We start from the raw sequence: 57,671 nt of genomic DNA, 5'->3' as shown, positions 1-57,671 counted from the left end.
GGAACAGAAGATATTTCTGCTGAGAAATATGGTAAAACTGCGGAACAAGATGTCGCATTTAAAGTGATTGCTGACCACATTCGTACAGTAGCATTTGCAATTGGTGATGGTGCTCTTCCATCAAATGAAGGTAGAGGATATGTTCTTAGACGATTATTACGTCGCGCGGTTCGTTATGCGAAACAAATCAATATTCATCGTCCGTTCATGTTTGAGTTAGTACCAGTGGTTGCAGAAATAATGGTTGATTATTATCCACAAGTAAAAGAAAAAACGGCTTTTATTCAAAAAGTCATTAAAAACGAAGAAGAACGCTTCCATGAAACGTTACACGAGGGTTTAGCTATTCTTTCAGAAGTAATGAAAAAAGAAAAAGCTAATGGACATACTGTAATCGATGGAAAAGATGTTTTCCGTCTTTATGATACGTATGGTTTCCCCGTTGAATTAACTGAGGAGTACGCAGAAGAAGAAGGGATGAGCATCGACCATGATGGCTTTGAAAAAGAGATGGAAAATCAGCGTGATCGCGCTCGAGCTGCTCGTCAAGATATAGATAGTATGCAAGTCCAGGATAGTGTCCTAGGTGAAATTACGGTAGACAGTAGGTTTGTTGGGTATGAACAATTGACGATTGATACTGAAGTAGCTGCAATTGTAAGTGGTGGCGAGCTAGTAGACCAAGCTGGTCAAGGCGAAGAGGTTCAATTAATATTGACAGCTACTCCTTTCTATGCTGAAAGTGGTGGGCAAATCGCTGATAAGGGAACTCTAACAGCAAGTGGCGTGAGGGTTGAAATAAAAGATGTGCAAAAAGCTCCAAATGGACAAAACCTCCATCGTGCAGTTGTCACAGAAGGAGAATTAAAAGCTCATTCATCGGTTAAAGCATCTGTAGATTATTTTAATCGTAATAAAATCGTAAAAAATCATACTGCGACACATCTTCTTCACCAAGCATTGAAAGATGTATTAGGTACGCATGTAAATCAAGCAGGTTCTCTTGTTGAACCAGATCGACTAAGATTTGACTTTTCTCACTTTGGACAAGTAACAGGAGATGAGTTAGAGAAAATCGAAGCCATTGTTAACGAGAAGATTTGGAATAGCTTAAATGTGCAAATTGACCTGAAAGATATTGAAGAAGCAAAAGCAATGGGAGCAATGGCTTTATTTGGAGAAAAGTATGGGAAAATTGTACGAGTTGTTCAAATCGGTGATTATTCATTAGAACTTTGTGGTGGCTGTCATGTGGCAAATACTGCAGTCATTGGTTTGTTCAAAATCCAATCTGAAAGCGGGATTGGTGCAGGCACAAGAAGAATAGAAGCAGTCACAGGTGAAGGTGCTTATAAGATGATGACAGAGCAAATCTCTGTATTAAAAGAGGCTGGAGCTAAATTAAAATCAAATATAAAAGATTTACCAGTAAAAATTGACAGCTTACATGCAGAAATCAGGCAATTACAAAGAGAAAATGAATCATTAGCAACTAAATTGGGTAATATTGAAGCTGGAAGCTTGATTGACCAAGTGAAAGAAGTGAACGGTGTAAAAGTATTAGCTGCAAAAGTTCAGGCGACAGACATGAACCACTTGCGTAATATGGCAGATGAATTAAAACAAAAGCTTGCTTCAGCAGTGGTTGTACTAGGTAGTGCGAATGAAGGAAAAGTGAATTTAATTGCCGGTGTGACAGATGATTTGATTAAAAGTGGCTATCATGCGGGTAAATTAATTAAGGAAGTGGCTACTCGCTGTGGAGGCGGTGGCGGTGGACGTCCAGATATGGCGCAAGCTGGTGGAAAAGACCCAGCAAAATTAGAGGGAGCGTTACAATTTGTAGAGGAATGGGTAAAATCCGTTTGATTCCCGAATAGTTTAGTGTAAAATGTAGGTAAACAAAAGCGAATCATAAAAAGAAGAGGTTATATAACCTCTTCTTCATGAACTTGGTGTAGCTATCCATCCTTCTCTTTTTGAATAGGTAGCTTAATCGCTTAAGAACAGAATAGTGAGGTGTAGCAATTGAGCTCATTTGACAAAACGATGAGATTTAATTTTCCTGAGGAACCATTTGAACAAGATGTCAATAAAGTTTTGTTCCATGTTCACGATGCCCTGCAGGAAAAAGGGTATAATCCTATTAATCAAATTGTAGGTTACCTGCTTTCTGGAGATCCTGCCTACATACCCCGTCACAAAGATGCAAGGAATGTGATTCGCAAGTTAGAACGGGATGAAATTATTGAAGAACTTGTGAAGTCGTATTTAAAACAGCAACGAGAGGGATAATATGCGTACAATGGGATTAGATGTCGGCTCAAAAACGGTCGGCGTGGCTGTTAGTGATGGTCTTGGTTGGACAGCCCAAGGCATCGAAACAGTGAAAATAAATGAGGAACAGAATCAGTACGGATTTAAACGTATTGGTGAGCTGCTCAAAGAATATGAAGTAACAAAGGTTGTTGTTGGCATTCCTAAGAACATGAATGGTACAATAGGGCCTAGAGGTGAAGCGAGTCAGTTCTATGGTAATGAACTTAACAAACGTTTCGGTGTTGAGGTTATTTATTGGGACGAGCGTCTCACTACAATCGCTGCAGAGAGAGTCCTACTTGATGCAGATGTCAGTCGCAAAAAAAGGAAAAAAGTGATTGATAAAATGGCGGCAGTCATGATTTTACAAGGTTATTTAGATAGCCAGAATTAAGAGGTGAAAGAAATGGATCACGGAGAAAACAATATCACAGTAGTAGATGAGGAAGGTAACGAGCAGCTTTGCGAAGTGCTTTTTACTTTTGACTCTGAAGAATTTGGCAAATCTTATGTTCTTTATTATCCAATTGGTGCAGATGAGGATGAAGAAGAGGTTGAAATTCATGCATCTGCATTCGTTCCAAGTGAAGATAATACTGATGGTGAATTAATGCCAATTGAAACGGACGAAGAATGGGACCTTATCGAAGAGATGTTAAATACATTTTTAGAAAACGAAGAAGAATAAATTTGAAAAGACCCGCGTATTTAGTGGGTCTTTTTTTTATGTTCTATCATTCTTCGCAGGTGAACTTGCGACTAAGGCTAACCCAGAATTAATATCACACAACAAAAAAACATTAAGTAAAAAAAGACTTAGCAAAATATAACCTATCTCAAAAAAACCCTCCACTTTCAGCATTGCCCTCATTTCTATCTCATTCTCTATAAACTTAACTCATTCATTATTAAGGGAGAGGTATTATTGATTAACGCTTTCAGTATAACTGATTCGTTCTATAGTAGAAGAATTTTGTCTAAATATGCTATCCTATGACAGAAAGTATAGTATAATAATCCGAGATGTATGAGAGCTATTTTCCAGCTATTAATACAGTAGCAACATGAGGCGAAAAGGAAGTATGAATAGTAAGGGGAAATAGTTGCAAGGAGGTTTACCATGACAGATGATAAAAAAGGTAAGATGAAAAAACAGTTGATAGAGAGGCAAACAGAGGCGAAAGTTGTGCGTAAAATCGTGTTAATTGCAGCCATAATATTATTTGTAATCATAGGTGTTGGAGGGCTAGGTGGGTTCCTTTATGTGAATTCTGCTTTAAAACCTGTTAATCCAGATAACGACAAAGTCAAAAATGTCGAAATCCCTATAGGCTCATCCGTTTCAGGGATCGGACAAGTATTAGAAGAGAATGGGATAATAAAGGATGCTAGAGTATTCAAATACTATGTGAAGCTAAAGAATGAATCAGGCTTTATGGCAGGAACTTATGAACTGGCACCGGCGATGACTTTAGGTCAAGTCATATCAGAGCTGAAAACTGGAAATGTTGATCAAGAAGTCGTGTTTAAAGTCACACTTCCTGAAGGCAAGCAGTTGGAGCAAATTGCAGCAATTATAGCAGAAAAAGCAGGCATGGACGGAGACGAAGTCTTTGCAGAATTAAATGATAAAGCATTTGTACAGAAAATGCAGGAGAAATTTCCAAGTGTCATTACTGATGATGTTTTTGCGGAGAATATTAAATACCCTTTAGAGGGTTATCTATTCCCTGCCACATATGATTACTACAAAGAAGATGCAACGTTAGAAGAAATTGTAACACCAATGATTAAGAAGACAAGTGAAGTGCTTGCTCAGTACACAGATGCAATGGAGAACAAAGAGATGTCTGTCCATGAATTACTCACAATGGCTTCATTAATCGAAGAAGAGGCCACTGCACAAGTGGACCGCGATAAGATAGCCAGCGTTTTTTATAATCGTATGGATGAAGATATGCCTTTACAAACAGATCCCACCGTTTTATATGCACATGGTGAGCATAAGGAAAGGACATTGTATAAGCATTTAGAAATAGATGACCCATATAACACATATAAATACAATGGTCTAACACCTGGACCGATTGCTAATGCAGGTTCAACTTCTATTGAAGCTGCATTGAATCCTGAAGAAACGGATTATTTGTATTTCCTAGCTACACCAGAAGGAGAAGTTTTATTCTCTAAAACATTGGATGAACATAATGTGAAGAAAAATGAGCACATAACTAGTAATAATTAAAAAATAGAGGAAGCTAAAGAGGTGTGAATGATGTTAGATCATCATTTATGATAAAATCTCATAGCTTTCCTCTTTTTTATGTGGTAAAATAGCACAAGCATTTTATATATTTTTTTATGTGGCGTATCATGCAGATAGCGTAGATGGTCCAAGCTCTTGTTGACAATCTACTAATGTGAGCGCTTTTTTTCTTGCATATGCAAAGGATGGAAGTTAAATTAATAGAGGTGAAAGTAATTGCTAAATGATGAGCTAATTACATATATGCAAAAATTAATACCGGATCGTACAAACCTCTTCATGGAAATGGAAGAATACGCTAGGGAAAATCGTGTGCCAATCATGGAACTAGAAGGTATTGAAGCCATGTTACAGATTGTACGAATTCAACAACCAACAAAAATATTAGAGATTGGAACAGCAATCGGATATTCCGCTTTACGAATGGCTGAAGCTTGTCCATCTGCTCATATTGTTACATTGGAAAGAGATCAGGAGCGTTATGAAAAGGCAGAGAACTACTTTGCAAGAAGCGGCATGGCGAATCAAATCACTTTAATTAAAGGCGATGCATTAGAGCAAGAAGATGAGGTTCGAATATTAGGTGACTATGATATGATATTTATTGATGCAGCAAAAGGACAGTATAAGAAGTTTTTCGAGATGTATAGTCAATATTTAAATGATACAGGTGTAATTATTACCGATAACGTGTTATTTAAAGGCCTTGTTTATGAAAAAGCAGAGATAGAAAAAAAACGCATCCGCAACCTAGTGCAAAAAATTGACCAATTTAATGAATGGCTTATGAAAAATGATCGTTACCATACGGTGATTTTGCCTATTGGTGATGGTGTTGCGATTAGTAGAAAGAAATAAGTTTTGTTGTGATAAAGAATTATTACTAGTATAAGTACCATATGTTTGGCAATCATAGCAAAAAGGTGTATATTGTTAAACAGTAGCAAAAAAGCTACGATGTTAGGGAGATTGATAAAGATGAAGAGAAAACCGATTGTGATCGGTGTAGCTGGTGGATCAGGCTCTGGAAAGACAAGTGTAACGAAGGCGATTTATAATCAATTTCAAGGTCATTCTATTCTTATGTTAGAACAAGACTATTACTATAAAGATCAAGCACATCTACCGTTTGAAGAACGTTTGAAAACCAATTATGATCATCCACTTGCGTTTGACACAGATTTATTAATTGAGCATATCATCTCTTTAACGAATCACGAGGTCATCGAAAAGCCTGTATATGACTATTCTATTCATACGAGGTCAGATGATGTCATCGTTGTTGAACCAAAAGATGTGATTATCTTAGAGGGTATTCTTGTACTTGAAGATGAGCGTTTACGTGATTTAATGGATATGAAGCTGTTTGTCGATACGGATGCAGATCTAAGAATTATTAGAAGGCTTATGCGTGATATTAAGGAGCGAGGGCGTTCCATTGACTCAGTAATTGAGCAATATGTCAGTGTTGTTCGTCCAATGCATAATCAATTTATCGAACCGACTAAGAGATATGCCGATATTATCATTCCTGAAGGTGGACAAAATAAAGTGGCGATTGATTTAATGGTCACAAAAATTCAAACAATTCTTGAAGAAAAGTCTTTTTTATGACACAATAGCATAGAAAAATAATAAGGCTACAAACGTTTGCATAGATAGGCGCGTTCGATAAAGGACGCGCTGTAAATGCATTGTTTATAAAATTTATACATACTTTTGACCAATAATTGGTTATATATGGTAAAGGAGTGGGTGTTTTGAGTACAGAAAAAGTATTTCCAATGACACAAGAAGGTAAAACGAAATTAGAACAAGAACTAGAAAACCTAAAAACCGTTAAACGAAAAGAAGTGGTTGAACGTATAAAAATAGCTCGTAGTTTTGGTGACTTATCTGAGAACTCAGAATATGATTCTGCTAAAGAAGAACAAGCTTTTGTAGAAGGTCGTATTACGACTCTTGAAAACATGATTCGTAATGCTAAAATCATTACTGAGGATGAGATGAAAGGCGACGCAGTTAGCTTAGGCTCAACTGTTACTTTCGTAGAATTACCTGATGGTGAAGAAGAGACTTATTCTATCGTAGGTAGTGCAGAGGCAGATCCTTTTGAGGGCAAAATTTCCAATGATTCTCCGATTGCTAAAAGCCTTATTGGTAAAAAAGTAGGCGAAGAAGTGTCAGTGCAAACACCAGGTGGAGAAATGAGTGTTAAGATAACAAGTATTAACTAATAAAATTATTGTGTTTTAGCGTTTGAAATAGAAACACCTCGTCAACACTTTTGACGAGGTGTTTTTATGCAAAGAAAACGAGTCATTCTGTTTGTTTCTGTTATGATGATTATTTTATCAATACTTATTGTTAGACTGGCTCAAATACAGTTGTTTGAATCAAAGCATTTTACAAATAGAGACATTAACTTGATCAGTCAAAGTGTCGCACAACGCTCTAAGGAAATAGTTATAGATGCCGAGAGAGGGAATTTGCTTGATAGAGATGGCAAACAATTAACTGTAGCCTATAAAACGGTCTTAATCCTTTTTCCGTTCCTAAAAGATATAGAATGGGATGTCTCGAGTGTAGCTGAAATTCTTAAAGTTGATAATAGTCAACTCCGTCAAAAAGTTCAAGCAATAAAGGATCCTATTGTATATGGTGAGCGAGAACCTTTCATTTTGTCTAATGAACAAATGGAGGAGATTAATCAGTTGGAAATACCAGGTGTATTTGCAGCGAGAAAATCATACCCGATTTATGAGAGACCAGCAGAACAATTATTAGGGATTGCCAATAGGGATTTTTTACTAACCAAAAGATATCCTAATAAACACTTATCTAATATAACAAGACTAGGTGCAACTGGGATGGAAAAAAGCTTTGATGAACTTTTGTCTGGAGAAGGTGAAACAAAGCTCATTTATCATGTTGATGGAAAAGGAAGGCCTTTATTTGGCTCGAATGTAAAGTATGTTCACCCTGCGAGCCCTTTTTATCCATTGAATATTAGAACGACGCTTGATTTTGAATGGCAGCAACGAATGGAAATGCTAGTCGATAAAAACGAGGTTACCAAAGGGGGGATGGTGTTAATAGATATTGAGGATAATTCAGTTGTCGCGATGGTTTCTCGTCCGAAAGTGAACCCAGTCAACCCTTTCGCTCATGGCGAAGAAGGTACAAATAATTTTATGGTACAAAATCAAGTACTAGGGTCTATTTTTAAAACTGTTATCGCTGCAGCAGCGATAGATTATGGGCTAGATGCAAAAAGTCGTATGTTTGATTGTAATCGGTCAATCAATGGAGAAATCGATGAAAATTATCAATACGGCATGCTTAATTTTAAAGATAGTTTTGCGAGAAGTTGTAATTATACATTTGCAACGGTCGGCAAAGAGCTGATGTCTATAGAACCATTGGTGGTGGATAGCTATGCTAATAAATTAGGCCTATCGATAAAAGTAGGATGGCAAGGAGATTTCTATCATTTAAAAGGCTTTCAGCAATTGGCAGATGAAGAACAAGGCCAGGTCTTTAGTGATCCGCGAAATAGAAAAGATACAAATCTAATTGCTCTAACATCCATTGGTCAATTAGATGTCCGCAGTACACCGTTAGCTGTGGCGAATATGATGGCAACAATCGCAAGAGGTGGAGAAAAGCAGATGGTACGTGTCGCCTCACAACTAGAATATAAAAATGGGACGAAAGTAAAGAGCTTTCAGTCTAAAAAAATTGTTGGTAAAAATATTAAGCCATATACAGCCATATCATTACAAAAGCTTCTTCTTGAAGTTGTCAATCATGATTTGGGGACAGGTAGGCAACTACAAAATTTACCGTATCAAGTAGCAGGCAAATCTGGAACAGGGGAAACAGGGAAAAAAGTGAATGGGCAGCAACTAGAAAATAAATGGTTTGCTGGCTATTTTCCATATGATAACCCAAGATATGCACTAGTAACCGTCCGGTTAGATGCCAAAAGTACCGACCCATCACCACTTTCTTTATTCGCTGATATTGTGAAAGAAATACATAGATTAGATCATTCCACGTAATGGTTATCCCTTCAAGTTTTTTAAAAGACATGTTAAAATGTTTTCAGCTATGATATTTCTTTTTTAAATTAGGAGGTATTCCTTTGAATAATACTGATAATGGTTCATCCCGTTATGATAAAAGATCGAAAAGGAAAAAAACAAACATAATCTTAAATGGCTTAATTGGCGTCGTTATTCTGCTCATCATCGTTGTTGGTACGATTATTTTCTCCGGTGGAAAAGACGAGGATCAACCAGCGGATTCTGCTGCGAATGAAGAAGTAAATAATGAAGAAACTTCTAAAGAAAATAGCAGTGATGAGAAAGATGATGCAACAAATGAGGGAAGTCAAGAAGGTAACAGTGAGGAAGAAGAAAATAATGATAATGAAGAGAATAAAGATGAAGAAAGTAATGAAGAAAAAGTAAAAGAGGAAGAGATTGTCACTGAAGGCGGCAGTAGTGCTGATGTAAATAGAACGGTAGAAAATCCGGCTTGGCAACCTGTAGGTACAGTACAAGACGACCATCCGACAGCTGTGTATGATCAGAGTCATGTGGATTGGGATGAAATGCTTCGTGCAATCACTTATGCTACTGGATTAGATCGTTCAGCTATGACTGTTTATTTCCTTGGTAATGACGGTGTAAATCGTTCTGTTGGTACAGTCGCTTCACCTAATAAAGATGAAATGTATCGTGTATATATTGAGTGGGTAGACGGAAAAGGATGGAAACCAACGAAGGTAGAAGAATTAAATAGTATATAAGAAAAACTGGTTTTCCTAGCCAGAATGAAACGCGAACATTCATTTGTTCGCGTTTTTTTGCATCGAGAGTCAACATATGGCTGCATATTAGAAAGTGGTGAATTCTAAGTGTCCACTTGCCACAAAGGATCATTTGCTTCGCATGCAATTTTTATTCTACTTTTTCTTCAGTTTAAAATGAACAACAGCTGAATAGAACCTTTTGCCGTTTTCATCTATATGCATTTGGTGAGCGACATGATGAACTTCTAGCATAATGGCTTTATTTGTTTCAATTTGGTCATTTATTTTCTTTTCTAAATCGTCCAGCTTTGCTGCTTCGAAAAATTCTACTTTATCCTCAATAAAATCTAATTGAAAGTTCAAGTTAATCATCCCTTCATACGCTATCACTCCTAATTTTAAGTAAATTTCATTTTCTGTGCAATGAGAAAAGTGGATATTGATTTTTCTTGAAACTTAAGAAGGGGTGTGGTAGATTGGGAACATGTTACAAATTAATTCATAGTATACTCATAGGAATTATTGCTATTGTAATTACGTGCAGGAGGGTGCGAAATGGGGAAAGAGTTTATTGAATTATTCGAAGAGTGGGCTAAAACATATGATGATACAGTAACAGGCCATGATGAAGAATATAAGGATGTTTTCTTATACTATGATCAATTGCTACAAGAGGTGGCAGATAGAGCAACAGGTAATGTATTAGAATTTGGCCCAGGTACAGGCAATTTAACTGCAAAATTATTAAAACGTAATTTAACTGTTATCGGGATTGAACCGTCGAAATCAATGAGAGAGATTGCTATCAACAAGTTACAAGATAAAGCAAAAGTGCTCGATGGTGATTTCTTAAACTTTCAAATAGATGAAAACGTAGATACTATAGTAAGTTCTTATGCCTTTCACCATTTAACAGATGAAGAAAAGTCTTTGGCGATTGAACAGTATGGAAAGATGTTACCTTCAGGTGGTAAAATAGTGTTTGCGGATACAATGTATGAATCTGTAGATGCTTATCAAAAGGCTATTACTGATGCCACTGAAAAGGGTTATCATAATCTAGCTGAAGATTTAAAGCGAGAATACTATACGACAATCCCCGTATTAAGAGAGATTATGCGGGTGAATGGTTTTACAGTTTCATTTAATCGCTGCAATGATTTTGTTTGGATTATGGAAGGTGTCAAAGCTTAGAAAGAGGGAAAGTAATGAAAATAGCTATTATCGGAGCAATGGAAGAAGAAGTAACAATTTTAAGGGACCATATGGATGAGAAGCAACAGCAAGTGATTGCTGGCTGTGAATATACAGAAGGTAAAATGAACGGAGCAGACGTTGTTCTTCTTCGTTCTGGCATTGGTAAAGTGAGCGCAGCAATGTCCACTACCATTCTTTTGGAGAAGTTCAAGCCGGATTATGTTATCAATACAGGGTCTGCTGGAGGATTCAACCCTGAATTAAATGTAGGTGATGTCGTTATTTCATCTGAAGTTAGACATCATGATGTCGACGCAACTGTATTTGGTTATGAATATGGTCAAGTACCACAACAACCTCCTGCCTTTATTGCACATGAGGCGTTATTGGAAATTGCTGAAGAGAGTGGTAAAGAGTTAGAAGGTATAACAGTTATAAGAGGACTGATTGCGACTGGAGATTCATTTATTAGCAACCCAGCGCAAACGGCACTAATACAAGATAAATTCACGGCATTGCAAGCAGTAGAAATGGAAGCAGCAGCGATTGCGCAGGTTGCTCATGCCTTTGATACACCTTTTGTGATTATTCGCTCTTTATCTGATATTGCTGGTAAAGAATCTAATATTTCTTTTGATCAATTCCTAGAGAAAGCAGCACTACACTCTGCAAATCTTGTTATGAAAATAGTAGAAGGAATCAAAAGTAAATAATCAACAAAGGACGGGAAGTTATGAAGGTTTACCGAAGCATTCATGAATTAATTGGACAAACGCCAATGGTAGAAATTTCGCAGTTTGACTTACCAGAAGGTGTGCGTTTATTTGCTAAGTTAGAATACATGAACCCCGGTGGCAGTGTAAAAGACCGCCTAGGACAAGAATTATTAAGAAACGCCTTTGAAAGTGGTAAGTTAAAAAAAGGTGGAACAGTTATTGAGCCTACAGCAGGCAATACAGGTATAGGTCTAGCGCTAGCAGCATTAAAAGAAGATGTGAATGTGATTGTTTGTGTACCTGAGAAGTTTAGTATTGAAAAGCAAGATCTGATGAGAGCTTTAGGAGCTACAGTCGTTCAAACACCTACAGAAGAAGGCATGAAAGGTGCCATTGCCAAAGCAGAAGTGCTTTTAAAGGAAATCCCTAATGCATTTTGTCCACAGCAATTTGCAAACCCGGCTAACCCGGATACTTATTACCGAACTTTAGGCCCTGAAATATGGGATGATCTTGATGGGAATGTTGATATATTTGTAGCCGGTGCAGGTACAGGTGGCACATTTATGGGCACTGCTCGTTATTTGAAAGAAAAAAGAGAACAAATAAAAACCGTCATTGTTGAGCCAGAAGGCTCCATCTTAAATGGTGGCGAATCTGGTCCGCATAAAACAGAGGGAATCGGTATGGAATTTTTACCAGATTATATGGATACCACTTATTTTAATAGCATTCATACAATAAGTGATGAGAACGCTTTTAATAGAGTAAAGCAATTAGCTGAAAAAGAAGGAATGCTTGTCGGTAGTTCATCTGGTTCAGCTTTGCATGCAGCATTATTAGAAGCAGAACAAGCTCCAGCAGGTACGAATATTGTGGTGATTTTTCCAGATGGCAGTGAGCGTTATTTAAGTAAAAAGATTTATGAAGGAGGTATTTGATATGAAAAGAAAAACAAAATTAATTCATGGCGGAATTGCTGGTGATCCAACAACAGGTGCAGTATCTGTACCTATCTATCAAGTAAGTACTTATAAACAAGACGGAGTAGGTAATCATAAAGGCTTTGAGTATTCACGTACAGGTAACCCAACAAGACATGCATTAGAAGAGCTTATTAAAGATTTAGAAGCTGGGCATGCAGGCTTTGCTTTTGGCTCAGGGATGGCAGCAATCACTGCTACTGTGATGCTTTTTGATAGTGGGGATCATATCATCCTCACTGATGATGTATACGGGGGAACTTATCGTGTGATTACGAAAGTGCTTAATCGATTCGGTATTGAAGCGACATTTGTTGATACAAGTAACTTAAACAATATCACAGCTGCCATAAAGCCAAATACAAAGGCTGTATATATTGAAACACCAACAAATCCACTTCTAAAAATCACGGATATTGAAGCAGCAGCAAAATTAGCTAAAGAAAATAATCTCTTAACAATTGTTGATAATACATTTTCAACACCATATTGGCAAACTCCAATTGAGTTAGGTGCAGATATCGTGCTTCACAGCGCGACGAAGTACTTAGGTGGACATAGCGATGTTGTTGCAGGGTTAGTGGTTGTAAATAGTGAGAAGCTCGCAGAAGAACTACACTTTGTTCAAAATTCAACCGGTGGAGTGTTAGGGCCTCAAGATTCATGGTTGCTAATGAGAGGGATTAAAACATTAGGAATCAGAATGGAGGAAACGGAAAGTAACACAAAGGCGATTGTCGAGTTTCTTATACAGCATCCTGCAGTATCAAAAGTGTATTATCCTGGGGTTGAGTCTCATCCAAATCACGACATCGCCAAGAAACAGGCTGATGGTTTTGGAGGAATGGTTTCTTTTGATGTTGGCAGTGAAGAGAATGCTGATAAGCTACTTGAAAATGTGAGATACTTTACTCTTGCAGAAAGCCTCGGTGCTGTTGAAAGCTTAATCTCCGTTCCAGCAAGAATGACTCATGCATCTATACCGAAAGAACGTCGAGATGAACTAGGTATCACAGACGGACTTGTAAGAATTTCTGTTGGTTTAGAGGATGTTGAGGATTTAATTGAAGATTTAAAGTTAGCTTTAGAAAAGTAAAGTTGAGGCTCACCTAAGGGGTGGGCTTTTTTCTGTTCTCAAAGAAAGGTAGGGCGTTCTAGGGAGAAAAATAATTATTTTCGCCCTTTTTAAAATTTTTTGCAAAAAGCCGTTTACAAATGGCTATTTCTTGGATATACTTACCAATGTAAGCGAAAATATTCTAAAGAAAAGGGAGGTCGGAAACAATGAAAAACTTATGCAATTTAACTACAGCAGTAAATGAAACTCAAATACAAATCAATTTCGACCTATTTGGAATGGATCGCTTCATTTAATTTTTTGTCTATCCATGCCGCAGGGAGGAATTGTCATCTCCTGCGGCATTTTTATGTTTATTTCTTAATGCCGTAAGGGGGTGAGTGCCCCTTTGCGGCATTTTTGTGTGCATTTTTTGGATAGATAAAGAGAGGAGGTGCTGCAGGATGACATTAAATCTAATTTTTCTAACGGTGACAATTAAAGCTAGAAAACGCTCGGTTGAAGAACGTATGCATGATGAATATGTAAACCGTCTTCTTGAAGACCATAAAGCACGACAAGAAGAAATCTATCGCAATTTTTACTAAGGATAAAGGAAATAAAGAAAGGTGGAGGAGATCATGATGTTTTTATTACAAGGAAGAAAGGTTTATTTCTGGGTTGAGAAGGACTCAACCTAACGTAGTTTTGTAGGGGGAGAGTATGTGGCGATAAAAATAACTCTATTCACAGTTTATTTTACAAAAAAATATAGAAATCAAAAGTGAAAAATATAAAGACAGAATTGATGGGACCTCTAGCTTTTAGATGTCCCATCATGATTTTATTTATCAGGTCGTTTCCATAAAAACATAATTAAAAATAAACCAATGACAAAAATGACAACTGGTTTCCAAGAAAAGCCTTCAAATATAATTTCAGCAATACTAACCATGGCGATGATAAGAAAAACAATCCCTAATACTAAACGATTCACTCCCAAACTAGCGTTCCCACTTTCTATCCATTTCTTATATCTCCATATTAACTGATTGGCATACACCTCGTCCAATTCCACTAAACAATAAACACTGTAATTGAAAATTAATACGCTAGGACAGACAATAACAGCTTTTCCACTACATAGAAATGGTTAATAGGCGAAAAGTTCAAACTAGCGGGGGTGGCTCTATGTCTGGAATTATGACAGCACTTGGATTTTTAGTTAAAGAAATTGTTTTTCTTGTCTCATATGTGAAGAATAATGCTTTTCCTCAGCCTTTATCTTCAAGTGACGAAAAAAAATACTTAAGGCAAATGGCAGAAGGGGATTCACACGCACGCAATATGCTAATTGAGCATAATCTTCGACTTGTCGCACATATTGTAAAAAAATTCGAGAACACAGGAGAAGATGCTGAGGATCTTATCTCTATCGGTACAATAGGGTTAATTAAAGCGATTGAAAGCTATTCTGAAGGCAAAGGAACAAAGCTTGCTACTTATGCCGCAAGATGTATAGAAAACGAAATTCTCATGCATTTGAGAGCATTAAAGAAGACAAAGAAGGATGTCTCTCTTCATGATCCAATCGGGCAGGATAAAGAAGGCAATGAAATTTCGTTGATTGATGTGCTAAAGTCAGAATCAGAAGATGTGATTAATACGATTCAACTAAATATGGAACTTGAGAAGGTGCGAGAATACATTGATGTATTGGACGAAAGAGAGAAAGAAGTGATTGTGGGACGGTTTGGGTTGGATTTAAAGAAGGAAAAGACGCAAAGAGAGATAGCAAAAGAATTAGGTATTTCACGGAGCTATGTTTCGCGTATTGAAAAACGAGCATTAATGAAAATGTTTCATGAGTTTTATCGAGCGGAAAAAGAGAAGAAGAAGAATTAAGAATACCGTATGTATTTACCACAGTTTCCATGCTGTGGTTTCTTTGTAGTATAGAAAAATGACTGCAATGTAAGGTAAGAGCTATGTAAAAGATAGTATTGAAATGAACGAGCTTTATGAAGAAAAGGGTCGTTTAATCATTGACACAATAAATTTAAACCAAGTACTTTTAATTACTAGTATAATATGAATTTGAGATGTGTGAATATTATCGATTGCCCACATAAAAGCGGATTTCTAATGATTGATTTCCGCATATAACTTGCCTAATGCAAGTGAGTAAAGGAAGTCGAGAGTATCCCAAAATGAAGAAACACTGTAACCTGTGTGATTATCAAGGGAACCCCGCATCGATTGGATTATTTTATGAATGTTCAACTCAACATAAAGCTTTGTTTAATGTTGACTGCGCACTTATTTCCGTTTTTTCCTCAGAATGCTGTAAACGGCAATAACGGCGCGTTCAAGACCTCAAATGAGAGCTGCACAGACTGGATTTTCTCAACATGCATAAAACTTTTCCTTATAAAGAGAGAGACAATTTACCAATGAATCAGTATCTTATACCTACAGTGATAAGATTGTAGTGAAATAGATCATATGGTTGACGATGATAATCATTATCGATTAAAATGAAGTTATATCATTAAATATAGAGGTGGATTTAAATATGTTCGTTCAAATGAAAAAATTTACTGTAACTGAAGGTAATGCCCATCACCTTGTGGAAAAATTCAGCCAAAAAGGCATTATTGATGAACAACCAGGGATTATTGACATCACAGTTATGGTAAAAAAAGTACGTAGAGGAAATGAAGAAGTTATATTGCAAATTCGTTGGGAATCGGAACAGGATTGGAAGAACTGGGAGAAAAGCGAAGCACACATTGCTGGACATAAAGCAAGTAGAGGAAAACCAAAGCCTGAATTTATTCTAGAAACTGAAGGCAGTCTATATCATGTTGAAACAATTAAAACACCTGCAATCGAAGCAAAATAACCTTCTACATTTTGCATAGTTAAGTAAAAATAAACGGAAAAACACTAGGATACGCTCCCTTATAGGTAGACAAGTAATAAGCTTGGTACTTATAAGGGAGTATTTTTATGCCATATAAACCGTTCCAAAAAGTATTAATAATCTGAAACCTCTGATAGTATTTAAATATTAGAAGGGAGAGATTAGAATGACTCATACAACTTATACTGAGGTTTGGGATTTAGAAAGCTTTTTTGAAGGAGGTAGTCAATCACAATCGTTTCAAAATTATCTAGAGCAAATAGATATCTTGATGGAAGAATTCGCTTCACTGGCTAACGATATGCAAATAACAGAAAATGAAGAACATACTATAAATAGTATAGGACAAGTTTTAAGGTCATCTGAAGAAGTATTTAAAAAGCTCATGCAGGCAAGCGCCTTCGTCAGTTGTTTAAAAGCTGAGAATACGGTAGATCCTTTGGTTGAACGGTTACAAATGCAAGTCATGCAACAATCATCCACTTTTTCGACAGTGCTATTAACCTTTCAAAATAAATTGGCACTTATAGGTAATGATGAATGGAAGCAATATGTAAGTAGTAAAACTCTTACTCCGGTAGCTTTTGTTTTAGACGAATGGCGACAGATGGCTCAGGAAAAATTATCAATCCAAGAAGAAGATTTAATTCAATCATTAAGTATGGATGGATTTCACAGTTGGGGAGAGTTATATCATACAACTGTTAGTATGATTGCTATTCCATATGAAGATGAGAATGGCCAAACAACATTATCTGTAGGACAAGCGAATAATATAATGGGACAGTCAAATGCAGCATTAAGAGAAAAGGTCTTTAATCAAATGGAACAGGCATGGGAAGAGAAATCTCCTATCTTTGCAAAAGCATTAAATCACATAGCAGGGTATCGATTAATGGCAAATAAGAAAAGAGGTTGGAATAGCCCTTTAAAAGAGCCGCTTCTTAATAACCGAATGAAAGAAGAAACCTTACATAGTATGTGGGCAGCGGTAGAGAAATATAAAGAACCAGTTACGCGTTATTTAGAAAGAAAGGCAAAATTACTTGGGGTAAATAAATTAAGCTGGTTTGATTTAGATGCACCGATCGGTAAAGTAGATACAAAGAAAGATTTCACAGCGGGCGCGAAGTTTATCATTGAACAATTTGGTACATTTAGTCCTTTAATGAAAACATTTGCAGTACAAGCTTTTGAAGGCCGTTGGATTGAGGCTGAGAATCGTCCGAATAAGCGTCCAGGAGGATTTCACACATATTTTGCCGACAGTGGGCAGTCACGGATTTTTATGACATATTCTGGGACACCTAGTAATGTTTCTACACTTGCGCATGAGCTTGGACATGGATTTCACAGTTTTGTAATGAAAGACATCCCTTTCTTTAATCGAAAATATGCCATGAATGTAGCAGAAACAGCATCGACTTTTGCGGAGCTAATTGTCGCTGATGCTTCAGTAAGGCAGGCGGAAACAAAAATGGAAAAAGTGATTCTTCTGGATGATAAAATTAGTCGGACTGTTACGATGTTTATGAATATACATGCACGTTATTTGTTTGAAACCGCTTTTTATGAAGAAAGAAAAAAAGGTACAGTCACACGAGAGCGATTAAATGAATTGATGACAAGTGCGCAAAAACAAGCATATGGTCATTCGTTAGAACATTATCATCCGTATTTTTGGGCTTCCAAATTGCATTTTTATAATACCCATACACCTTTTTATCAATTCCCTTACACATTTGGCTATCTTTTCTCATTGGGTATCTATAAACAAGCACAAGAAGTAGGCCCAAGTTATGAAAAGAAATACGTAAATTTATTAAAAGATACTGGTTCTATGACCGTTGAATCTCTTGCGATGAAGCATCTAAATGAGGATTTAACAAAACCTGACTTTTGGGAAAACGCTGCGAGCCTTTGTATAAAGGATATTGAGGAGTTTATGCAGTTGACTACTTCATTATAAAAGAAAGAATAGAGGCTAGGGATAGTATGACCAATTAATATACGATTTTTGCTTAGCCTCTATCAAAAGATGAATCTTCACTATCTTCGAAAATCTCTAGAATGATGCCTTCTATCTATGTAAATCATCTCAAGTTTACAACATATTCATTCTTTCCTCTTTACAATCATCATTCCTTACGATAATTTTAATAGGCTGGACTGTTAACTAGTGATATAATAGCAGTCGGTGAGGGTGGGTTTATTATATATGAAAGACACCCCTTTCTTTAATGCATAAAGAAAAAACATAAACATAATTGACTTTATTTATGATAAATATTCAGTGACGATAGATGAACTTTAAGAAATGAAGAACGAGTAGTAGAATTAGAGAAATTTAAAATGAAGAGAGACACCTTTACGAAATAGGTGCTTATTCCTTGGAAAAAAAGTATAGAAAGGTGTTAAAGATGAAGCAAGCGATATATCGAACTTTGATTGAATTAACGAATGGTCGAATGACCTCATCGATATTATATAAATTTGCAAGATCTAAAATGAGTAGATTTTTAATTAAACCGTTTTCTAAGACGTATCGTATTAACGAAGATGAAATTAAAGGAGATTTGGATCAATTCCATACATTACATGAATTCTTTATACGTCTATTGAAGGAAGATGCCCGGCCTATTCATCAAGGGGAGGATACAATTGTTAGCCCTGTTGATGCTATGATTGAGGATATAGGTATGGTGGATAGTAAACATGTGATTACTGTGAAGGAGAAAGATTACTCTATTGCAGAAATGCTTGGTGGGGTTGAAGAAGCGGAGAAATATAAAGGTGGGACGTATATGATTTTCTACTTAAGTCCTAGTCATTATCACCGCATTCATAGTCCCGTAGATGGTCAAGTAAAGAGGCAATGGACTTTAGGAAAGAAATCTTACCCAGTGAATAAATGGGGTTTAACTCTTGGTAAAGATACTTTATCTAAAAATTATCGCAAAATATCAGAAATTCAATATGACGGTGGCGAATTAGCAATGGTCAAAGTAGGGGCCATGTTTGTCAATTCAATTGAGCGGACGTATCAAAATGACTCATTGAAAAAAGGTGAAGAGGTTGCTTATTTTTCATTTGGCTCGACAGTGATTTTGTTATTTCAAAAAGATGCCTTTCAATTGGTACCGACAATACAGTTTCCAGCCCCAATAAAAGTTGGAGAAGTAATTGGTCATATTGTGTAGACAAAAAGAATAGCCCTACAATTGTGGAGGGCGATGATTCTGCTAGGAAGAAGCTTTTATTCTATTTGATAAGGATCTTCTGTGAATTTCAGTTTCGATAAGGCGGATGAAATCCAATGATAATTGAAGTTGAATAGCTTTGTGATAAGATTCTATTAATAGCTCATCAGATAACTTTCGCATGTAGGATCACACCTCCATTACGTCTCATTCGTTCTCGTTTATCTAAAGAACAGGGCTATTTTAAAAGAAGTTCTTGTTGTTACTTCTACCATAGCAGAATGAGTAAGATAGAACAATCGTTCGTTTATCCACAGTGGAAAGTGGATAAAGTGTGATTAAACTGTTCATATCTCTGTACGAGTAAATAATCTCACAGTGTATAATGTGTATAAAGTTATCCACAAAAAGGGTAATGTTGGAATTTGTCGAAAAGTTTTAGTTCTATTTATTCGATTATTCATTTTCGAATATAGAATAATGCTAATTGACCATTTGATTGTGATATGTCATATTAGGTCAGAATAAGATGATAGCTTGAAATAATGAAGAATGAGGTGTTTAAACGGTCGTGCTAAAGAATTTTCTACCGGATCAACATGTAAAGAATGTTTTTGAAATTACTCCAGATATCTTGAAAGAACAAGGAATTAAAGGGATTATTACTGATTTAGATAATACGTTAGTTGAATGGGATCGACCTAATGCTACTCCAAAATTAATTAATTGGTTCGAACAAATGCGCTTAAGTGATATTAAAGTAACGATTGTATCTAATAATAATGAGAGCAGAGTGAAAAATTTCTCTGATCCTTTAAAAACACCATTTATTTATCAAGCAAGAAAACCGATGGGAAGAGCTTTTAAACGCGCGTTACTAGAAATGCAACTGGAAAAGCATGAAGTTGTTGTCGTTGGTGATCAGTTATTAACAGATGTATTAGGTGGAAATAGAAGTGGATTTAACACGATTTTAGTAGTACCTGTTGCAAAAACAGATGGGTTTTTTACGAAAATCAATCGTACGATAGAAAGAAGAATACTCAACTGGTTTAAGAAAAAAGGTATGATTAATTGGGAGGATTAACTTTGAAAGAAGAATACGTTTGTATAGGATGCGGTGTGCATATTCAAACTGAGCATCCGAATGAAATAGGTTATGCGCCAAATTCAGCATTAAAAAAAGAAGAAATTATTTGTCAGCGTTGCTTTCGCCTAAAACACTATAACGAAGTACAGGATGTCAGTTTAACAGATGACGACTTTTTGAAAATTCTAAATGGCTTAGGAAATAAAGATGCTTTAATTGTAAAGATTGTTGATATCTTTGATTTCAATGGCAGTTGGTTGCCTGGATTGCACAGGTTTGTAGGTAATAATAAAGTATTATTAGTTGGTAATAAAGTAGATTTACTACCAAAATCAGTGAATCATAATAAATTAATTCACTGGATGAAACAGCAGGCGAAGGAACTTGGTTTGAAACCTGAAGATGTCTTTTTAGTTAGTGCTGCGAAAGGTCAACAAATGAAAGAAATAGCAGCAGAAATTGATCGGTATAGAAGAGGTAAGGACGTATATATTGTCGGTTGCACGAATGTTGGAAAGTCAACGTTTGTTAACAGGATAATAAAAGAGGTAACTGGAGAAGGAGATATCATTACTACTTCTCATTTTCCAGGAACAACATTAGATATGATTGAAATTCCTTTAGAGGATGGAAAAGCCCTCATCGATACACCAGGTATTATTAATCATCACCAAATGGCACATTATATTGACAAACGTGACTTGAAAATCATTACACCGAAAAAAGAAATAAAACCGAAAGTATACCAATTAAATGATGGTCAAACCCTTTATTTTGGTGGATTAAGTCGATTTGATTTTATTCATGGTGACCGGACATCATTTATTTGTCATTTTTCTAATGAAATCCAAATTCATCGGACAAAATTAGAAAAAGCAGATGAATTATACGAAAAGCATGCTGGAGAAATGTTGACACCACCTCGTAAGGATGAATTAGACGAGTTTCCTGAACTCATTCGTCATGAATTTACAATAAAAGAAGATAAGACAGATGTCGTTTATTCAGGTTTAGGTTGGATAACAGTACCTACAGCAGGGTGCAAAATCGCAGCATATGTACCTAAGGGTGTTAATGTTTCACTAAGAAAATCACTGATATAATCCTTATTGTCAAAGGGGAGAAGAAGAGTGGAGAAGTTTTATGCAGTAATTGGGGATCCTATTGCACATTCGATGTCACCTGTGATGCATAATGATTTATTTCAGTACTACGAAATGGATGCGCATTATTTACCGTTGCATATTCAATCGGAAAATCTATCGGATGCCATAAAGGGCTTAAGGGCATGTGGTATTGCAGGATTTAATGTGACTGTGCCACATAAAGAGACTATTATGGCGTATTTAGATGAACTAGATCCTTTAGCAGAAGCAATAGGGGCAGTAAATACTGTCATTCACAGGGATGGAAAGTTAATTGGCTATAATACGGATGGAACGGGTTTCCTCCGGGGGCTGAAAAACCATCAACCACAGTTTAGTGAAAATAAAATATTGGTAGTAGGTGCAGGAGGGGCTGCTAAAGCTATTGTCTATGCTTTAGCACAAGCGAGTGTTTCCCATATCACAATTGCCAATCGCACCGTTAATCGTGCAGCGCAATTGATTGCTGATTGTCCGTATGATGTAGATATGCGAGCATTGACATTGGATGATGCAGCACATAAACTGGACGAATATGATTGTATCATTCAAACGACTTCGATTGGAATGTCACCGAGAATGGATGAAAAACCACTTAATCTTAATCTTATGCGTGAAGACGTTTTTGTTAGCGATATTATATATAATCCATTTGAAACAGCCTTTTTAGCAGAAGCAAAAGCAAAGGGAGCCCGTGTACAAAATGGACTAGAGATGTTTGTTTATCAAGGAGCGTTAGCGTTTGAGTTATGGACTTCTCAAATGCCAGACACGGAACGAATGAGAAGAAATGTGGAGCAACAATTAGGAGGAAATTATGTTAACAGGTAAGCAAAAGAGATATTTAAGATCAGAAGCACATCATTTAAACCCGATTTTCCAAGTGGGAAAAGGCGGCGTAAATGATAATATGGTGAAGCAAATTGCGGAAGCATTAGAAGCAAGAGAACTATTAAAAGTAAGCATCTTACAAAACTGTGATGAAGATAAGGATACTGTAGCCGAATTGTTAGTTAAAGGAACTAAAGCGGAACTTGTACAAGTGATTGGCAATATGATTGTGCTTTATAAACAATCAAAAGAGAATAAACAAATTAAATTACCTTAAACGATCCTGTGGGGGGAAAAGGATGAAAAGAATAGGAATCCTAGGAGGTACATTTGATCCTCCTCACTTAGGTCACTTAATTATCGCTAATGAAGTATTGCATGCAAAAGACTTAGACGAGATTTGGTTTATGCCTAACCAAGAGCCACCTCATAAAAAGAAGAGTTACTTTTTAAGTAATGAAGATAGAGTAGCATTATTAAGAAGAGCGGTTAGTGATCATCCACAATTTCAAATAGAATTAGTAGAATTAGAAAGAAAAGGTCCTTCTTACACTGTTGATACGATCAAGATCTTACATGAAAGAGAGAAAGATACAAAATTTTTCTTTATTATTGGCGCGGACATGGTTGAGTATCTGCATAAATGGCGTGATATAGATTATTTACTTGATCTTGTTACTTTTGTAGGTGTAAAGAGACCAGATTATCAATTAACGACCAAATATCCCGTTGATTATGTTGAGATTCCTGAGATTGGCATTTCATCTACTTTGATTAGAGAACGCATGCAAAATGGAAAGACAATTAAGTATTTAGTGCCAGATAATGTCCGCACATACATGGAGGAGAATCACCTATATGAACCGTGAACAGGCATTAGAGATTGTCAATGAACAATTAACAGACCATCGATATCAACATACTATTGGTGTGATGAACAGTGCCATTGAATTGGCAGAAAGATTCGGAGCAGATGTGAAGAAAGCTGAAATGGCCGCCATTTTTCATGATTATGCTAAATTTCATCCTAAGGAAGAAATGAAAGCGTGTATCATAGCAAAAGACATGCCTTCAGACTTACTAGAATATAATAGTGAGTTATGGCATGCACCAGTGGGCGCATATTTAGTCGAAACGAAAGTTGGTATTACTGATTGTGAAATATTAGAGGCAATACGCTATCATACTTCAGGGCGAGCTAATATGTCATTATTAGAGAAAGTTGTGTATTTAGCGGACTATATTGAGCCGGGTAGGCATTTTCCTGGTGTTGAAGAAGTGAGAGAACTTGCACAGCGTGATTTGGATGAAGCATTAATTCAAGCTGTGAAAAACTCTATTCTTTTTCTAATGAAAAAAAATCAATCAGTCTATCCGCTCACATTAACGATGTACAATGATTTAGTGATGAATAGAAAGGGTTGATGATATGTCAGAAAAACAATTACTTACAACAGTTGTTAAAGCAGTAGACAGTAAGAGAGCAGAAGATATTGTGGCACTAAATATGAAAGGAATCTCGTTAATAGCGGATTATTTCGTTATTTGTCACGGGAATTCAGATAAGCAAGTGCAAGCTATTGCTAAAGAGGTAAAAGACAAAGCTGAAGAAAGCGGCTATGAAGTCAAAAGAATGGAAGGGTTTGATGAAGCACGCTGGGTTTTAGTTGACTTAGGGGATATCGTTGCACATGTGTTCCATCGTGATGAAAGAAGTTATTATAACTTAGAACGTCTTTGGGGCGATGCAAAAACGGAAGATATTAAAAGTGAGCTGCAACCGTAATGAGTTATCAGCAATTTGCTTATCTCTATGATGGATTAATGGTAGATGCACCTTATGAAAAGTGGGTATCCATTGTTGCATCACAGTGTAATCTTCATCAATTAAAAGGTAAGCGCCTCCTAGATCTTGCTTGTGGAACAGGTGAGCTGTCTTTGCGATTGGCTAAAAAAGGATATGAAGTGACTGGGGCTGATTTATCAGACAATATGCTTGCGGTTGCACAAAGAAAAGCAGCGAGCGAAGCCCTGTCAATTCAATTTTTAGAGCAGGATATGTCCCAATTAGATGAAATTGGTTGCTATGATATCATTACTATTTTTTGTGATTCATTGAACTATCTCCAATCAGAAGATGAAGTAAAATCTACCTTCTCAGGTGTATATGAACATTTAGCTGATGACGGTTTGTTTATGTTTGACGTGCATACCGTTCATAAAATTGATGATTTGTTTGTTAATCAAACGTTTGCCCTGAATGAAGAAGACGTAAGTTATATTTGGCAAAGTTTTGAAGGGGAATTTCCTCATAGTGTGGAACATGATTTGTCATTCTTCGTCCTTGATGAAAAAATAGGCACATACAAACGATATGATGAATGCCATTTTCAGAGAACGTATGAATTTGACGTATACAGACAGTGGTTGAAAGAGGCAGGTTTTGAAATAACTACTTTTTTCGTTGATTTTAATGAGAAAAATAGAGAAATGAACGATGCTGAAAGATTGTTTTTTATTTGTAAAAAGCTGAAAAACAGAATATAAACAAAGAAAAGTCCCGGAAAAAATTCCGAGACTCTTTTTTTGTTAGAAGGGTTATGGCATTTTTTATAGAACTATTAAATAGTTGTATATTGCGTTTTAACCAGGTTTATATCCTCAGTAAACTTTGAGTGAGTCGCTTGGAACAAGTGTTCAAACATATCTCCTAACTCTTTTTCAAGTATCTTTATGCCTTCGCCAGTAACTCCGCCCTTTACACACACCTTTTCTTGTAAAGTAGGTAATGTATAATGTCCTTGGCGCAACAATTCCCCTAAACCTATCAGCATTTCACTAGCTAATTTTGTGGCTGTGTCATTATCTATCTTTGTTTCCTTAACGGCGGCATCGATAAATCGTTGGGTTAAGTAACTAAAAAATGCAGGACCACAGCTAACGATATCTGAAGCCACTCTTGTAATATTCTCCTCAATAATGGTAGGGACAGAAATTTGTTCAAACAGCCATTGAATACTTTCTCGCCATTCTTTTGAGCAATGATCTCCATATGTGACTAGAGAGACACCAGCTAATGCTCGGTTCGTAATACTCGGAATGACTCTTGCACTTGAACAGTACAAGACAGACTCTAATTGATTTACTGCAATAGGACTTGTAATAGAGATGACGCATTTGTCTCTATTTAGACTCGGTTGAATGGTTTGAATGACTTCGTAAACATCATGCGGTTTGACACACACGAAAATAAGCGAAGACATCTTTGCAGTTGTCAGTGCATCTCGTGCCACATTGATATCTGGATATGCTTTTTTTATCTCCAATGATTTTGCAATGGTACGGTTTGTAATGGTAATGGAAGAAGGGGAAACAGCTTTGCTATCAAGCAAGGCTTCTGTCAAAATTCTCCCCATATTGCCTGTGCCAATTATACCGATATTCAAAATACATCCCTCCTTCGCCAACAAAAAATGACTCCTATTAAAAATATGAAGTACCAGTTGAAATTATGTCTATTGAAAGGAATTGATGAAAATGGAATGGGTGAAGCAATACGCCCTGTATATTGTAATAGCCGCTGGATTCATTGTTGGTGCTTTATGTATGTGGTTGCTCTCCCCACTTCTAAATCAAAACAATACGGTTGAAGTGGAAAATGAATGGTTGCTTGATGATAAAGGTTTTGAAGAAGGGGGGGAAATATCTCAAGAAGAAGAAGAGAATTATTCAGATGATGATGTTATGGTTGACATTAAAGGAGAAGTCAAAGACCCTGGCGTCTATGAATTAAAAAGCACCCAGCGTATTGTAGATGCTATTCAAGTTGCAGGAGGGTTTCTAAGTGAAGCGGATCAAAAACAAGTCAATCTTGCTCAGAAACTGACAGACGAAATGGTTATCTATATTCCAAAAGTGGGGGAAGAGGGCGTGTCGTCATTACCGCCGTTAAACGAGGGTAATGATGGGAAAATCAATTTGAATCAAGCAACGATTGAACAGCTTGAAACACTGCCAGGGATTGGCCCTTCAAAAGCAGAAGATATTCTTTCGTATAGAGAGGAAGTCGGCTCTTTTAAAGCTATTGAAGATTTAAAAGAAGTATCAGGAATTGGAGAAAAAACGTTTGAAAAACTAAAAGATCTAATAAGTGTTAATTGATTAGATGAAAATGGATTTGACCATACATGTATGGTGTGATTAAACTAAAATATGAGGATGTTTTTAAAAAAGGGAGAGACGTACAATGGACAGAATTTCTTGGGATCAATATTTTATGGCACAAAGCCATTTACTAGCATTAAGAAGTACATGTACACGATTAACTGTAGGGGCAACAATTGTTCGCGATAAACGAATGATCGCAGGTGGATATAATGGGTCAATCACAGGTGGCGATCATTGTATTGATGAAGGGTGCTACGTCATTGACAATCATTGTGTTAGAACAATACATGCGGAGATGAATGCGATTTTACAGTGCGCGAAATTTGGTGTACCAACAGAGAATGCAGAAATTTATGTAACTCATTTTCCATGCTTACAATGCTGTAAAGCGATTATTCAAGCAGGCATTAAAAAGGTATACTATGCAGAGGACTATAAAAATCATCCATATGGGATCGAGCTATTTCAACAAGCTGGAGTCTCGTTAAAGAAAGTACCTTTCGATCAACAACAGTTAGATGCAAAAGCAACAGAAAAGAACGACTTAATTAAGAAGTTATTGGTTGAAATTAGAGACTTAAAAGGTGAGAACGCTCTAGATGCTCAATTAAAAGAAGAAGTAGAAACAATTTTAAAATAATTGATGGATGAAACGGTTTATTAGGTAGCGAGCCGTTTCATCCTCTTGGTGTACAATACTATTCTAAATGGGTGGTGAGATTTCTTTGCCAGGGAAATGGTTTTTTTGCTCCCTTGTCGCGATTTTTTCACTCTTATCTTCTTTCTCCTCTTATTTTTATTTCATACCCCTTTTCCTATTTTTTCTCTTTAGTATTTTTACAAGGTATCTTTCTCGAAGACTGACATTATTATTTATTTTATGTAGTGTGTTATTTTTCATTAGAGGTTATGTTGCTTCTTATGATAATGGGACTGATATAAGAAGTGAAAGGACTGATTTCACGCTGACCTTTACTCATGGATGGGTCATTGATGGAGATCATCTCTCTGCTCAAGCGATCGATCAACCTTCAAATGAAAAGCTCGTATTTACATACTATATTCCATCTAAGGAAGAGAAAGACTCACTGGAGAAGGTAACGAGTACAGGTCTGATATGTAATGTGATGGGCAAACTAGAAACTCCGCAAAAAGCAACAAATTTTCATAGCTTTGATTACCAACAATATTTAGAGCGCAAAGGTATTCACTGGCAAATTCAAACTGACCAATTTGATTTACGAAGCTGCCAAATGGGCAATACGAATATCGTTACACAAATTTGGCAATTGCGGGAAAAAGGGATCCAATACGTGAGTAAGTATTTTCCAAATGAGACCGCACCACTAGTGAATGCTCTAGTTTATGGAGACCGATCGCAATTAGATGAAACCGTTGAAACAGCTTATCAAAGATTAGGCATTATTCATTTATTAGCTATTTCAGGTATGCATGTAAGTTTATTAGCTGGAATGCTCTTATTTGTGGGCTTAAGGCTAGGTGTGACAAGACAGCATATGTTGATGATTTTAGTGGGTTTGTTACCGATCTATGGCATCCTTGCCGGAGGAACACCTTCAGTGATTCGAGCTGTAGCAATGCTTATGTTCGCAGCGCTTTTTAAGATTTTTTTGTCAGCTATGAGAACGCAAGATGTGTTATGTATTGTATTTGTTTGTTATTTATTAATTAACCCATTTATTCTTTATGACGTTGGTTTTCAGCTTTCTTTCACAGTTACTTATGTTTTACTTTTGTCTTCTTATTCTCTCCTCAAAAGACGTACCTCTCCTATAAGATCTCTTTTTATAATATCCTTTATTTGTCAATTATCAGCAACGCCAATATTACTTTATTCCTTCTATGAAATCTCAATCTTCTCCCTCGTCGCTAATATACTCTTTGTACCCATTTTTTCTTTTGTTATTCTCCCGCTATTTCTGTTCTTATTGGCTTATCATATGATTGTTGGAACTTGGGCTTGGTTTCCGATTCAATGGATAAATACATTACTAGAGCGAATGAATGATTTGAGTTTAACAATAGCGGATTTTCCCCAGGCTGTATTAACATTAGGAAGACCCTCTTTGTGGCTTATTCTGCTCTATTTAATAGCAATCAATCTTTTCTTCTTACAATGGGAGAAAGGGGAGGGGAGAAAGAATTTTCTATTAGCAAGCATTGCACCTTTTTTCGTCTTTTTCATTCACTATCTCACTCCTTATTTTTATTTTACAGGTGAAGTATCCTTTATTGATGTAGGGCAAGGGGACAGTATTTTCATTCGTTTACCTCATAACAGGGGGAATTATTTAATTGATACTGGGGGAGTACTTTCGTTTGATAAAGAGGAATGGCAGGAAAGAACCGGCGCATTTGATCCTGGGGAAGATATCGTTGTGCCTTTTTTGAAAAGTAAAGGCATTAGGAAAATTGATAAACTGATTCTTACACATGGTGATAGTGATCATATGGGTGGTGCACCAGCTGTTTTGTCTATGATTGAAGTAAGTGAGATATTACTCCCGATTACGAAGGAAAGAAGTGCGTTAGAAACAGAGATAATAAAGATAGCTCACACAAAACAGGTTAATGTACGGCAGGTAAGTGCTGGAGTACGTTGGCGTATGAAGACTGAGGAATTTCAAATTCTTATGCCGTTTGATAAAACAGCAAATAATAAAAATGATGGGTCTATCGTGCTTTATGCTGTCATAGGAGGATTAACATGGTTATTTACTGGTGATTTAGAAGAAGCTGGGGAAGCGAAGCTAGTCAATAAATATGAAAGGTTATCTGTTGATGTATTAAAAGTGGGACATCACGGAAGTAAAACTTCGACGACTGAGAAGTTTCTTGATGGAGTAAAACCTAAACTGGCAGTTATTTCAGTTGGTAGAAACAATCGTTTCGGTCATCCAACAGAGGAAGTGTTGCAGAGGTTAAGAAATCATCAAATTCCAATAGTAAGAACTGATCGTCATGGCGGAATTACTTATGTTTTTTTCAAAGGTAACGGAACCTTTTCAACTGTCCTACCATAGGATATGTTATGCCCAGACAATAGAAAACAACTTAACTTTCTTTTCAAAAAATAAAAAAGACTGCAAGCGTAATGCAGTCTCTTCCGAAAGCTCGATGTCAATGCAAAATTGCAGAAGTATGTATCTGCTAATGAGCCTTCAAGGGTTATGCGCCGATTGCTTTAATTGCGACCGCAATGACAAATAGAATGGTAAAGAATCCGAAAGAAGCAACGAATCCCATTGCGGAGTCACCAATATCGTGACGTTTCGATTGGACATTTTTTTCAAATTCGTTCACAGTCAACCCTCCTATTTCCTTAATTAGTATAAGTGATTTCCATGAAAAAATCTACACTTCTAGAAATGCTTTTCCTTTACTTACATGAGTTGACAGCGATAATTCAGCGACTGTCATGACATATTATAAGTATAAGGGTGCACCGCTTCAGCAAGAGTATCCTAGGCCTCTTGCTTGCAAGCGTTTCTATATAGATTGTTTGAGAAGCGCCTTAAAAAGCGCTTTTCTTTATATTTATTGGTATTATAAGCAGCGTACATTCTTTTCATTCCACTTGTCAAAATCGATTTGCTTCTATAGGATAGATAGTACTTATAAAAAATGATCGGAGCGAGAAAAAGTGGTTTTTGATATATGGAAGCAAATTAAAGCAAAAAGCTTCTCATCTGTATATTTATTATACGGTACCGAGCCTTACCTTATAAATGAAACGAAACAATTATTAATAAATCATGCGTTACTGCCAGAAGAACTTGACTTCAATTTGTCTACCTATGATTTAGAAGAAACGCCTATTGAAGTTGCGCTTGAAGACGCTGAAACGTTTCCTTTTATGGGGGAGCGCCGTCTTATTATTTTACATAATCCCTATTTTCTAACAGCGGATAAAGGGAAAGCGAAGGTAGAGCATCAATTAAATGCACTTGAGAATTATTTGAAAGATCCTGCTCCTTACACGATTCTCGTATTTTCAGGCGCATATGAAAAGCTAGACGAGCGTAAAAAGTTAACGAAACACATCAAAAAAAGCGCTGCAGTGTTAGAAGCGAAACAATTGAATGAGAAAGAGCTACATTTTTGGATGCGTGATCGTGCATCCAAAAATGGCGTACAGATTGATGAAGAAGCAATCAATCTTCTACTTACACTATCAGGTATGAATTTATTTATGTTAACGAGCGAAATGGATAAGCTTGCTTTATATGGAAGTGATGAAAGACGTATTACGGTTGAAATGGTGGATCAATTAGTGTCGCGGTCTTTAGAACAAAATATCTTTACACTTGTAGAAAAAGTCGTCCATAGAGATATAGAAGCAGCATTAAGAATTTTTTATGATTTATTGAAGTTAAATGAGGAACCTATCAAAATTTTGGCAGTCATTACAAATCAGTTTCGTCTCATTTACCAAGTGAAAGAATTGTCTAGAAGAGGTTACGGACAAAATCAGATAGCTGGATATATTAAAACGCACCCTTTTAGAGTGAAACTTGCCGCCGGTCAAGCGAGACTTTTTAGTGAAGAAGAGTTATCGCAAATCATGGATATTCTCGCAGATGCGGATTATCAAATGAAAACCGGAGGAATGAACAAGCAATTATTAATTGAGTTATTCTTATTTAAATTAAATAAACGGGATATGGAAGTTCTATAAATAATCTTTTATATGTAATGAAAAAAAGCTATCCATCATGCGGATAGCTTTTTATGATTTCTACAAATTAAGCATTTGCAGTATTCATTCTTTTCATTAAACGAGATTTCTTACGAGCAGCAGCATTTTTATGGATAAGTCCTTTTGCAGCAGCTTTATCTAGTTTGCTTGCAGCTAGTGCAAAGCTTTCAGCAGCATTTGCATCGTTATTAGCAATCGCAGCTTCAGATTTTTTCACTGCAGAACGCATGTTAGACTTAGCTTGAATGTTACGTGCATAGCGTGCTTCGTTTGTTTTAACACGTTTGATAGCAGATTTAATATTTGGCATTCCATTCACCTCCTACAAAAAAGGCATCGAATTTTTATGAACTCGATATTTGTATTCATCATTAATATAAATTCAGAACAAGTGATATTCTATCAAAACTGAGACAATAAATCAATACAAAACGAGGAAATCCATCTTCTCCTTCACTGTAGAAACATATTGTTCACATATAAAACATGCATGATTTGAACAAGTGGTGGTCATCCTAAAACTACAATAATACGCAAAAAAGGTGGTCGTTTGGCTTTGAATGAGAAGTTGGATCTAAGCAAATATGGGATAAGAACGGACTTAGCAATAGAAGCTCGTGAGGTCGTATTAGAAAACCAAGGAATACAAGGTGAAGATAATCAGTCCCAAATCGAAGGCGTTATTATTAAAGAAAAAGAAAAAGAGGGCATGAAAATCTCTTATGTTGAAGTGACTGAACAAGGAAGTGAAATGCTAGGGAAAAAACCAGGTAAATATTTAACAATAGAGGTACAGGGGATTAGACAACAAGATACGGAAACGCAACTGCAAGTGGAAAAGCTATTTGCTAAAGAAATGGCCTACTTTATTAAAGACCTAGGTATTGGCCCTAATGATTCATGTTTAATTGTTGGTTTAGGGAACTGGAATGTTACCCCAGATGCGATTGGACCCGAAGTATGTGAAAACCTACTAATTACTCGGCACTTATTTGAGTTACAGCCAGAGAGTGTAGAAGGTGGCTATCGTCCTGTCAGTGCGCTTTCGCCTGGTGTAATGGGTTTAACGGGTATTGAAACGAGTGACATTTTGTTTGGCATTGTTGAGAAAACGAAGCCGGATTTTGTCATTGCCTTGGACGCTCTAGCAGCAAGGTCAATTGAAAGGGTCAATTCTACTATCCAAATTTCTGATACAGGGATTCATCCCGGTTCAGGTGTAGGCAATAAACGAAAGGAAATTAGTAAAGAAACTTTAGGTGTACCTGTTATTGCAATTGGAGTACCAACTGTTGTTGATGCCGTTTCAATTACAAGTGACACAATTGATTTTATCCTCAAGCATTTCGGAAAGGAACTGAAAGAAGGGGACAAGCCTTCTCGCTCACTAATACCGGCCGGAATGACATTTGGAGAAAAGCGAAAGCTATCTGAAGAAGATTTACCCGAGGAGAAAGAGCGACAAACATTTATGGGTATTGTGGGTACTTTACCTGAGGAAGAAAAACGTAAATTAATCGGAGAAGTATTATCTCCATTGGGACATAACTTGATGGTGACCCCAAAAGAAGTAGATGTGTTTATAGAAGATATGGCTAATTTACTAGCTAATGGATTAAATGCAGCTCTCCATTCTAAAGTAAATCAAGAGAATACAGGCTTTTATACGCGATAAAAAGGTTCTATCTTTTCTATTCTTTTCATACAATCTATTACTAGAATGAGGGAAAGGTGATTCGAATGAAAAGATTCATGGTCGCAACTATATTAATTATATCTCTTATGTTCATTTCTGTTTTGTTTGGTATGAAGCAAGCGAATCATGCAATGGTAGAGATGAGTGCGCTAACAGTCGGGGACGATAGGGGCGCATCCACACACGACTTACAAGGTAAGCAAAAACAATTAGAGGAGATGAAGTCCTTTAATCTCTTTTCATCTATAGGTAAGTCCATATCAGAAGGAACTCAAGCCATTACAAGAACAGGTATTGATATGGTAGTTGATAAGGTACAAGAAAAAGATGAGGAGTAATAGAGCATTCCCTAGGTGGATTCGAGGATCCGCCTAGGCCTAATAAAAAAGTTCAATAATCTCAGATAAAACAATTCCCCAACTAGCTTTTCAATTCTTACACAAGAAATGAAACTCCGATTGAATCTGTACACCCATTCATGAATTTCGTTGAATCTTCCATTTTGTACTGCTATAATCAACAATATGTATGTCTTTTCGATTAGAAAGAGAAGCAAGTAAATAAATGAAGTACATATCATCCACTTTTTAAGTGCTAAGAAACTTGGCTAACAATAATGATTGTAATCGTTGAGAGAAGGATCGTATCGTATAGAGACTTTGTGCAGCCCAGACAATTAGTGTACTTACTAGTGAAAACTGTTGTGAACCATACACATATGTGTGATTTGCGCTTTTATATAGGAGTGAAGAAAGTTACATGAACAGAGAAGAGAGACTGAATAGGCAATCTAGGATCCGTAATTTTTCCATTATTGCTCATATTGACCATGGGAAATCTACGTTGGCTGACCGTATTTTGGAAAAAACAAATGCACTTACTGCGCGGGAAATGAAAGACCAGCTCCTAGATTCTATGGATTTAGAGAGAGAACGTGGCATTACGATTAAATTAAATTCTGTACAACTCAAATATAAAGCTAAGGATGGAGAAATTTATACCTTCCATCTAATTGATACGCCAGGGCACGTCGATTTTACATATGAAGTGTCCAGAAGTTTAGCTGCATGTGAGGGTGCAGTATTAGTCGTTGATGCTGCTCAAGGAATAGAGGCGCAAACGTTAGCTAATGTATACTTGGCATTAGATAATGATTTAGAAATATTACCTGTTATTAATAAAATAGATTTACCTAGTGCCGATCCAGAACGTGTGAGAAATGAAGTGGAAGAAGTCATTGGACTCGATGCTTCTGAAGCTGTTTTAGCATCTGCCAAAGCGGGAATTGGGATTGAAGATATTCTAGAGCAAGTGGTAGAAAAGGTTCCGGCACCTACTGGAGATCCCGATGCACCCCTTAAAGCGTTAATATTCGATTCGTTATATGATGCTTATCGTGGGGTTGTTGCTTATATCCGCGTCGTTGATGGAACGGTTAAAGTAGGCGACAAAGTTAAAATGATGGCTACTGGTAAAGAGTTCGAAGTGACCGAGGTTGGTGTGTTTACACCTAAATCGACACCAATGGATGAGCTTTCCGTTGGAGATGTTGGTTTCTTAACGGCAGCAATTAAAAATGTAGGCGATACACGTGTTGGTGATACGATTACAAGTGCAAAGAATGGTGCAACAGACCCGTTGCCTGGTTATCGTAAACTGAACCCGATGGTCTATTGTGGACTTTATCCGATTGATAGTGCGAAGTTCAATGATTTACGTGAAGCACTTGAAAAACTAGAACTGAATGATTCTGCTCTTCAGTACGAGCCTGAGACTTCCCAGGCACTTGGATTTGGGTTCCGTTGTGGATTTTTAGGTTTATTGCATATGGAGATTATTCAAGAAAGAATTGAGCGCGAATTTAAGATTGATTTGATTACAACTGCACCAAGTGTAATCTATGATGTCATGCTAACAGATGGGACAGAGTTGAAAGTTGATAATCCATCAGATATGCCGGATGCACAAAAAATTGACAGAGTAGAAGAACCTTATGTAAAAGCAACGATGATGGCACCAAATGAATATGTTGGGGCGATTATGGAACTGTGTCAATTAAAACGAGGCAATTTCATTGATATGCAATATATGGATGAATCACGCGTGAATATTGTATATGAAATTCCTTTATCAGAAATTGTTTATGACTTTTTTGATCAATTAAAATCAAATACAAAAGGGTATGCGTCTTTTGATTATGAATTAATCGGTTATCGCCCATCCAAGCTAGTGAAAATGGATATTTTATTAAATGCAGAGAAAGTTGATGCCTTGAGCTTTATTGTTCATAGTGACTTTGCTTACGAACGAGGAAAAGTGATAGTTGAAAAATTAAAAGAACTTATTCCGCGTCAACAGTTTGAAGTCCCTATTCAAGCAGCTGTTGGACAAAAGATAATTGCTCGTTCAACAATAAAAGCGATGCGCAAAAATGTCCTTGCAAAATGTTATGGTGGGGATATTTCCCGTAAAAGAAAATTGCTTGAAAAGCAAAAAGAAGGGAAAAAACGCATGAAACAAGTGGGGTCAGTTGAAGTACCGCAAGAAGCATTTATGGCTGTATTAAAAATGGATGATAATAATACAAAGAAATAAAATAAATTGCTTTATTAGGATAGGTTAGGTATGCTTTCCCATAGGCGTATCCTAGCCTATTTTTTTCCGTTTTAAATTTTAAAATAGAAGCAGAAACAAAGAGACTAAAATTGGAGAGTCTAAAGATTGTTTTTGCTAGACTCATCACTAGATGATGAGAAACCTAAAAAAGTAAGGTTGTGAAAGTAATGATTCAAGCGGCATACCTTCATATACCGTTTTGTGAGCATATCTGTCACTATTGTGATTTTAATAAAGTGTTCTTAAAAGGACAACCAGTAGATGAGTATCTACAATATTTAGATAAAGAAATGGAAATTACGATGAACAGCAGCGACTACGCTCCTTTTAAGACTATATTTGTCGGAGGAGGTACACCGACTGCTTTGAATGAAAAGCAACTTGCAACTTTTCTAGAGTCAATTCGCAAAAGATTACCTCTTGCTGGTGAGTATGAGTTTACGTTTGAAGCTAATCCAGGGGACTTGTCATACGAAAAACTTAAGCTTTTGTATGATTATGGGGTCAATCGATTAAGCTTAGGTGTACAAACATTTAATGATCAATTGTTAGAGAAAATTGGTAGAGTACATCGGGCGAAAGATGTATATCAGTCAGTGGAATCAGCAAAAAAAGCTGGCTTTAAAAATATGAGTATAGACCTTATTTATAGTTTGCCTACTCAAACGATGGCAGACTTCCAAGAAACTTTAACCACTTCCTTTCAATTAGATGTTCAGCATTATTCTGCTTATTCTCTCATCATAGAGCCAAAAACAGTATTTTATAACCTTATGCGTAAAGGTAAACTTCATACCCCTGGGGAGGATGTTGAGGCAGCCATGTATGAGTTATTAATGGAAAAAATGAAAGAGAATGGCTTTGAGCAGTATGAAATTAGTAATTTTTCTAAACCTGGCTTTGAAAGTAAACATAATTTGACCTATTGGAATAATGAAGCTTATTTTGGGTTTGGTGCTGGTGCCCATAGCTATGTGGAAGGTTATCGTCGCTCGAATTACGGTCCTTTAAAAAAATATATGGAACCATTAGATCAAAATGAGTTGCCTATTATGGATATACATGAAGTAACGAAGAAGGAGAAAATGGAGGAAGAAATGTTTCTTGGACTTCGGAAAACACAAGGTGTTTCTATGAAAGAGTTTAAGGATAAATACGATATAGATATTATGGAGGTATTTCGCGAAGAATTACTAGGACATGAACAGAAGTCTTTACTAGAAATAAAAGGTGATTCTATTCAATTAACAAAGCAAGGCCGACTGTTAGGCAATGAAGTTTTTCAATCATTTATTAAATGATTAGAACGGTAAAAGCTACCGCTCTATTTCGTTGATCAGGTGGTACGTAGAAAGAAGCAAAATATGTTGAAATCATTGTATTCTAAACAATGATCAAACGAGTGGTACATTCAACATTCTTCCTTGAATGATGGTTTGTTGTCTTTCTTTTAATAATTATGATGGAGATAAGGCGCAAATGATTGACACTCGCTCCTAGATTTGATAATTTATTATTAGATTTAGCACTCATTAAATGAGAGTGCTAACAGAGGTGATTACTGTGTTAACAGATCGTCAATTGTTGATATTCCAAGTGATTGTTGATGATTTTATTCAGACGGCACAGCCGGTTGGCTCAAGAACATTATCTAAGAAAGATGAAATTTCTTTTAGCTCGGCGACAATTAGGAATGAAATGGCTGATTTAGAGGAGCTTGGTTTTTTAGAAAAAACACATACCTCATCAGGACGAATACCTTCTGAGAAGGGGTATAGATACTATGTCGACCATCTTTTATCCCCGCAGCGACTAAATAAACGTGAAGTAGTACAAATGAAAAGTATTTTCAGTGATAAGATGTACGAATTAGAAAAAATTGTACAAAAATCAGCTAAAATCCTTTCAGAAATGACGAATTACACTTCAATCGTTTTAGGTCCGGCAGTGAAGGAGAATAGGTTAAAAAGAATTCAAATCGTTCCATTGAATGATCACACAGCCATTGCAATTATTGTGACAGATACTGGGCATGTGGAAAATAGAATGTTTCATTTTCCTGAATCCATGAACCCAGCAGATATTGAAATGATGGTAAATATTTTAAATGATCGTTTAGTGGGTGTACCAATTGAACATCTAAATCAAACGATTTATAAAGAAGTTGCCATAGTTTTACGCCAGCATATCCAACATTATGACTTTCTTTACCACTCAATTATCGATACGATTCAAATGCCTGCAAATGAGAAATTGTTCTTTGGTGGGAAAACGAATATATTAAGTCAACCCGAGTTTCATGATATAGACAAGGTAAAGGACTTACTTTATATGATTGAGCAGGAAGAAGGAATATATGATTTAATACGTAATCATTCCTCAGGTATTCGAGTGAAAATTGGTACCGAAAATAAAAATTCTGCGATGGATAATTGTAGTTTAATTACCGCAAGCTATTCTATTGGTGCAGAACAATTGGGAACGATTGCTATATTAGGACCAACCAGAATGGAATATTCCAGAGTCATCAGTTTGCTACAATTTTTAAGTAAAGGCTTATCTTATGAGTTGACAAGGCTGTATCAAAACGAATAACCCTGGAAATATTGAATAAGGGTGGAATTCGCTTCCACCCCTTTAACTATGAACCCAATAGCATTTAAGGGAGGTGAAAAAGTTGGCAGAAGAAAAAGAGACTCTACAAGAAGAGGTAAACAAATCCGAGCAAGAAAACATTCAACCAGAAGAAGTTTTTGGTGAAGCTGCTGACACTCAATCTGAAGGTGATTCATCTGAAGTAATCAGTGAGGTTTCTGCGCTGGAAGCTAAGGTGGCAGAGCTTGAGAAAAAGGTGGAAGAGGCCGATAATCGTTATTTAAGATTACAAGCTGATTTTGATAATAGCAGACGTCGTGCGAAGTTAGATCGTGAAGCGTCTGAAAAATATAGAGCGCAAAGCTTAGTATCAGATTTATTACCAGCCCTTGATAACTTTGAAAGAGCACTGCAATCTAATTCAGACGATAGTAGCGTGCAATCATTGCTACAAGGTATGGAAATGGTTTATCGCAGTTTAATCGAGGCGTTGAAAAAAGAAGGCGTTGAACAGATTGAAGCTGTAGGCCAAGTATTTGACCCTCAATTCCATCAAGCTGTTATGCAGGTGGAAGAAGAAGGCTACGATTCTAATGTAGTCGTTGAAGAATTTCAAAAAGGTTATTTACTGAAAGACCGTGTCATTCGACCGGCAATGGTTAAAGTAAATCAATAACTACATATTATGTAATGGAGGTATAGATCATGGGCAAAATTATTGGTATTGACTTAGGAACAACAAATTCATGTGTTGCTGTGCTTGAGGGCGGCGAAGCAAAGGTAGTTCCAAATCCTGAAGGAAATAGAACAACGCCATCAGTTGTTTCTTTCAAAAATGGTGAACGTCAAGTAGGGGAAGTAGCTAAACGACAAGCAATTACGAACCCGAATACAATTATTTCAATTAAACGCCATATGGGAACAGATTATAAAGTAGAAGCAGAAGGTAAAGAGCTTTCTCCACAAGAAGTATCTGCAGCTATCCTTCAATACTTAAAAGGCTATGCTGAAGATTATCTTGGAGAAACAGTTGATAAAGCTGTTATCACTGTTCCTGCTTATTTTAATGATGCTGAGCGTCAAGCAACAAAAGATGCGGGTAAAATTGCGGGGTTAGAAGTTGAACGTATCATTAACGAACCAACTGCTGCCGCACTTGCTTACGGTATGGATAAAACGGACGAAGATCAAACGATTTTAGTATATGACCTTGGCGGTGGTACTTTTGACGTCTCTATCCTTGAATTAGGAGATGGCGTATTTGAAGTAAAAGCAACTGCAGGTGATAATCGACTAGGTGGAGATGACTTTGACCAAGTGATCATTGACTACTTAGTGGAACAATTTAAAAAAGAAAATGGTATTGATTTAGCTAAAGATAAAATGGCTCTTCAACGTTTGAAAGATGCAGCTGAAAAAGCGAAAAAAGACCTTTCAGGTGTTACTTCTACGCAAGTTTCTTTACCATTTATCACAGCAGGTGAAGCTGGACCGCTTCACTTAGAAGTTACTTTATCAAGAGCAAAATTTGATGAGCTTTCTGCAGATTTAGTTGAACGCACAATGGGACCAACTCGCCAAGCGTTAAAAGATGCTGACCTTTCTCCATCAGAAATTGATAAAGTCATTCTTGTTGGTGGTTCTACACGTATTCCAGCTGTACAAGAAGCGATTAAAAAAGAAACAGGTAAAGACCCACATAGAGGGGTAAACCCTGATGAAGTCGTAGCGATGGGAGCTGCCATTCAAGGTGGTGTCATCACTGGTGATGTGAAAGACGTTGTTTTACTTGACGTGACTCCACTTTCACTAGGTATTGAAACAATGGGTGCGGTATTCACGAAGCTAATTGAACGTAATACAACAATCCCAACATCTAAATCACAAGTATTCTCTACAGCTGCTGATAACCAATCTGCTGTTGATATCCATGTACTTCAAGGTGAACGTCCAATGGCACAAGATAATAAAACACTAGGTCGTTTCCAATTAGGAGATATTCCACCGGCACCACGTGGTGTACCACAAATTGAAGTATCATTTGATATCGATAAAAACGGTATTGTTAATGTTCGTGCGAAGGATCTTGGCACAAATAAAGAACAAGCTATTACAATCAAATCTTCAACAGGTCTTTCAGATGAAGAAATCGATCGTATGGTGAAAGAAGCTGAAGATAATGCAGAAGCGGATAAACAACGTAAAGAAGAAGTTGAACTTCGCAATGAAGCAGATCAATTAGTTTTCACTACTGAAAAAACATTAAAAGATCTTGAAGGTAAAGTAGAAGAAGCAGAAGTGACAAAAGCAAATGAAGCGAAGGATGAATTGAAAGCTGCCATTGAAAAAGGTGACTTAGAAGACATTCGCACGAAAAAAGATGCACTTCAAGAAATCGTTCAAGCTTTGACTATGAAGTTATATGAAGAAGCACAACAACAAGCACAAGCAGCTCAAGGTGCAGAAGGCGATGCATCTAAAAAAGCAGACGATAATGTGGTAGATGCAGAGTACGAAGAAGTAGAAGACGATAAAAAATAATTTTAAAGTCCTAACAAAAGTCAAAGTCAGGTATTACTTGGCTTTGGCTTTATTTTTGCATTAAAAAGTTCATTATTTAAGTGGCATTTGTTTTAGAAATAAGAAGTAAGGAAGCAATCGTCAGCTTACTTCTTATTTCTAAACTATAAACCACACTTTGTTAATGAAAAGAACATAAAATAGTCATAAAAATCATGTATCCTCACCCGTAGAGGTGAAATAAAGTGGACGAACTGCTTTCGCTTTTTTATGATCTAGCTGCAGGTGCCATCGGCTTGAGGTCATAAGTCAAAGCTGTGTCTATGAGGTAAGAACAACCTCATAGACAACCTCGCCTTATGCTTGTCGCTCCAGAGCAAGCCGCTTCCGCTTTTCTTATTGCCTTTTGGGTTGGTGGGATGATACAATTATTTTTATGTGAAATGGATCGGGGAGTGGTAATCATGGATAAAAGAGATTACTATGAAGTCCTAGGCGTAAGTAAAGGTGCGTCTAAGGATGAAATAAAGAAAGCATACAGAAAATTATCGAAGAAGTATCATCCGGATATTAATAAAGAACCGGGTGCGGATGAAAAGTTTAAAGAAGTGAAAGAAGCTTATGAAGTATTGAGTGATGATCAGAAAAAAGCTCATTACGATCAATTTGGTCATACAGATCCAAACCAAGGTTTTGGTGGTGGAGGTGGCTTCGAAGGCTTTGGTGGCTTTGAAGATATCTTCAGTTCTTTCTTTGGTGGAGGATCAAGAAGAAGAGATCCGAATGCACCGCGCCAAGGTGCTGATTTGCAATATAATATGACGGTATCTTTCGAAGATGCCGCTTTTGGTAAAGATACTGAAATTGAAATTCCACGTGAAGAAACGTGTGAAACATGTAATGGTTCAGGCGCGAAACCTGGGACGAAACCTGAAACGTGTAAACATTGTCATGGTTCCGGTCAATTAAATGTAGAGCAAAATACACCGTTTGGTAAGATTGTCAACCGTCGTGTATGTAATTATTGTAACGGTACAGGCAAAGAGATTAAACATAAATGTTCAACATGTGGTGGCGACGGTAAAGTGAAAAAACGTCGCAAAATCAGTGTGAAAATTCCAGCAGGTATTGATGATGGTCAGCAACTTCGTGTATCTTCTCAAGGGGAACCTGGTGTAAACGGTGGACCAGCAGGTGATTTATATGTTGTTTTCCACGTTCGTGCACATGAGTTCTTTGAGAGGGATGGCGACGATATTTATTGTGAAATGCCAGTTACATTTGTGCAGGCTGCACTTGGGGATGAAGTAGAAGTTCCAACACTTCACGGCAAGGTTAAGCTCAAAGTACCAGCAGGAACACAGACAGGTACAAAGTTCCGTCTAAAAGGAAAAGGTGTAGCTAATGTGAGAGGTTATGGTACTGGTGATCAACATATTATTGTTAGAGTGGTAACACCGACGAAGTTATCAGATAAACAAAGACAGCTATTAAATGAATTTGCAGAAGTGAGTGGCAAAGTACCTCAAGGTGAACAAGAAGATGGGTTTTTCTCAAAAGTAAAGCGTGCCTTTAAGGGTGAATAAGTGAAATGGAGTTGGTAGTAAGATGAAATGGTCAGAGATTAGTGTTCACACGGCGAACGAAGCAGTTGAGCCGATTTCAAATATTCTTCATGAAGCAGGTGCAAGTGGTGTAGTGATTGAAGATCCATTTGAATTGACGAAAGAACGAAGAGATCAATACGGCGAAATCTACCAGCTCGATCCACATGATTATCCAGAGGAAGGCGTAATCGTTAAAGCATATTTACCGATTAATAGCTTTTTAGGCGAAACAGTAGAAGAAATAAAGAATGCCATTAGTAACCTTTTATCGTTTAATATTGATATTGGTAAAAATGAGGTCAGTATTAGTGAAGTGAACGAAGAAGAGTGGGCGACTGCTTGGAAGAAGTACTATCACCCTGTGAAAATCTCTAAACGATTCACGATTGTTCCAACTTGGGAAGAATATACACCAGTAAGTAGTGATGAACTCATTATTGAATTGGATCCAGGAATGGCATTTGGAACAGGAACTCATCCAACAACAGTGATGTGTATTCAAGCACTAGAGCATATTGTTACATCTGGTGATCATATTATCGATGTGGGAACGGGGTCAGGAGTACTCAGTATTGCTGGAGCGATGCTCGGTGCAGAGAATATTACTGCACTCGATTTGGACGAAGTAGCTGTACGTTCAGCGAAAATCAATATCAAGTTAAATAAAGTGCAGGATATTGTTGAAGTCTCTCAAGGTAATCTGTTAGATAATATTACTGTACAAGCTGAAGTAGTAGTCGCCAATATTTTAGCAGAAGTAATTGTAAGTTTTACAGATGATGTCGCGCAAGTGGTGAAACCAGGAGGTCATTTTATTGCTTCTGGCATTATTCAGCAGAAAAAACAGGCTGTCAAAGAGGCGATGATTTCAAGTGGTTTTGACATTGTTGAGACAATTCAAATGGAAGATTGGGTTGCCATTATAGGTAAAAAGCAGTAATGTACTAGGGGGAGTCATGAATTCCCCCTATTTATTCGTTTAGTAAGGGGTTATATATATGCAACGATATTTTGTGAATCATAGAGAAAATGATCATTTTTTTATTACAGGTGATGATTATCACCACATTACCCGCGTAATGAGGATGAATGTAGGTGACGAAATTATTTGTGTAGACCCTGACGGAAAAGCAGCTCAATGTAAACTGGTTAACATTACCTCTGAAGTGGTAGAGTTAGAAGTTGTACAATGGATAGAGAAAAATGTCGAATTACCTGTTGATGTTACCATTGTGAGCGGATTGCCTAAAGGGGATAAGCTCGAATGGATAATACAAAAAGGCACCGAACTTGGCGCCCATCAGTTTATCCCTTTTATGTCAGCTCGTTCCATTGTAAAGTTAGACGAAAAAAAGGCGAATAAAAAGAAAGATCGTTGGCAAAAGATCGCTAAAGAAGCGGCCGAGCAGTCTCATCGCATCATAGTACCACATGTGTATGGACCACAGTCCTTACAGCAGTTACTAGAAATAAGTAAAAATTATGATTATAAATGTGTCGCTTATGAAGAAAGTAGTAAACAAGGTGAATCATCGGCTTTTCACCAAGTACTCAAGGGTATGTCCCGGGGAGACTCTTTATTATTTATTTTTGGGCCAGAAGGTGGCCTGACAGAAAAAGAAATAACGCTTTTAGAGGATGAAGGGTTTATTTCTTGTGGATTAGGACCAAGAATATTAAGAACTGAAACAGCACCTTCCTATGTACTTTCAGCTGTTTCTTATCATTTTGAATTAATGGAGTGAAGATATATGCCATCAGTAGCTTTTCATACACTTGGTTGTAAAGTAAACCATTATGAAACAGAAGCCATCTGGCAATTGTTTAAAGAAGAAGGATACGATCGTGTCGGTTTTGAATCTACCTCTGATGTGTATGTGATTAACACATGTACGGTTACGAATACTGGTGATAAAAAAAGCAGACAAGTCATTCGTAGAGCCATTCGAAAAAATCCGGACGCTGTCATTTGTGTAACAGGATGCTATGCCCAAACATCACCGGCAGAAATCATGGCCATCCCAGGTGTGGATGTTGTTGTTGGAACACAAGACAGGAAGAAAATGTTAGGGTATATTGAGCAATATAAAAGTGAACGTCAACCGATTAATGGTGTCGGAAATATTATGAAAAATCGGGTTTACGAGGAACTAGATGTTCCGGCCTTTACAGATAGGACGCGTGCTTCATTAAAAATACAAGAAGGTTGTAATAACTTCTGCACTTTTTGTATCATTCCTTGGGCTCGTGGCTTAATGAGATCTAGAGACCCCAAAGAAGTGATTCATCAAGCGCAACAATTAGTGGAGGCTGGTTACAAAGAAATTGTTTTAACCGGGATACATACTGGCGGTTATGGCGAGGATCTTAAGGATTATAATCTAGCTATGCTACTAAAGGATTTAGAAGAACAGGTTAAAGGCATTAAACGGATTCGTATATCCTCTATTGAGGCGAGTCAAATTACGGATGAAGTGATTGAAGTAATTAGAAACTCTAAGGTTGTTGTCCGTCATCTGCATATTCCGATTCAATCAGGATCGGACACAGTATTAAAAAGAATGCGTCGAAAGTATACGATGGCGTTTTTCGCTGAACGTATTGAGCGCTTAAAAGAAGCCTTACCTGGTTTAGCAGTTACTTCAGATGTCATTGTCGGTTTTCCTGGTGAAACAGGAGAAGAATTTATGGAGACGTATGATTTTATTAAAAAACATAAATTCTCAGAGCTTCATGTTTTTCCTTATTCAAGTAGAACAGGCACACCAGCAGCACGAATGACTGATCAAATTGATGAAGAAGTTAAGAATGAAAGAGTTCATCGCTTAATTCATTTATCTGATCAACTAGCGAAAGAGTACGCAAGTCGCTTTGAAGATGAAGTACTCGAGATCATCCCTGAAGAAAAATACAAAGATGCGCCAGACGGGAATTTGTATGTAGGCTATACGGATAATTACTTAAAAGTGATTGTGCCTGCAACAGAAGAGATGGTAGGTAAATTAGTCAAAGTGAAGATAACAAAAGCAGGTTATCCATATAACGAAGGGCAATTTATTCGTGTCATGGATGAGATGAAAGAAAAAGCAATATAAACGATTAGAGCTGACCGTTCATTGACCGGTCAGCTTTTTTTACTGCATTTTTATTCCGTAAGAAAAATAGCCGGAGTAAGGTAAATGGTGAATCTAGGAAAACGAATGAAACCCTAAGTAATTCTTTATTTTAGGTGATCCCTTAATAGGTTATTTTTCAATTTTATTCGGATTCTTTATCTTGTCGATTTTTTCTTAAGTAATAGATATAAATGATTGGAATTAGGCCACAAATAAATAGAATAGCACCCACAATTACTCCATTCATGATAGAAAATCCTTGTGTGAGAGATACAAAAAAACCAACAACTGTTGTAATCAAAATAAGAATTACTAATGAAATAATTAGACTTTTCCGGGGGTTTATCTTATTATCTTCATGGTCTGCACTAATACTCATTGATAAATAGGCTGAAACAACTGCGGTTATTATAAATACTGTCCATAGTGGGTTTTTTCTCATTTCATCTAACCCACCTGTAACTAAGTCATAACCTAAAATTCCAAGAATTCCAATGGTCTGGATGATAAATGCAATACGTATATTTTTTAAATTTTGTAGAACTAAACGTTCATCTGTGATTTTTTTCATATATTATCAGCCTCCTTTTTCTATCCAAAATACTTCATCTAAAGTTTTATTAACTGCGTAACATATATCCAAACATAACTTGAGAGAAGGGTTATACTTACCCTTCTCAATTAAACTGATGGTTTGGCGAGTAACACCTATCTTTTCTGCAAGTTGTTGTTGTGTTAAATCTACTTGTATACGAGAAATCTTAACCTTATTATCCAAATATTGTATCACTCCTTTTATAAACGTAACATATATTTTACATTTTTCAATATATATATTACATGAATAATAGCTTTTCAATATAAGGATAATAAAAGTCCTGGGAATAAATAATGTCCTTAACATCTTGTAAAACAGTCTTATTATCTTTTGGAACCTAAATTAAAACAGTTTTTCTCATTTTACTAAAGAGAATCTCGATATTTCATTCATAAAATGATATGATAACAGAGGTACGGACAACTAGCAGAAGAATTAAGTATAAAAGCATTTTATAAAAAAAGGAGAGTTCATTGATGACAAATAATATAGCAAAAATGATTGATCATACATTATTGAAGGCTGATGCAACGGTTGAGCAAATTAATACTTTATGTAACGAGGCAAAAGAGAACGGTTTTGCTTCTGTATGTGTAAATCCAACATGGGTTTCACAAGCGGCTAAACTTTTACAGGGATCAGATGTGGCTGTTTGTACAGTCATTGGCTTCCCTTTAGGTGCATCGGATAAAGAAGTTAAATCTTTTGAAACAACACAAGCCATCAAACAAGGGGCCACAGAAGTTGATATGGTTATTAATATTGGCGCACTTAAAAGTGGGAAATTAGAAGTTGTGGAGGAGGATATCCGTGCAGTTGTGGAAGCGGCAGATGGTAAGGCTTTAACAAAAGTGATTATCGAAACTAGTTTGTTAACAGATGCTGAAAAAGTAATTGCATGTCAATTGGCTGTTAAAGCAGGAGCGGATTACGTTAAAACATCAACTGGTTTCTCAACGGGTGGCGCGACTGTTGCTGACGTGAAATTAATGAGAGAAACGGTAGGTCCCGATATTGGCGTCAAAGCTTCTGGTGGAGTGAGAAGTGCAGAAGATGCACAAGCAGTTATTGATGCTGGTGCGACTAGAATCGGTGCAAGCTCAGGCATTGCTATCGTAAATGGATTAACAAGTACAACAGATTATTAATCTAGTTGTTGAAAGAGAGGCGGACATTCTGAATGTTCGTCTCTCTTTTTAACTGTGGTGTATATTAGCAACGATATTCACTACTTTTTACGGTCATGTAGGCGAATAATCAAGTCACTAAAAGGTTTGGCAAAAGGTAGAACGAGAAGTGAAGTAATGACATTAAAAAGGACACCAACATGAGCAAGTTGCCTATCAATTTGGTCTGCTGAACCAATACCGAAATTTGTTAGCAGCTCAATAAAAGGATAGAAGAGAAGAACACCTATAATATTCAACCAAATGTGAGCATAGGCAGTTAACTTTGCTTCTCTACGTCCACCGATACTGGCGAGATATGCGTCAGCGCATGTGCCGATGTTGGAACCAAGCATAATAGCAATCGCTGTACTAAGGTCCATCCCACCTGCTGTTAAAAATCCCATTAGAATACCTGTAGTGGCAGTGCTTGACTGGATAATCGCAGTAAGAACAATACCGGTTATTACGGCTAATAATAGACTTTGATCTAATGTAATAAGAAAATCTTTTACCCATGGGGTTTCTTTAATGGTAAAAGCTAAATGTTCAAACCCCCTCATAGCAGCAAATACGCAAGCAATACCCATTAATCCAATGCCGATACTCTGAAATGATCGCCTCCTGATGAATGCACATAACATGCCGATTATAGCAATCGGTAAAATAAAAGATTCTATATCGAAAGTAATTAACTCCGTTGTGATAGTGGTGCCAATGTTTGTCCCTAAAATAATACCAATCGTTTGGCGGAAAGTAAGTAAGTGTACGGCAACTAAACCAATGGTAATAATCATAACTGCGGAGCTACTCTGCATAATAGCAGTTAAGATAATGCCAACCATCATCCCTTTAAGAGGTGTATTTGTAAACTTAGTTAACCAGCGTTTAGTTGAATCTGCTGATAAATAGAATAGCCCTTTCCGCAATAAAGTCATGCCAAAAATAAAAACAGCAATCATTATTATAAAAATGAGTAATGAAGTCATGCTTTGTCCCTCCTAGGAAAGCATATGGTGAAAAATTGAGGGACATGCATAGGAAGAATCAAAAAATTAAATAATAAAAATAAATAAGACAAACGTACATTTATCTTTAAACAGCGAAAGACTAGGTGAAATACAGTTGACCTCACACCGCTGTTATATTATAATTGCAAAGTACATGGTATTCCATGTTGACATGTAAGTGTGTTGTGCTCGGAGGGAGGGAAAGAGAATGTCTAAAACCGTCGTTCGTAAAAACGAATCGCTTGAAGATGCTCTTCGTCGCTTCAAACGTTCAGTATCAAAAACTGGTACTTTGCAAGAAGCAAGAAAGCGCGAATTCTACGAAAAACCAAGTATCAAACGTAAGAAAAAGTCTGAAGCTGCAAGAAAGCGCAAGTTTTAAGAGAGGGTGTATGTAAGTGAGTCTTCTCGAGCGTTTAAATGAAGATATGAAACAAGCGATGAGGAACAAAGAAAAAGATAAGTTAACTGTGATTCGGATGATCAAAGCTTCATTGCAAAATGAGGCGATCAAGGAAGGAAAAGATCTTACCGAGGATCAGGAACTTACTGTCCTTTCTCGCGAAGTAAAGCAACGCAAGGATTCCCTCCATGAATTTGACAAGGCAGGTCGTGAAGATCTAGTTGAAAAAATTCGTACTGAATTACAGTACGTAGAGTTATATATGCCTGAGCAGCTCTCTGATGAAGAGGTATCTGCTATCGTCAAACAAACCATTGCCGATACAGGCGCTACATCGAAAGCTGAAATGGGTAAAGTGATGTCAGCCATTATGCCAAAGCTAAAAGGTAAGGCAGACGGTGCACTTATTAATAAACTTGTACAACAACACCTTTCATAAAAAGATGTACGGAAAGACCGGAGCTTTCGAGCTTACGGTCTTTTTATTTTGTCTAAAAGATGCCATACTAGTAGTAAGGTTTCTTTTATATATATTACATAGTCACACTTTTTTACTTTATGTAATTATAAATAATCAAAATAAGAAAAGAAAAATGAAACCTTTTCACGCGTCAGCCGTATAACTATCATAGGTATTTCTGTAAAAGGGGGGAGGGGAGAAGAGAATGAGAAAAGCGACAATCATCCTTTCATTTTTATGGGCATTTTTCGTAATGATGACACCGATCAGCAAGGCTGATAACGAGGTTGTGTATGTCGTACCAATAGAAGATACTGTTGAAAAAGGATTGCATGCTTTTATCAATAGAGCGGTGACTACAGCTGAAGAAAATCAAGCAAGTGCGATTATTTTCGAAGTAAACACGCCTGGCGGTGAAGTAGAAGCAGCTAAGGAAATTGGCAGAGTATTAACATCTACAAATATTAAAACGATTTCATTTGTAAATAAACAAGCATTGTCAGCTGGTGCGTATATTTCATTAAACATGGATGAGATTTATATGACGCCCGGGGCTACAATGGGATCGGCGGCGATTATCGACCAAGAAGGCAACACAGCTGACAAAAAAGCAGTTTCAGCATGGTTATCTGCTATGACTGCAGCTGCTGAACAAAGTGGGAGAGATCCAGAAATTGCTCAAGCAATGGCAGATGATTCAATCGATCTACCTGAATTAGGTGCACCAAAAGGAAAGCTATTGACATTAACTGCTAGTCAAGCAGACGAGGTAGAATATTCAGAAGGAACATTTGCTACGCAAGCAGAGCTTTTAGAACATTTAGGTTATGAAGATGCAGAAGTAAGGTCTATCGAGGAAAGTTTTTCTGAGAAATTGGCTAGATTCATTACACATCCAATCATCGTGCCTATTCTTCTTTCTATAGGAAGCATTGGATTATTGCTAGAGCTCTATTCTCCTGGTTTTGGTATTCCAGGTATAATGGGACTCACAGCTCTTGGTTTATTTTTCTATGGTCATATGGTTGCTGGATTTGCCGGGTATGAATCACTCATTGTATTTATTATTGGAATTGGGTTAATTATCGCAGAGTTTTTCCTCCCAGGTGGTATCGCCGGTGTGTTGGGGATTGCTGCAGTAATTGGGAGTTTATTCATGGCTGGGGCTGATGTGCAACAAATGGCAACCTCCATTATGATTGCGGCTATATTATCTATTGCGGTTTCTATTCTAATGGTAAAGGTGTTTGGTAAAAAAATGAAATTTTTCAAAAAACTAATTTTAAGCGATTCTACAAATACTGAAAGAGGATACATCTCAAATAAATCCCGTTCAGAGCTAATTGGAAAACAAGGTTATGCTTTAACAGGGTTACGTCCATCAGGAACGATTGTCATTGAAAATGAAAGAATTGATGTCGTTAGTGAAGGTGGATTTATTAAAAAAGATGCAAAAGTGGAAGTCATAAAAGCAGAGGGCTCGAGAGTAGTCGTCCGTGAATTAACAAATTTAGATAAATAACCAAGTATTTTAGGAGGTAATTGAATGGAACCTATTTCTATTATGACGATCGTAATTGTGGTATTAGCAATTATTGCTCTTGCCATACTCTTCACATTCGTACCAGTTATGCTGTGGATCTCAGCATTAGCAGCAGGTGTTAAGGTAAGTATTTTCACCCTTATTGGAATGAGATTAAGACGAGTAATTCCAAGCCGCGTAATTAATCCATTAATTAAAGCACATAAAGCAGGATTAGAAGTTCATACCAATCAACTTGAAAGTCATTATTTGGCAGGTGGTAATGTAGATAGAGTAGTGAATGCTTTAATTGCAGCGCATCGTGCCAATATGGAATTAAGTTTTGAAAGAAGTGCGGCGATTGACCTAGCTGGTCGTGATGTACTTGAAGCAGTTCAAATGAGTGTTAATCCAAAAGTAATTGAAACACCATTTATTTCTGGTGTAGCGATTAATGGTATCGAAGTGAAAGCAAAAGCAAAAATTACTGTAAGAGCCAATATTGACCGACTAGTCGGGGGTGCTGGAGAAGAAACAATCATTGCCCGTGTTGGTGAGGGGATTGTCTCTACAATTGGTTCATCTACAAGACATACAGAAGTATTGGAAAACCCAGACATGATCTCTCAAACTGTCCTTGCTAAAGGGTTAGATGCTGGTACAGCATTTGAAATTCTATCCATTGATATAGCTGATGTGGACATCGGTAAAAACATTGGTGCAGAATTGCAAACAGAGCAAGCGGAAGCTGATAAAAATATTGCCCAAGCCAAAGCGGAAGAACGTCGTGCAATGGCTGTTGCCAAAGAGCAAGAGATGAAAGCGAAAGTTGAAGAGATGAGAGCGAAAGTTGTGGAAGCAGAATCTCAAGTTCCTTTAGCGATGGCAGATGCATTAAAAAGTGGCAATATTGGCGTGATGGATTATATGAATATCCAAAATATTGAAGCTGATACAGAAATGAGAGACTCGATTAGTAAAGTATCAGATGACTCAAAACAAGGGCCGAAGAAAGATTGAATGTCCTAATCGGACTCACCTCTAGAGGGGAGTGTTGTATCTCATGATTGATTTTTTGTTGGAAAATCCTTTATTATTGGTTTTTCTTATCGGGATCATTACTTCCTTATTTGGTAAGAAAGTAAATGACCAGCAGTCAGACAAACAGAAGCAGCCACGTGGAAAGTCTGTCGAAGAGCAAGAAGAAGCTAGGCGTCAGATGATGGATGCAGAGAAACAAGAAGAAGGGCCACCTGTTTATGATCGCAACGAAGAGAAGTTAAAACGTTACGCGAAGGCTACTATGCAAGAAGCTGGTGTAGAAGTCTCGGATCGTAAAAAAGAAGCAGAAGAGCGACTGGCTGATTTAAGAAAACAAAAAGAAGAAGCGCAAAAACGAGCAAGTGCCTTCCTTTCAGCAACAAAAAATAAAAATGTGGCCAATAACAATGTAGATCAACCTAGTATGAGAGTCTCTAATAAACAATTAGTTGACGCGGTTGTTTGGTCAGAAATTCTCGGACAACCGAGATCAAGGAACCCACATCGAACGATGAAAAGAAAATAAAATTTGCTGTTGAATTCAGTGCTAGAACCATCCTTTCTCTCATACATATGAGATGAAAGGGGGTTCTTTTTTTATGGCAAAAAAATGGGGAGAACGACTAAGAAGCTGGATGACAAAAAATATGGAACTTCCTCAAGATGTCATGATGGATTTGCCCCGCATTACTATGATTGGACAAATTCATATTTATATTGAGAACCACCGCGGTTTACTTGGTTTTTCAGATAAAGAAGTAAGGTTGTTATTAGAGCATGGTCAACTGCTCATTAAAGGGAATAACTTTGTTATTAAAACAATTATGCCTGAAGAAATCTTATTGCAAGGAACAATTGATCAAGTTCTTTTTGTAGCTGAGTAAATTTGATGTGGGAAGGGTCGCTATTCTATTACAAGGTTAGCGATTTCCACCTGCTCAAATATGAGGAGGATAAGATGAAAAATCAATGGCTCTTTTTTTTAAAAGGAATCGTCACAGTTAGGACAAGCGGTAGAGGAAGTGAAAGATTTTTAAATACTTTAACGAGAGCTGGTGTATCCATTTGGAATGTTAAAGCCCATGGAAGCCAAGTGCTTACATTTCAAATGAAATTAGATGATTTACCGACTTTAAGACAATATGCAAGAAGTGCCGACTGCAAATTTGAGTTTGTCGGCCGCAAAGGATTGCCCTTCATGAAAAAGCGTATGCTAAGGAATAGTGGATTCTTATTAGGGGCAATAGCTTTCTTAGTTGTAGTTATTTTGTTGTCAAACATGGTATGGGGGATCGAAATTAAAGGAGCAAATCCAGCAACAGAATATAAGATGGAAAAAGAGTTAGAGAAAATTGGTGTAAAAAAAGGGAAGCTACAATTCTTTATAGATACACCTGAAGGTATACAACGGTATTTAACAGAAAATGTGAATGAAATTACTTGGGTCGGTGTGGAGTTGAAAGGGACAACCTATCATCTTCAAGTGGTAGAAAAAAATGAACCAAAGAAAACAGAGATATTAAGTCCGCAGCATTTAGTGGCAAAGAAAAAAGGAACCATTATCGGTATGTTTATTGAGGAGGGAGAAGCAAAGGCGAAAATTAATGACTTTGTAAAACCAGGTCAATTATTAGTTTCAGGCCTAATTGGAAATGATGAAAGAAAGAAGATAGTGCCTGCCAAAGGGGAAGTATTAGCGGAAACGTGGTATAAAGCGAATGTAGCTTATCCATTAGAGAAAAAGTCCAAAGTATACACTGGTGATCAAAAAGTGAAAAATATATTGGAGCTTGGATCATTAAAGATTCCTTTTTGGGGCTTTGGAAATATAGGTTTTGACCACTATGTAAAGGAAGAGGACAAGCGGCAAGTTAAATTTCTAAAATGGGAGTTACCGATTGCAGTTACAAAAAACATCTACAGAGAAGCAGAAGAGATGACACAAGTTTATACAGAAAAAGAGGCGATTGTAGAAGCGAAGAAATTAGCTAGAAGTAAAATTAAAAAGCAGCTAGATGAAGATGCTACCATTAAAGGGGAAAATGTTTTGCACCAAACGATAGAGAATGGTAAAGTTAAATTATCAATACATTTCCAAATTATTGAGAATATTGCTGAGGAACAACCAATAATCCAAGGAGATAAAGAATGACAGAAGATTTAAAGACATTAAATGTACAATTTGAAAACCCAAATGAAGCCATTGCCCTCTTAGGTAATGGTGACACAAATATTAAACTAATTGAACAACAGTTATCGGTATCAATTGTAACAAGAGGCGAATCTGTTTATGTATCAGGTGAGAAAGAAACTGTGGCCATTGCAGGTGACGTAATTGAGCAACTTCTTTACGTTATTAGAAAAGGTATTCAAATTAGTGGTAGGGATATTATTTACGCATTAGAGATGGCAAGGAAGGGTACACTAGAATATTTCAAAGAACTTTATGAAGAAGAAATAATGAAAAATGCAAAAGGTAAATCGATTCGAGTTAAAACCTTAGGTCAGCGCCAATATATTATGGCTATGAGACAGAAAGATTTAGTTTTTGGTATTGGTCCTGCAGGAACGGGAAAAACCTACTTAGCTGTTGTAATGGCAGTGAATGCCCTTAAGAATGGACAAGTGAAAAAAATTATTCTTACTCGTCCAGCTGTAGAAGCAGGAGAGAGTTTAGGGTTTTTACCAGGTGACTTAAAGGAAAAGGTCGATCCGTATTTACGTCCTTTGTATGATGCGCTTCATGATATACTTGGAGCAGAGCATACAGAAAGGTTAATTGAAAGAGGAACAATTGAAATTGCCCCACTTGCTTATATGAGGGGACGTACGTTAGATGATGCTTATGTTATTTTAGATGAAGCGCAAAACGCAACACAAGCGCAAATGAAAATGTTCTTAACACGTTTAGGTTTTGGATCAAAAATGGTTATTACTGGTGACAAAAGCCAAATCGACCTTCCTCGTGGGGCTAGATCGGGACTCGTGGTAAGTGAACAAATATTAAATGGTGTTTCTGGAATTGGTTTTATTCATTTAGAACAAAGTGACGTTGTCAGACACCCGCTTGTTGCAAAAATCATTCAAGCATACGAAGAAAATGCTGAATAAATGGCTGTTTTAGCAACACAATCAGGAACAAATTCTGCTTTTTGAATCAGAGTTTGTTCTTTTTTATCGTGAACTATATATGATCCGACATTATGATTATTTTAATGATACATATCTTATTAAAATAATCATAAATGGGAAGAACTTGTAAGGTGAAATGCTTAAGCCAAAAGTGGGGTATGTGACGATATGTAAAGGAATAATACTCGCTCTTTCTTGATTTCTGCTGACAATCTCTCGAGCTAGGAGTGATTGTTATTTGGAGTATATGGAAGAATAGGGTAAGATAAGGATGATTACATATTGTCATCAATTAAAAATATTAGTGTAATTTTGAAAAAAAACTGTTATGATTTTACATAATTAAGGAAGAAAAGAATTTCTCAGAGATACTTAGGATTGGAGGTCTCGTTAATGGATAAACTCCATCACTACATACATAAAATTAGAAATTTATTAAAAATGACATTTGTGAGGGTTTTGCTCTTTGTTCTACTTGGAATCATTATGTACGCAACAATGTTTTCAAATGTACGGCCAGAGAAATTGGAATTAAGTCTTTTTTCTGTAGCAGAGCAAACGATTCGTTCGCCGGTTACGATTGAAGACAAAGAAAGTACCGAAAAGAAAAAGAAAGAAGCTGAAAACCAGGTTGAGGACGTTTATGTTGTAAAAAAAGAAATTGCACAAAACCGAGTGGATCTCATAACATCAATTTTTGATACCGTTTCTGCAGTAAATGAAGAAGCAGCGGAGGAAAACGAGCAAGCTTCAGAAAAGGCGAAAGAAAGTGAAAAGGATGAAAAACCAAAGCTTGTTAGTCTTGATGAGAAACTTGAGCGCACAAAATCACAATTAACAGAAGAAGTAACGAAGGAAATCTCAGATAGCGTATTGAGAACGTTATTAGAAGCCAGCCCTAATCAATTATCAATTGCAAAAGATGTTACAATTACAGAGATTAATCACGTTATGCAACAAAGGATCCCTGCTGATGGGGTAGAGAATGCTAAAAAACGTGTGCAAGATCAAATTAGCTTAACATCACTCAACAATACTTTAAAAACTGCGATGGTGGAGCTTGGTAGGTATGCTATTTACCAGAATGAATTTTACGCTCCGGAGGAAACGCAAGAGAAACGACAAACAGCTGTTGAATCTGTTGAACCAGTCAAAATATTACAAGGGCAAATACTTGTTGAGCAAAATCAACTCATAAGTAGGGAAGTCTATCGTCAACTTGAACTAGTAGGCATGTTAGATAATGAGAATTCTATCCAACCATTTATTGGACTAGCGCTAGTAGTTCTCATCATTCTAGCAGCCACATATTATTATTTTTATGAGCTTGATAAGCCACAAGAAGTAAAGCAAAATTTCTTATTAGTCTATAGTATTGTTTTCATCATTTCCTTACTACTAATGAAGGGGATTAGCTATATACAGGCATTTGAGTATTCTGATATACTCTATATATTTCCTGCTGCAATGGGTTCGATGTTGATTAAAATACTTATTAGTGAAAAACTTGCCCTTTATTATTCAGTAATTATTGCTATTTGTGGCTCCCTTATCTTTAATGGGTCTATTACTGGAAGTTTTCATGTGACTGCTGCCATTTATATAACTTGCAGTGGAATAGCGGGCGTATTATTTTTAAGTAAACAAAACCAACGATCAAAAATTTTACAAGCTGGCTTACTTGTTTCCGTTGTAAATATTCTAGTGATTTTAGCACTGCTATTGCTAAGAAATGGTCAAGTGGATCTTGTAGAGTACAGTTTTTATATGGTTTCTGGATTTATATCAGCCATTTCCGCAGCTGTTTTAACAATCGGGTTCTTGCCATTTTTTGAGGCAGGCTTCGGTATTCTTTCTGCAATGAAGCTAATAGAGCTATCGAGTCCTAATCATCCGCTCTTAAGAAAGATTTTAACAGAGGCGCCTGGAACATATCACCATAGTGTAATGGTTGCTAATCTGTCAGACTCTGCCTGTGAAGCTATTGGTGCCAATGGACTTCTAGCGAGAGTTGGTTGCTATTATCACGACATAGGGAAGACAAAAAGGCCACAATTCTTTATCGAAAACCAAATAAACATAGACAACCCACATGATAAGCTGCCACCATTGACGAGTAAAAATATTATTATTGCACATGCGCAAGATGGTGCTGATTTGTTAAGAAAGCATAAAATGCCAAAAGAAATTATTGACATTGCTGAACAACATCATGGCACGACTTTACTTAAATTCTTTTACTACAAAGCAAAAGAAAGTGGAGTTGAAGTGAAAGAGGAGGATTTTCGCTATCCTGGTCCAAAGGCACAAACAAAGGAATCGGCTGTGATCGGTATAGCTGATAGCGTTGAGGCAGCTGTGCGCTCGATGTCTCATCCTACTCCAGAACAAATTGATGGTCTTATTCGTAAAATCATTGCTGACCGACTGCAAGATGGGCAGTTAAACGAATGTGATTTAACATTAAAAGAGTTAGAGGTTGTAGCAAAATCATTTAATGAAACATTGAATGGTATTTTCCATTCACGAATTGAATATCCAGAAATGACGAATCAGAAGGTGACACAAGCATGACATTACACATTGACTTTATTGATGAAACAGAAGGACTTACAGAGACGCAAACAAGAGAGATTGAAAACCTTCTACAATTTGCAGCTGTAAAAGAAGTGGTTGAAGAAGATACGGAGATTTCTATTACGTTTGTTGAAAATGAGCGCATACAAGAAATCAATCGTGAATATAGAAATAAA

The 57,671-nt window shown here is 36.8% G+C and carries 62 protein-coding genes (2 of these 62 only partly in view); 53 read left to right on the top strand and 9 right to left on the bottom strand.

Annotated features, from left to right (window positions below; genetic code table 11):
* From alaS to MKX78_RS16650, 10 genes are all read left to right on the top strand, one after another.
* Positions 1-1,869: the 3' portion of an alanine--tRNA ligase gene (gene alaS, locus MKX78_RS16695; RefSeq protein ID WP_307312806.1), read on the top strand. Its footprint begins 765 nt before the window's first position; 1,869 of the gene's 2,634 nt are visible here — the last part of the coding sequence; its start codon lies beyond the left edge, outside the window; the stop codon is at positions 1,867-1,869.
* A 159-nt stretch (positions 1,870-2,028) separates the two neighbouring features.
* Positions 2,029-2,295 carry an IreB family regulatory phosphoprotein gene (locus tag MKX78_RS16690; protein WP_095372470.1) on the top strand — a complete coding sequence of 89 codons (267 nt, stop codon included), beginning with the start codon at positions 2,029-2,031 and terminating at the stop codon, positions 2,293-2,295.
* A gap of 1 nt (position 2,296) precedes the next feature.
* On the top strand, positions 2,297-2,713 hold the full coding sequence (gene ruvX, locus MKX78_RS16685; RefSeq protein ID WP_095372471.1) for a Holliday junction resolvase RuvX: 417 nt from the start codon (positions 2,297-2,299) through the stop codon (positions 2,711-2,713).
* A gap of 12 nt (positions 2,714-2,725) precedes the next feature.
* Entirely contained in the window at positions 2,726-3,007 is a 282-nt protein-coding gene (locus MKX78_RS16680; RefSeq protein ID WP_095372472.1) for a DUF1292 domain-containing protein, read from the top strand.
* A gap of 432 nt (positions 3,008-3,439) precedes the next feature.
* Positions 3,440-4,564 (top strand): endolytic transglycosylase MltG, encoded by a 1,125-nt coding sequence (gene mltG, locus MKX78_RS16675; RefSeq protein ID WP_095372473.1) that lies wholly within the window; start codon positions 3,440-3,442, stop codon positions 4,562-4,564.
* A gap of 237 nt (positions 4,565-4,801) precedes the next feature.
* Positions 4,802-5,443: an O-methyltransferase gene (locus tag MKX78_RS16670; RefSeq protein ID WP_095372474.1), complete on the top strand. Its 642-nt coding sequence runs from the start codon at positions 4,802-4,804 to the stop codon at positions 5,441-5,443.
* Positions 5,444-5,563: 120 nt separating this feature from the next.
* Positions 5,564-6,199, top strand: a complete 636-nt coding sequence (gene udk / locus MKX78_RS16665) for a uridine kinase (protein ID WP_095372475.1) — start codon at positions 5,564-5,566, stop codon at positions 6,197-6,199.
* Between the two features lie 146 nt (positions 6,200-6,345).
* On the top strand, positions 6,346-6,822 hold the full coding sequence (gene greA, locus MKX78_RS16660; protein WP_095372476.1) for a transcription elongation factor GreA: 477 nt from the start codon (positions 6,346-6,348) through the stop codon (positions 6,820-6,822).
* 66 nt (positions 6,823-6,888) lie between these two features.
* Positions 6,889-8,649: a peptidoglycan D,D-transpeptidase FtsI family protein gene (locus MKX78_RS16655; RefSeq protein WP_341051642.1), complete on the top strand. Its 1,761-nt coding sequence runs from the start codon at positions 6,889-6,891 to the stop codon at positions 8,647-8,649.
* 83 nt (positions 8,650-8,732) lie between these two features.
* Positions 8,733-9,401: a DUF1510 family protein gene (locus MKX78_RS16650; RefSeq protein WP_341051640.1), complete on the top strand. Its 669-nt coding sequence runs from the start codon at positions 8,733-8,735 to the stop codon at positions 9,399-9,401.
* 156 nt (positions 9,402-9,557) lie between these two features.
* Here the strand turns inward: MKX78_RS16650 and MKX78_RS16645 are convergent, their stop codons facing one another.
* A complete protein-coding gene (locus tag MKX78_RS16645) occupies positions 9,558-9,776 on the bottom strand; it encodes a DUF2536 family protein (protein WP_180316945.1) in 219 nt (72 codons plus the stop codon).
* 183 nt (positions 9,777-9,959) lie between these two features.
* Here MKX78_RS16645 and MKX78_RS16640 point away from each other — a divergent pair, with 183 nt between their 5' ends.
* From MKX78_RS16640 to MKX78_RS16620, 5 genes are all read left to right on the top strand, one after another.
* Positions 9,960-10,598, top strand: coding sequence for a class I SAM-dependent methyltransferase (locus tag MKX78_RS16640; protein WP_095372479.1), 639 nt, complete (start codon positions 9,960-9,962; stop codon positions 10,596-10,598).
* Between the two features lie 14 nt (positions 10,599-10,612).
* Complete coding sequence (gene mtnN / locus MKX78_RS16635) at positions 10,613-11,314, top strand: 5'-methylthioadenosine/S-adenosylhomocysteine nucleosidase (protein WP_095372480.1); 702 nt, start codon at positions 10,613-10,615, stop codon at positions 11,312-11,314.
* Between the two features lie 20 nt (positions 11,315-11,334).
* Positions 11,335-12,258: a PLP-dependent cysteine synthase family protein gene (locus MKX78_RS16630; protein ID WP_095372481.1), complete on the top strand. Its 924-nt coding sequence runs from the start codon at positions 11,335-11,337 to the stop codon at positions 12,256-12,258.
* A gap of 1 nt (position 12,259) precedes the next feature.
* Entirely contained in the window at positions 12,260-13,396 is a 1,137-nt protein-coding gene (locus MKX78_RS16625) for a bifunctional cystathionine gamma-lyase/homocysteine desulfhydrase (RefSeq protein WP_095372482.1), read from the top strand.
* Positions 13,397-13,821: 425 nt separating this feature from the next.
* On the top strand, positions 13,822-13,965 hold the full coding sequence (locus MKX78_RS16620; protein WP_095372483.1) for a YrzI family small protein: 144 nt from the start codon (positions 13,822-13,824) through the stop codon (positions 13,963-13,965).
* Positions 13,966-14,201: 236 nt separating this feature from the next.
* Here the strand turns inward: MKX78_RS16620 and MKX78_RS16615 are convergent, their stop codons facing one another.
* Positions 14,202-14,360, bottom strand: a complete 159-nt coding sequence (locus MKX78_RS16615) for a hypothetical protein (RefSeq protein WP_307312824.1) — start codon at positions 14,358-14,360, stop codon at positions 14,202-14,204.
* A gap of 188 nt (positions 14,361-14,548) precedes the next feature.
* Here MKX78_RS16615 and sigK point away from each other — a divergent pair, with 188 nt between their 5' ends.
* The 4 genes from sigK to MKX78_RS16595 all read left to right on the top strand — a co-directional run bounded on the left by sigK (position 14,549) and on the right by MKX78_RS16595 (position 19,483).
* Positions 14,549-15,262 carry an RNA polymerase sporulation sigma factor SigK gene (sigK, locus tag MKX78_RS16610; RefSeq protein ID WP_095372484.1) on the top strand — a complete coding sequence of 238 codons (714 nt, stop codon included), beginning with the start codon at positions 14,549-14,551 and terminating at the stop codon, positions 15,260-15,262.
* A 670-nt stretch (positions 15,263-15,932) separates the two neighbouring features.
* Complete coding sequence (locus MKX78_RS16605) at positions 15,933-16,262, top strand: antibiotic biosynthesis monooxygenase (RefSeq protein ID WP_307312826.1); 330 nt, start codon at positions 15,933-15,935, stop codon at positions 16,260-16,262.
* A gap of 187 nt (positions 16,263-16,449) precedes the next feature.
* Positions 16,450-18,252: a M3 family oligoendopeptidase gene (locus tag MKX78_RS16600; protein WP_095372486.1), complete on the top strand. Its 1,803-nt coding sequence runs from the start codon at positions 16,450-16,452 to the stop codon at positions 18,250-18,252.
* 451 nt (positions 18,253-18,703) lie between these two features.
* Entirely contained in the window at positions 18,704-19,483 is a 780-nt protein-coding gene (locus MKX78_RS16595; protein WP_307312828.1) for a phosphatidylserine decarboxylase, read from the top strand.
* Positions 19,484-19,525: 42 nt separating this feature from the next.
* Here MKX78_RS16595 and MKX78_RS16590 read toward each other — a convergent pair whose 3' ends face one another.
* Positions 19,526-19,666: a sporulation histidine kinase inhibitor Sda gene (locus MKX78_RS16590; RefSeq protein ID WP_095372487.1), complete on the bottom strand. Its 141-nt coding sequence runs from the start codon at positions 19,664-19,666 to the stop codon at positions 19,526-19,528.
* Between the two features lie 388 nt (positions 19,667-20,054).
* On the opposite strand from MKX78_RS16590, the gene MKX78_RS16585 reads away from it, so the two are divergent.
* The 8 genes from MKX78_RS16585 to MKX78_RS16550 are packed head-to-tail and all read left to right on the top strand — an operon-like array spanning position 20,055 to position 25,096.
* Positions 20,055-20,570 carry a YqeG family HAD IIIA-type phosphatase gene (locus tag MKX78_RS16585; RefSeq protein WP_095372488.1) on the top strand — a complete coding sequence of 172 codons (516 nt, stop codon included), beginning with the start codon at positions 20,055-20,057 and terminating at the stop codon, positions 20,568-20,570.
* 2 nt (positions 20,571-20,572) lie between these two features.
* Positions 20,573-21,676: a ribosome biogenesis GTPase YqeH gene (gene yqeH / locus MKX78_RS16580; protein ID WP_095372489.1), complete on the top strand. Its 1,104-nt coding sequence runs from the start codon at positions 20,573-20,575 to the stop codon at positions 21,674-21,676.
* A 27-nt stretch (positions 21,677-21,703) separates the two neighbouring features.
* On the top strand, positions 21,704-22,549 hold the full coding sequence (aroE, locus tag MKX78_RS16575; protein WP_307312833.1) for a shikimate dehydrogenase: 846 nt from the start codon (positions 21,704-21,706) through the stop codon (positions 22,547-22,549).
* Positions 22,536-22,826, top strand: coding sequence for a ribosome assembly RNA-binding protein YhbY (yhbY, locus tag MKX78_RS16570; protein WP_095372491.1), 291 nt, complete (start codon positions 22,536-22,538; stop codon positions 22,824-22,826). The genes aroE and yhbY overlap by 14 nt, the downstream gene beginning before the upstream one ends.
* Before the next feature lie 22 nt (positions 22,827-22,848).
* Positions 22,849-23,418: a nicotinate-nucleotide adenylyltransferase gene (locus MKX78_RS16565; RefSeq protein ID WP_095372492.1), complete on the top strand. Its 570-nt coding sequence runs from the start codon at positions 22,849-22,851 to the stop codon at positions 23,416-23,418.
* Entirely contained in the window at positions 23,408-23,974 is a 567-nt protein-coding gene (gene yqeK, locus MKX78_RS16560; RefSeq protein ID WP_095372493.1) for a bis(5'-nucleosyl)-tetraphosphatase (symmetrical) YqeK, read from the top strand. The genes MKX78_RS16565 and yqeK overlap by 11 nt, the downstream gene beginning before the upstream one ends.
* A 4-nt stretch (positions 23,975-23,978) precedes the next feature.
* The gene (rsfS, locus tag MKX78_RS16555) at positions 23,979-24,335 is read left to right on the top strand and encodes a ribosome silencing factor (protein WP_095372494.1); all 357 of its coding nucleotides are present in this window, start codon (positions 23,979-23,981) and stop codon (positions 24,333-24,335) included.
* Complete coding sequence (locus MKX78_RS16550) at positions 24,335-25,096, top strand: class I SAM-dependent DNA methyltransferase (RefSeq protein WP_095372495.1); 762 nt, start codon at positions 24,335-24,337, stop codon at positions 25,094-25,096. Before rsfS ends, MKX78_RS16550 begins: the two co-directional genes overlap by 1 nt.
* 74 nt (positions 25,097-25,170) lie before the next feature.
* Here MKX78_RS16550 and comER read toward each other — a convergent pair whose 3' ends face one another.
* The gene (gene comER / locus MKX78_RS16545) at positions 25,171-25,995 is read right to left on the bottom strand and encodes a late competence protein ComER (protein WP_095372496.1); all 825 of its coding nucleotides are present in this window, start codon (positions 25,993-25,995) and stop codon (positions 25,171-25,173) included.
* Between the two features lie 91 nt (positions 25,996-26,086).
* Here comER and MKX78_RS16540 point away from each other — a divergent pair, with 91 nt between their 5' ends.
* The 3 genes from MKX78_RS16540 to MKX78_RS16530 all read left to right on the top strand — a co-directional run bounded on the left by MKX78_RS16540 (position 26,087) and on the right by MKX78_RS16530 (position 29,760).
* Positions 26,087-26,710, top strand: a complete 624-nt coding sequence (locus MKX78_RS16540) for a helix-hairpin-helix domain-containing protein (protein WP_095372497.1) — start codon at positions 26,087-26,089, stop codon at positions 26,708-26,710.
* Between the two features lie 85 nt (positions 26,711-26,795).
* A complete protein-coding gene (locus MKX78_RS16535; protein WP_095372498.1) occupies positions 26,796-27,356 on the top strand; it encodes a ComE operon protein 2 in 561 nt (186 codons plus the stop codon).
* A gap of 85 nt (positions 27,357-27,441) precedes the next feature.
* Positions 27,442-29,760 (top strand): DNA internalization-related competence protein ComEC/Rec2, encoded by a 2,319-nt coding sequence (locus MKX78_RS16530; protein WP_307312839.1) that lies wholly within the window; start codon positions 27,442-27,444, stop codon positions 29,758-29,760.
* 145 nt (positions 29,761-29,905) lie between these two features.
* Here the strand turns inward: MKX78_RS16530 and MKX78_RS16525 are convergent, their stop codons facing one another.
* Complete coding sequence (locus MKX78_RS16525) at positions 29,906-30,040, bottom strand: YqzM family protein (protein ID WP_095372500.1); 135 nt, start codon at positions 30,038-30,040, stop codon at positions 29,906-29,908.
* 340 nt (positions 30,041-30,380) lie between these two features.
* On the opposite strand from MKX78_RS16525, the gene holA reads away from it, so the two are divergent.
* On the top strand, positions 30,381-31,415 hold the full coding sequence (holA, locus tag MKX78_RS16520; RefSeq protein ID WP_341051628.1) for a DNA polymerase III subunit delta: 1,035 nt from the start codon (positions 30,381-30,383) through the stop codon (positions 31,413-31,415).
* 67 nt (positions 31,416-31,482) lie between these two features.
* Here the strand turns inward: holA and rpsT are convergent, their stop codons facing one another.
* On the bottom strand, positions 31,483-31,746 hold the full coding sequence (gene rpsT, locus MKX78_RS16515; protein ID WP_095372502.1) for a 30S ribosomal protein S20: 264 nt from the start codon (positions 31,744-31,746) through the stop codon (positions 31,483-31,485).
* 246 nt (positions 31,747-31,992) lie between these two features.
* Between rpsT and gpr the strand changes: the two genes are divergently transcribed.
* The 11 genes from gpr (at position 31,993) to mtaB (ending at position 45,565) form a co-directional block, all read left to right on the top strand.
* Positions 31,993-33,111 carry a GPR endopeptidase gene (gpr, locus tag MKX78_RS16510; RefSeq protein WP_341051626.1) on the top strand — a complete coding sequence of 373 codons (1,119 nt, stop codon included), beginning with the start codon at positions 31,993-31,995 and terminating at the stop codon, positions 33,109-33,111.
* 65 nt (positions 33,112-33,176) lie between these two features.
* Positions 33,177-33,470, top strand: a complete 294-nt coding sequence (locus MKX78_RS16505; RefSeq protein ID WP_095372504.1) for a DUF3679 domain-containing protein — start codon at positions 33,177-33,179, stop codon at positions 33,468-33,470.
* A 421-nt stretch (positions 33,471-33,891) separates the two neighbouring features.
* A complete protein-coding gene (lepA, locus tag MKX78_RS16500) occupies positions 33,892-35,727 on the top strand; it encodes a translation elongation factor 4 (RefSeq protein WP_095372505.1) in 1,836 nt (611 codons plus the stop codon).
* A gap of 188 nt (positions 35,728-35,915) precedes the next feature.
* Positions 35,916-37,049, top strand: a complete 1,134-nt coding sequence (gene hemW / locus MKX78_RS16495; protein WP_341051624.1) for a radical SAM family heme chaperone HemW — start codon at positions 35,916-35,918, stop codon at positions 37,047-37,049.
* A gap of 262 nt (positions 37,050-37,311) precedes the next feature.
* Positions 37,312-38,343 (top strand): heat-inducible transcriptional repressor HrcA, encoded by a 1,032-nt coding sequence (hrcA, locus tag MKX78_RS16490; protein ID WP_095372507.1) that lies wholly within the window; start codon positions 37,312-37,314, stop codon positions 38,341-38,343.
* Positions 38,344-38,425: 82 nt separating this feature from the next.
* The gene (gene grpE, locus MKX78_RS16485; RefSeq protein WP_341051622.1) at positions 38,426-39,019 is read left to right on the top strand and encodes a nucleotide exchange factor GrpE; all 594 of its coding nucleotides are present in this window, start codon (positions 38,426-38,428) and stop codon (positions 39,017-39,019) included.
* A gap of 29 nt (positions 39,020-39,048) precedes the next feature.
* Positions 39,049-40,884 (top strand): molecular chaperone DnaK, encoded by a 1,836-nt coding sequence (gene dnaK, locus MKX78_RS16480; RefSeq protein ID WP_095372509.1) that lies wholly within the window; start codon positions 39,049-39,051, stop codon positions 40,882-40,884.
* Between the two features lie 443 nt (positions 40,885-41,327).
* Positions 41,328-42,449 carry a molecular chaperone DnaJ gene (gene dnaJ / locus MKX78_RS16475; RefSeq protein ID WP_307312851.1) on the top strand — a complete coding sequence of 374 codons (1,122 nt, stop codon included), beginning with the start codon at positions 41,328-41,330 and terminating at the stop codon, positions 42,447-42,449.
* 22 nt (positions 42,450-42,471) lie between these two features.
* On the top strand, positions 42,472-43,410 hold the full coding sequence (prmA, locus tag MKX78_RS16470) for a 50S ribosomal protein L11 methyltransferase (protein WP_095372510.1): 939 nt from the start codon (positions 42,472-42,474) through the stop codon (positions 43,408-43,410).
* Positions 43,411-43,468: 58 nt separating this feature from the next.
* Entirely contained in the window at positions 43,469-44,215 is a 747-nt protein-coding gene (locus MKX78_RS16465) for a 16S rRNA (uracil(1498)-N(3))-methyltransferase (RefSeq protein WP_341051619.1), read from the top strand.
* Between the two features lie 6 nt (positions 44,216-44,221).
* On the top strand, positions 44,222-45,565 hold the full coding sequence (gene mtaB / locus MKX78_RS16460; protein WP_341051617.1) for a tRNA (N(6)-L-threonylcarbamoyladenosine(37)-C(2))-methylthiotransferase MtaB: 1,344 nt from the start codon (positions 44,222-44,224) through the stop codon (positions 45,563-45,565).
* 163 nt (positions 45,566-45,728) lie between these two features.
* Here mtaB and MKX78_RS16455 read toward each other — a convergent pair whose 3' ends face one another.
* Both MKX78_RS16455 and MKX78_RS16450 read right to left on the bottom strand, forming a co-directional pair.
* On the bottom strand, positions 45,729-46,157 hold the full coding sequence (locus MKX78_RS16455) for a hypothetical protein (protein WP_095372513.1): 429 nt from the start codon (positions 46,155-46,157) through the stop codon (positions 45,729-45,731).
* 6 nt (positions 46,158-46,163) lie between these two features.
* Positions 46,164-46,364: a helix-turn-helix transcriptional regulator gene (locus tag MKX78_RS16450; protein ID WP_157733932.1), complete on the bottom strand. Its 201-nt coding sequence runs from the start codon at positions 46,362-46,364 to the stop codon at positions 46,164-46,166.
* 296 nt (positions 46,365-46,660) lie between these two features.
* On the opposite strand from MKX78_RS16450, the gene deoC reads away from it, so the two are divergent.
* Positions 46,661-47,332: a deoxyribose-phosphate aldolase gene (gene deoC, locus MKX78_RS16445; protein WP_095372515.1), complete on the top strand. Its 672-nt coding sequence runs from the start codon at positions 46,661-46,663 to the stop codon at positions 47,330-47,332.
* Positions 47,333-47,412: 80 nt separating this feature from the next.
* Here the strand turns inward: deoC and MKX78_RS16440 are convergent, their stop codons facing one another.
* Positions 47,413-48,339 (bottom strand): Na/Pi symporter, encoded by a 927-nt coding sequence (locus tag MKX78_RS16440; RefSeq protein WP_095372516.1) that lies wholly within the window; start codon positions 48,337-48,339, stop codon positions 47,413-47,415.
* 229 nt (positions 48,340-48,568) lie between these two features.
* On the opposite strand from MKX78_RS16440, the gene rpsU reads away from it, so the two are divergent.
* The 10 genes from rpsU to ybeY all read left to right on the top strand — a co-directional run.
* Positions 48,569-48,742 (top strand): 30S ribosomal protein S21, encoded by a 174-nt coding sequence (gene rpsU, locus MKX78_RS16435; RefSeq protein WP_066201342.1) that lies wholly within the window; start codon positions 48,569-48,571, stop codon positions 48,740-48,742.
* A 16-nt stretch (positions 48,743-48,758) separates the two neighbouring features.
* A complete protein-coding gene (locus MKX78_RS16430) occupies positions 48,759-49,202 on the top strand; it encodes a GatB/YqeY domain-containing protein (RefSeq protein ID WP_095372517.1) in 444 nt (147 codons plus the stop codon).
* A 226-nt stretch (positions 49,203-49,428) separates the two neighbouring features.
* Positions 49,429-50,745, top strand: a complete 1,317-nt coding sequence (locus MKX78_RS16425) for an NfeD family protein (RefSeq protein WP_095372518.1) — start codon at positions 49,429-49,431, stop codon at positions 50,743-50,745.
* A 24-nt stretch (positions 50,746-50,769) separates the two neighbouring features.
* Positions 50,770-51,765 carry a flotillin-like protein FloA gene (gene floA, locus MKX78_RS16420; protein ID WP_095372519.1) on the top strand — a complete coding sequence of 332 codons (996 nt, stop codon included), beginning with the start codon at positions 50,770-50,772 and terminating at the stop codon, positions 51,763-51,765.
* A gap of 43 nt (positions 51,766-51,808) precedes the next feature.
* Complete coding sequence (locus tag MKX78_RS16415; RefSeq protein WP_095372520.1) at positions 51,809-52,312, top strand: hypothetical protein; 504 nt, start codon at positions 51,809-51,811, stop codon at positions 52,310-52,312.
* Between the two features lie 73 nt (positions 52,313-52,385).
* Positions 52,386-52,670, top strand: a complete 285-nt coding sequence (yqfC, locus tag MKX78_RS16410; RefSeq protein WP_095372521.1) for a sporulation protein YqfC — start codon at positions 52,386-52,388, stop codon at positions 52,668-52,670.
* Positions 52,671-52,744: 74 nt separating this feature from the next.
* Positions 52,745-53,938, top strand: coding sequence for a sporulation protein YqfD (gene yqfD / locus MKX78_RS16405; protein ID WP_341051614.1), 1,194 nt, complete (start codon positions 52,745-52,747; stop codon positions 53,936-53,938).
* Positions 53,935-54,897, top strand: a complete 963-nt coding sequence (locus MKX78_RS16400; RefSeq protein ID WP_095372523.1) for a PhoH family protein — start codon at positions 53,935-53,937, stop codon at positions 54,895-54,897. The genes yqfD and MKX78_RS16400 overlap by 4 nt, the downstream gene beginning before the upstream one ends.
* A gap of 414 nt (positions 54,898-55,311) precedes the next feature.
* Positions 55,312-57,492, top strand: coding sequence for an HD family phosphohydrolase (locus MKX78_RS16395; protein WP_095372524.1), 2,181 nt, complete (start codon positions 55,312-55,314; stop codon positions 57,490-57,492).
* Positions 57,489-57,671, top strand: the 5' portion of a protein-coding gene (ybeY, locus tag MKX78_RS16390) for an rRNA maturation RNase YbeY (RefSeq protein ID WP_095372525.1). The gene runs 288 nt beyond the window's last position; the window shows 183 of its 471 coding nt (coding positions 1-183); it begins with the start codon at positions 57,489-57,491; its stop codon lies beyond the right edge, outside the window. The genes MKX78_RS16395 and ybeY overlap by 4 nt, the downstream gene beginning before the upstream one ends.

Origin of the sequence: Cytobacillus sp. FSL R5-0569 (genome assembly GCF_038007265.1) — a bacterium.
In the GTDB taxonomy this organism is placed as follows: Bacteria; Bacillota; Bacilli; order Bacillales; family Cytobacillaceae; genus Cytobacillus; species Cytobacillus kochii.
Note: the sequence above shows the minus strand (reverse complement) of the source record. Positions and strands in the feature narration are given on the sequence as shown.

Excerpts from the sequence above, each read along its gene's own strand:
- ruvX (WP_095372471.1), top strand. The coding sequence starts at position 2,297 with ATGCGTACAATGGGATTAGATGTCGGCTCAAAAACGGTCGGCGTGGCT.
- MKX78_RS16680 (WP_095372472.1), top strand. The coding sequence starts at position 2,726 with ATGGATCACGGAGAAAACAATATCACAGTAGTAGATGAGGAAGGTAAC.
- mltG (WP_095372473.1), top strand. The coding sequence starts at position 3,440 with ATGACAGATGATAAAAAAGGTAAGATGAAAAAACAGTTGATAGAGAGG.
- udk (WP_095372475.1), top strand. The coding sequence starts at position 5,564 with ATGAAGAGAAAACCGATTGTGATCGGTGTAGCTGGTGGATCAGGCTCT.
- MKX78_RS16655 (WP_341051642.1), top strand. The coding sequence starts at position 6,889 with ATGCAAAGAAAACGAGTCATTCTGTTTGTTTCTGTTATGATGATTATT.
- MKX78_RS16645 (WP_180316945.1), bottom strand. The coding sequence starts at position 9,776 with ATGATTAACTTGAACTTTCAATTAGATTTTATTGAGGATAAAGTAGAA.
- MKX78_RS16640 (WP_095372479.1), top strand. The coding sequence starts at position 9,960 with ATGGGGAAAGAGTTTATTGAATTATTCGAAGAGTGGGCTAAAACATAT.
- mtnN (WP_095372480.1), top strand. The coding sequence starts at position 10,613 with ATGAAAATAGCTATTATCGGAGCAATGGAAGAAGAAGTAACAATTTTA.
- MKX78_RS16630 (WP_095372481.1), top strand. The coding sequence starts at position 11,335 with ATGAAGGTTTACCGAAGCATTCATGAATTAATTGGACAAACGCCAATG.
- MKX78_RS16625 (WP_095372482.1), top strand. The coding sequence starts at position 12,260 with ATGAAAAGAAAAACAAAATTAATTCATGGCGGAATTGCTGGTGATCCA.
- MKX78_RS16620 (WP_095372483.1), top strand. The coding sequence starts at position 13,822 with ATGACATTAAATCTAATTTTTCTAACGGTGACAATTAAAGCTAGAAAA.
- sigK (WP_095372484.1), top strand. The coding sequence starts at position 14,549 with ATGTCTGGAATTATGACAGCACTTGGATTTTTAGTTAAAGAAATTGTT.
- MKX78_RS16605 (WP_307312826.1), top strand. The coding sequence starts at position 15,933 with ATGTTCGTTCAAATGAAAAAATTTACTGTAACTGAAGGTAATGCCCAT.
- MKX78_RS16600 (WP_095372486.1), top strand. The coding sequence starts at position 16,450 with ATGACTCATACAACTTATACTGAGGTTTGGGATTTAGAAAGCTTTTTT.
- MKX78_RS16595 (WP_307312828.1), top strand. The coding sequence starts at position 18,704 with ATGAAGCAAGCGATATATCGAACTTTGATTGAATTAACGAATGGTCGA.
- MKX78_RS16590 (WP_095372487.1), bottom strand. The coding sequence starts at position 19,666 with ATGCGAAAGTTATCTGATGAGCTATTAATAGAATCTTATCACAAAGCT.
- yhbY (WP_095372491.1), top strand. The coding sequence starts at position 22,536 with ATGTTAACAGGTAAGCAAAAGAGATATTTAAGATCAGAAGCACATCAT.
- MKX78_RS16565 (WP_095372492.1), top strand. The coding sequence starts at position 22,849 with ATGAAAAGAATAGGAATCCTAGGAGGTACATTTGATCCTCCTCACTTA.
- yqeK (WP_095372493.1), top strand. The coding sequence starts at position 23,408 with ATGAACCGTGAACAGGCATTAGAGATTGTCAATGAACAATTAACAGAC.
- rsfS (WP_095372494.1), top strand. The coding sequence starts at position 23,979 with ATGTCAGAAAAACAATTACTTACAACAGTTGTTAAAGCAGTAGACAGT.
- MKX78_RS16550 (WP_095372495.1), top strand. The coding sequence starts at position 24,335 with ATGAGTTATCAGCAATTTGCTTATCTCTATGATGGATTAATGGTAGAT.
- MKX78_RS16540 (WP_095372497.1), top strand. The coding sequence starts at position 26,087 with ATGGAATGGGTGAAGCAATACGCCCTGTATATTGTAATAGCCGCTGGA.
- MKX78_RS16535 (WP_095372498.1), top strand. The coding sequence starts at position 26,796 with ATGGACAGAATTTCTTGGGATCAATATTTTATGGCACAAAGCCATTTA.
- rpsT (WP_095372502.1), bottom strand. The coding sequence starts at position 31,746 with ATGCCAAATATTAAATCTGCTATCAAACGTGTTAAAACAAACGAAGCA.
- MKX78_RS16505 (WP_095372504.1), top strand. The coding sequence starts at position 33,177 with ATGAAAAGATTCATGGTCGCAACTATATTAATTATATCTCTTATGTTC.
- lepA (WP_095372505.1), top strand. The coding sequence starts at position 33,892 with ATGAACAGAGAAGAGAGACTGAATAGGCAATCTAGGATCCGTAATTTT.
- hemW (WP_341051624.1), top strand. The coding sequence starts at position 35,916 with ATGATTCAAGCGGCATACCTTCATATACCGTTTTGTGAGCATATCTGT.
- dnaK (WP_095372509.1), top strand. The coding sequence starts at position 39,049 with ATGGGCAAAATTATTGGTATTGACTTAGGAACAACAAATTCATGTGTT.
- dnaJ (WP_307312851.1), top strand. The coding sequence starts at position 41,328 with ATGGATAAAAGAGATTACTATGAAGTCCTAGGCGTAAGTAAAGGTGCG.
- prmA (WP_095372510.1), top strand. The coding sequence starts at position 42,472 with ATGAAATGGTCAGAGATTAGTGTTCACACGGCGAACGAAGCAGTTGAG.
- MKX78_RS16465 (WP_341051619.1), top strand. The coding sequence starts at position 43,469 with ATGCAACGATATTTTGTGAATCATAGAGAAAATGATCATTTTTTTATT.
- mtaB (WP_341051617.1), top strand. The coding sequence starts at position 44,222 with ATGCCATCAGTAGCTTTTCATACACTTGGTTGTAAAGTAAACCATTAT.
- MKX78_RS16455 (WP_095372513.1), bottom strand. The coding sequence starts at position 46,157 with ATGAAAAAAATCACAGATGAACGTTTAGTTCTACAAAATTTAAAAAAT.
- deoC (WP_095372515.1), top strand. The coding sequence starts at position 46,661 with ATGACAAATAATATAGCAAAAATGATTGATCATACATTATTGAAGGCT.
- MKX78_RS16440 (WP_095372516.1), bottom strand. The coding sequence starts at position 48,339 with ATGACTTCATTACTCATTTTTATAATAATGATTGCTGTTTTTATTTTT.
- rpsU (WP_066201342.1), top strand. The coding sequence starts at position 48,569 with ATGTCTAAAACCGTCGTTCGTAAAAACGAATCGCTTGAAGATGCTCTT.
- MKX78_RS16425 (WP_095372518.1), top strand. The coding sequence starts at position 49,429 with ATGAGAAAAGCGACAATCATCCTTTCATTTTTATGGGCATTTTTCGTA.
- floA (WP_095372519.1), top strand. The coding sequence starts at position 50,770 with ATGGAACCTATTTCTATTATGACGATCGTAATTGTGGTATTAGCAATT.
- MKX78_RS16415 (WP_095372520.1), top strand. The coding sequence starts at position 51,809 with ATGATTGATTTTTTGTTGGAAAATCCTTTATTATTGGTTTTTCTTATC.
- yqfC (WP_095372521.1), top strand. The coding sequence starts at position 52,386 with ATGGCAAAAAAATGGGGAGAACGACTAAGAAGCTGGATGACAAAAAAT.
- yqfD (WP_341051614.1), top strand. The coding sequence starts at position 52,745 with ATGAAAAATCAATGGCTCTTTTTTTTAAAAGGAATCGTCACAGTTAGG.
- MKX78_RS16400 (WP_095372523.1), top strand. The coding sequence starts at position 53,935 with ATGACAGAAGATTTAAAGACATTAAATGTACAATTTGAAAACCCAAAT.
- MKX78_RS16395 (WP_095372524.1), top strand. The coding sequence starts at position 55,312 with ATGGATAAACTCCATCACTACATACATAAAATTAGAAATTTATTAAAA.